The following is a 57,671-nucleotide window of genomic DNA, read 5'->3' as shown; positions in this document are numbered from 1 at the left end:
CCATCATCACTGTTGCTGAAGCAGAACCGGCTGGCGGGGGGCCGTTTTCCTGTTCAGGACAGTGTCTCATGTGTCTCCTACACCCTGTGATGCAGGGTTGTCGTTCCACCACGGAACGTCGGTAAAGGGCCGGACGTCGATTTCGTGGGTCCAGCAGCTACGCGGCTGGTGGGCAAGATGCCAATAGGTATCGGCCAGCGCGGCGGGGTCGATCACGCCATCGCGGCCCTTGGCGTGCTTGAACTCCTCGAAGCGGTCGCCCAGCAGCTTGCCAAGCGTGTCGGGCGCGTTGACCGCTCCGTCGACTACGACATGCGCGACATGGACGCCCTGCGGCGCGAATTCGGCGTTGAGCGTCTGGCACAGCATCCGCCGCCCGCCCATGGCTGCGGCATGGCTGTGTTGCCCGGCATTGCCGCGAACCGCTGCGGTCGAAGACGTCACAAGGAACGTGCCGTGGTCCCCCGTCCGCGCACGGCTGACCATGTGAGGGAACAGGGCATGCGCCAGTCGGAAGACCCCGTAGGTGCCCAGTCGCCAACCGAGCTCGAAGCGGCGGTGCGGCGTGTCATCCAGCGACCGGTTCCCGATCTGCGCGCCGAGATTGTAGAGCGCTGTCCGCACCGGCCCAATGTCGCGTTCGGTGCGTTCGACCCAGTCTTCGATCGTGCCGTCCTGCGCTGCATCAAGCAGCGCTCCGCTGGCCGATCCGCCCGCAGCTTCGATCTGACGGACAATGCGGGCAAGGCCTTCGCCGTCACTTCGCCGCGCCAGCACGGCATGATACCCCCCCGCGGCAAAGCGTGCCGCGGCCGATCCGCCGATCCCGGCTCCGGCGCCGAGCACGAGAAACACCGGTTTGCGGCGATCAGTCATGGCCTTCTCCTTCAATCACAGGTGTCAGATCAGCGCGGCTATACCCCATACCACGCCCACGATCAGCACGACGCCCGCCAGATCCAGTACGGCACCGGCCTTGACCATCGCATCGATCCGGATACGGCCCGTGGCCCAGGCAATGGCATTGGGGCCGGTGCCTGCGGGCAGCATGAAGCCCCAACTGGCCGCCAGCGCCGCCGGCATGGCAAGCAGCACCGGATCAGCGCCCAGCGCCACGACCAGCGCGGCTATCACCGGGATGATCCCCGTGGCGGTGGCGACATTGCTGGCAAATTCGGTCACCAGGATCACCAGCGCGACCACGGCAAAAGCAACCAGCACCAGCGGCCAATCCGCCAGCGGAAGCAGCGCCTGCCCGACCCAGCCTGCAAGACCCGAAGCCTGCATGCCCCCTGCAAGCGCCAATCCCCCACCGAACATGAAAATGACGCTCCACGGTGCACGTTCGGCCTCTTTCCATTCGAGCAGCGTGCGGCCCGTGCCATCAGGCAGCAGGAACAGCGCCAGCGCAGCGATCACTGCGATGGTGCCATCGGTCCAGGAACCGGGCGGCAGAAGCGGAGCAACCAGTGGCTGCGTGACCCATGCGGCAAAGGTCAGCGCAAACAGCGGAACCAGCCGCTTTTCCGGCGTGGTCCAGACAGCGTGGCTGGCAATGGTGGAGCGCGCAGCGGCGATGTCGAACGGGTGGCGGTCCACATCCAGAACGCGGGCCACGATCCACGCAGCTAGCGGCACGCTGAGCACTACCAGCGGCACACCGTACAATGCCCATTCGGCAAAGCTGATGCGAACGCCCGTAATTTCGTCCAGCAGACCGACCGCAATCGCATTGGTTGGCGATCCGACAATGGTGCCAAGTCCGCCGATACTGGCCGCAAAGGCGATCCCCATGGGCAACGCGCCTGCCAGACCATCCTGCGATGCGGGAGGCGCGGGCATGGCGTCGCCATCTGCGGCCGCGCCGCCTTGAAGTACCGCCAGCGCCATCGGCATCATGATCAGCGCGGTCGATGTGTTCGATATGAACATCGACAACAGCGCCGCAGCGATCATGAAGGCCAAGAGCAACCGCCGCGCACCGCCTTGCGCGCCAACCATCCGCAGAATGGCAAGGCTCAAGCGGCGGTGCAGCCCGGTGCGTTCGATTGCGAGCGCGATGAATGCTCCCCCCAGCAGCAGGAACAGGATCGGTGAATAATAGGTGCTCGCTGTCGCTTCAGCCGTGGACACCCCGGCAAGCGGCAACATCAGAAAGGGAAGCAGCGCGGTTACAGACAGCGGCACCGCCTCTGTCATCCACCACGCTGCCATCCAGACCACCAGGCCTGCAACCAACCAGGCGCCCGCAGTCATGCCCGCAGGCGGGGCAAACGCGATCGTTGCCGCAAGCGCCAAGGGGCCAAGAACAAGGCCGATCCGGCGCGGTGTCATGTCTGTGATAGTCCCCCGGATACTGGCCCCTTGTGCCACCTATCAGCACTGCGCACAGGCCTGCAAGCCTGCCGCATCGCTGCGAAATGGCAAGTGGCACAGCCACGCGGGTCTAATGGATGGACAATCGGCAGCGCACAAGCAAACGGGGCAGATCTTGCGATCCGCCCCGCTGTATGTCTGTGCCGATCAGGCGCGCTTACTTGGGCGACAGCACCATCAGCATCTGACGGCCTTCGAGCCGCGGGAAGGCTTCGACCTTGGCGACTTCGGCGACGTCTTCCTGCACCTTCTTGAGCAGATCCATGCCCAGGTGCTGGTGCGCCATTTCACGCCCGCGGAATCGCAGCGTGATCTTCACCTTGTCACCGTTTTCGATGAACTTGGTCACGTTGCGCATCTTCACGTCATAATCATGCGTGTCGATGTTGGGCCGCATCTTCACTTCCTTGATGTCCTGGGTTTTCTGCGTCTTGCGCGCCAGGTTGGCCTTCTTCTGCGCTTCGTAGCGGAATTTGCCGACATCGAGGTATTTGCACACCGGCGGGTCCGCATTGGGGGACACTTCGACGAGGTTCAGGCCCTTTTCATTGGCCTGCTCAATCGCTTCGCGGGTGAACATCACGCCCAGGTTTTCGCCTTCGTCATCAATGACGCGGACCTTGGGGACGTTGATCATGTTATCAAATCGAGGGCCGCTTTTTACGGGCGGGGCCATCGAGCGCCGGGGTGGACGTGATATGGGGTGTTCTCCTGTTGTGGCTTACGTATTGCGCGCTCCATAGTGCGAAACGGGGGCGAGCGCTAGGTGGAGTCTTACGCAGCGCTCTGCCAAAGCTGAAAGCGCGCCAGTTTCCCGCTTGCAGGCACCAGTGCATCTATCCGCCGCGACGGTTGAAGCGCGGTCAGGATTTCGGGCGCGCCTGCATCCATCCCGCCCGTCAGCGTGCCAAACGCCGGCAGGATCATTCGTTCGGCCCCCGATGCGCCGCGACCCATAACTGCGCAGGGGCGGGCGATGTGGCGGTTCTTGACACTGACGCGAAGCTTGGGGTGGTAATGCCCCGACATCTCGGGCGCGGTCTCTCCGCTGCGGGCTTCGTGGCGCAAGGTGATGCCGCCCAGCGTCAGTTCGGGCAGGATGGTCCCACCGAACCCGCGCGGCAACGCTTCGTCATGGTTGCCGGTGATCCACACCCAGTCGAGCGCCCGGGTCAGCGCCTCCAGCATCCCGGTGCAATGTCCGTCCAGCCGCAATGCGCCCGCATCATCATGGAAGTTGTCCCCCAACGTAATCACCCGCCGTGCGCCGGTGATCCGCACCGCATCTGCCAACCGTTCCAGCGTGTCGCGGCTGTCGTACGGTGGCAGCATCTGGCCGCGCTGGGCAAACCAGCTGGCCTTTTCCAGGTGCAGATCGGCCACCAGCAGCGCACGTTCGGCAGGCCAGTAAAGCGCGCGCCCCTGACCGAGCGCCATTTCATGCCCGGCAAAGGCGAAGGGGGCGAACATAGCGCGAACCATGCGCTGCAACTGGCGGGCGCAGCGCGATTTGGCAAGGCCTTTGCGCACACAGATGCGGTTGACTTGATCAATGTCAAAGCGGATGGACACAGGCTGTGGCACCGCGAAGGACGGTCATCACGCGACGGGGATGTTTATGAAGGATTGGACAGGTCACACGGACCGCGCACGGGTTTGGTTCGAAGATCTGCGGAACCAGATTTGCGCGGAATTCGAAGCTATCGAACGTGAAGCGGGTTCGGATGCCGCGTTTCAATACACCCCCTGGAACCGCGAAGAAGAAGGCAACCCGGACCCCGGTGGCGGGGTGCAGGGCCTGATGAAGGGCAAGGTGTTCGAAAAGGTCGGCGTTAATATCTCGACCGTGCGCGGCAGCTTTGCCAAGGAATTTGCAGGCTCAATCAATGGCGCAAGCCCGGATGCGCCGGGGTTTGTTGCCACAGGTATCAGTCTGGTTGCGCACATGACCAATCCGCATGTCCCTGCCGTGCATATGAACACGCGCTTTTTGACAACGACAAAGGCCTGGTTCGGCGGCGGAGCGGATCTGAACCCCCCAATTCCGTATGAGGAGGATACCGCCGCTTTTCATGACGCGATGAAGGCGGCCTGCGATCCGCACGGGGCCGATTATTACGAACGCTATTCGCAATGGGCGGAGGAATATTTCTACATTCCCCATCGGCAGGTCGGGCGCGGTGTTGGCGGTATTTTCTGCGATCACCTCGAATGCCCCGATGACGTCGCCTGGGCGCGCAACTTCGAATTCATCAAGGATATCGGAAAGCAGTTTCTTGCTGTCTATCCTGCAATTGTCCGCAAGCGGATGAATCAGCCCTTCGACGCGGCCGATGAGGCGCGGATGTTCGAATACCGAGGTCGCTATGCCGAATTCAATCTGGTCTACGACCGCGGCACGATCTTCGGATTGAAAACCGGCGGCAATATCGACGCAATCCTGATGAGCCTGCCGCCCCGCGCCACTTGGTCGTAGCCAGCGGGTCGCAGCTATTCGCCTGACAGGGGTTCGTAGACCCGCACCCAATCGACATGCATGGCGACATTGCCGGCCTTGATCTTGTCAACAGTCGTTTGCGGCACCCCGTTGTAGGGCGCGGCAATGCGGCTGGTCTTGAAGGGATAGGCACCGCCCAGCGCGAAATTCAGGATCAGGTGCTTGTCATTGTCAAAGCGCCACGTGCCGTAATTCTCGACCATTGGCCGGGTGACGCGGTATGTCAGCCGCCCATCGACTTCGAACAGGACAGCATCCTTCGTCCATTCGACGGCATAGACGTGCCAATCGGTTGCATCTGTGTCCGTGCCGAAAAAGAACTTGTTCACCAGCGGGGTTTCACCCGAATAGCCGGGACCGTGCAGCGCCACGCCCGTCCAGTCCTTTTCACCGACATATTCCATGATGTCAATTTCGCCGGTGTCGGGCCACGTGCCGTTTCCAAGCATCCAGAAAGCCGGCCACACGCCTTCGGCATCGGGCATCCTGATGCGCGCTTCGATCCGGCCATAGGTGAATTCGGCCTTGCCCTGCGATTCAATGCGGCCGGAAATGAAATCGGCCTTGCGATCGGCGCGTGTGTCGATGCCGGGCCGATAGACAGGACGCAGCACAAGCACGCCGTTGTCGGCCCCGTCGATGCCGTGGGCAAACTGGATCGTGTCCGGGCTGTCGGTGTAGGCCTGCTGTTCGTTGTTGACCCAGAAATCCATTCCCACCACGTTCCACTTCGAACGATCCAGCGCCGGATCGTCGAATTCGTCGGCAAATACCACCGTGCGCGTGGAGGGGGCGGTGGGCGCTTGGGCTTCCTGCGCGACGAGGCTGACTGCGAAACATGCCGCGATGGCAGGAAGGATCGATATCATTGCGGCAGCGCGCATGGGGGGTCTCCGATTGGCTTTGCAGTGAATAGCACGGCCTGCGTGCCATGCCAGAGCGCACAGCGCAATTTGCCGGCCTTGCACTTGCTGCTTGCCCGCAAAGGGCGGGGGGCACATATTCCATCCGATGTTGCGCCAATACGAACTGGTCGAGAAGGTTCTCGAATACGATCCCGACGCTGACGAAGCGATGCTGAACCGTGCCTATGTGTACACGGTGCAGAAGCACGGCAGTCAGAAGCGCGCCAGCGGGGATCCCTATTTCAGCCATCCGGTCGAAGTCGCCGGGTTGATGACCGATCTGAAGCTCGATCAGGCCACCATCATCACCGCATTGCTGCACGATACGGTCGAAGACACGCTTGCCACCATCGACGACATCGAAGCGCATTTCGGCCCTGAAGTCGCCCGTTTGGTGGATGGTGTCACCAAGCTGTCCAAGATCGAGGCCATGCCCGAAAATGAACGTGCCGCGGAAAACCTGCGCAAGTTCCTGCTAGCCATGTCGGAAGATATTCGCGTGCTGCTGGTCAAGCTGGCCGACCGGTTGCACAACATGCGCACGCTGCATTTCATCAAGTCACCTGAAAAACGCCAGCGGATCGCGCGCGAGACGATGGACATCTACGCTCCCCTTGCCGAGCGCGTGGGCATGTATGAATACATGCACGAAATGCAGGCGCTGGCGTTCCGCGAGCTTGAGCCTGAAGCGCACACCACCATCGCCCACCGGCTTGATCAGCTGCGCAGCCAGGATGGCGGGCAGGTTGATGCGATCGCGCTGACGATGAAACAGCGGCTGGCCGAAGCGGGGCTCAAGGTCGAGGTGTATGGGCGCGAAAAGCATCCCTTTTCGATCTGGCACAAGATGGCCGAACGCCATGTCAACTTCGAACAGGTCACCGATATCATGGCGTTCCGCGTGCTGACCGATGACGAAGGCGATTGCTACCGCGCACTGGGCATCCTGCACACCACCTGGCAGTTCATGCCGGGGCGGTTCAAGGACTATATCTCAACCCCGAAGTCCAACGGCTATCGGTCGTTGCACACATCGCTGATCTACGAAAATTCGATGCGGGTCGAAGTGCAGATCCGCACCCGCGAAATGCACCGGCGCAATGAATTCGGTCTTGCTGCGCACTGGGCTTACAAGCAGGGCGACAGGCCCGATGGCGAAGTGGGATGGCTGCGCGATCTGATCGAGATCGTGGATGCCAGCCACGATGCCGAAGAACTGCTCGAACACACCCGCATGGCGATCTATCAGGATCGCATCTTTGCCTTCACCCCCAAAGGCGCGCTGTTTCAGCTGCCCAAAGGCGCGACCGCGGTGGATTTCGCCTTTGCCGTCCATACCAATCTGGGGCTGCAAACGGCCGGGGTGAAGATCAACGGGCGGCACGTGCCGCTGCGCACACCGCTGGCGAACGGCGATGTGGTTGAGATTATCAAGAACCCCCACGCCTCGCCCCAGCTTGCCTGGCTGGCATTCGTCGTCACCGGCAAAGCCCGCGCTGCGATCCGCCGTGCCGTGCGATTGAAAGAACGCGCCGAGGTGGCAGAAATCGGTTCCAAGCTGTTCGACGAAATTGCCGTTCGCGTACCTGCGCGCATCGGCAAGAAGGCGATCCGCGCCGCTTTGGAACGGCTGGGCATGGAAGAACCCGATGATCTGATGTACGCGATCGGTGCAGCCAAGATCGCCGACCGCGAAGTGATGGAAGCGCTGGTTCCCGGATGCACCGCCGGAATCGAGGAAGACGAACATTGGGAGCGGCGCGAACGTGCCATTTCCATCCGCGGGCTTACCCCCGGTGTCGCCTTCGATCTGGCGTCCTGCTGCCACCCTGTGCCCGGCGACCGGATCGTAGGCATCCGCCGCAAGGGCGACACGGTGCTGGTGCACGCGATTGACTGCATGGAACTGGCCAGCGGCGAAGATAGCGACTGGATCGATCTGGCGTGGGGCAACCGTTCAGTGGGTGCGGTTGGAAAGCTGTCCGTGACGATCTACGACCGTCTGGGCACCCTGGCCGAAATGGCGGGCATCTTTGCCCAGAACAAGGCCAATGTGCAGACGATGATCCAGGCGCAGATCGACCATCCGTTTGTCACCTATGATGTCGAAGTTGAAGTGCAGGATGTGGCGCACCTCAATCGTATCGTATCGGCGCTGCGTGCCAGCGATGCGGTGGCACAGGCCGATCGGCAGTAGCGTGGGGGTTATCGGCCTCGATCACGTTCAGATCGCCATCCCGGCTGGCGGCGAGGATCAGGCACGCGGCTTCTACGCCGGGCTGCTCGGCATGACCGAAGTGCCCAAGCCCGCCAACCTGTCACCCAGCGGCTGCTGGTTCACCGGCGGCAGCGTGGCGCTGCACATCGGCGTCGATCCCGATTTCCGTGCCGCAGCCAAGGCGCACCCGGCGTTTCTGGTCGATAACCTGGAGGGTCTGCGCATCCGGCTGGAGGTCGCCGGCTGCCCGATCCGCGAAGACAAGCCGGTCGAAGGCTATGCGCGGTTCTTCACGCAAGACCCCTTTGGCAACCGCATCGAGCTGATGGAGCGCACCTAGCCTGCGTCCGCGACCCGCCGCACCGGCACGCGGATGTTGCAGATATCCGCGCCGCCGGCCGGTGCGATGAAGAACGGATCGCGGCGGTTGGCGATGGCCTCGGAATAGGTCGCGAAGGTATCGCCCTCGGTCGAGAGGTATTCGAACGCGGGCTGCTCAGCGGGGGCCAGATCGCTCGCCACCCGCACCGACAGGATCGGGGTGCGCTTGCCCGCTTCCTCGGCAGTGTAGAATCCCAGCGCGCCCGACCCGCGCGGCAGCGAGGAGAGGTGCTCCATCCCCTCGATCACCCGGCCGACCAGCGCGATATTGCGATCAAGATGCCGCGGTGCATGGCCGATCACGGTATAAAGCTCCGCGCCCGAGCCGGTATCGGGCGAATAGTTCCGGCCGACGCCGACCATGCCGTAGCAGTGGGTGGGCCAATCGCGCTGATGATCCCGCGCCACGGGCCACCCGCCCACAAAGCCCGTGAATTCGGCATAGGCATCGCCTCTCGGCCTATGTGTTTGCATCCCGTTTCGTGCCGGGCGCTCATGGCTGGTGATGAGGCTGGTCGGCGCACTGTAATCCGCCTCCGTCATCACCCTCAGCCCCTCGGGCAAGGGCTTCGGCTTCCCAGTCGCTTCCGGGTTGTCGTAATTGGGATCGCCCCACTGGGTGACGTAATTGTCCTGCACCCGGTTGACCGAGATGCCGTCATACCATCCGGCGCGCGCGAACAGGCGGATGTTGTGCACCCAGCCTTGTGAAAAGGGCGCTGGCATCAGCTGGATCACCACCTGCCGCGGCTTGCCTTGGGCATCGGGGGCGAGGGTCATCACCAGCAGATCCTCCGCTGGGATCGCCACCCAATCGGTCTTGGGCGCAGCCGCCACGATCTCCGACGGCGCCGGAGCGCCCTTTGGCTCCTCCTGAGCATATGCGGGCAGGGCAAGGGCGAGCGCAGCCGAAGCCGCCATAAACAATGATCTCATACCCACATTCGTGCCACCACGCGCCTTGCGAAGCAATCCATTCGCGGCTATCGGCGCGTGCTTGCCCTAGCAGGCAGACGGAGCGGTGGCCGAGTGGTCGAAGGCGCACGCCTGGAAAGTGTGTATACGTCACAAGCGTATCGTGGGTTCGAATCCCACCCGCTCCGCCAACGACCTAATCCCGAACATCACCAATGCCTACGGCGCCGGTGATCATCGGCGGTCGCGTGTTCTTTTTAAGCACCGCTTTGAATACGCCGCCGCACGATCTAATCAGATATTGCCCTGTTCGTCTTCGGGGACATTATCATTAGGGCCGTAGTACAGCGCTGCGCATTCGGCTTTGAGACAGCCGCCTTCGATGCTCAGGTCATTGCGGTAAGCGTCCTGGATGAAATCCACCGTGTCGAGCGTGCGGTCTTCGAAATACATCCGGTGCACATCATCGCGTCCTGCGCCATACACGATGCGCGTTACCTTGGCCCAGATGCTCGCCATGGTACACATGCCGCAGGGTTGCAGCGTGGAATACAGCGTCGCGCCGCGCAGTTCCATATCGCCCACCTCGGCACCGCCTGCCCGAAAGGCACAGATTTCCGCATGGGCGGTGGCATCATTGTCTTCGGCGGTGCGATTGGTTTCGGCGGCCAACACCTTCCCATCGCGGATGATCATTGCGGCAATCGGGGTGTCTGAAGGATCCGTGCCCTTGGATTTGGCAAGTGCGATGGTCTTGCGCATCCAGCGTTCATCATCAGGCGTCATGCATCGATCCCCTAATTGCTACAGCCATCAACGCAGCAAGCCGCGAATGGGGTCCGACAAAGCCACGCCTTAAGGCGCAGAGCCATCCATTGGCCTTCATCTTACAAAAGAACCGCCTGCGACCCGGTGGGTGCAGGCGGTTTTTGTAAATTAAGCGATTAAGCCAGATCGCGCACCTTGGGTTCGCGATGCCAGTGGCGGATCGGGCCGACGCCCATGAAGTCTTCCGGATCGACCACGCCGTCATCGGGCTCGATGTTAGCCTTGGGCAGCAGATGCTGACGCGTGCCGCCGCAAGCGCCGATGGTCTTGCAATGGAACCAGGCATCGGCAAACCAGGCAACCGCGCCAACATCACCTGCCAGCTTTTCCGCGCGTTCCGGCATCAGAATAGCGACAACGGCATCAAACATGACCGAAGGCGTTCCGGCGAGTTGCCCGTCGGCTTTCAGGCTGCCCCCCTTCACCTTGAGCGGGCCGATCTTGGGTGCGACGAGAAATGCACTTCCGCCTTCCTTTTCGATGTCGGAGACCAAGGTATCGATCGCTTCCTTGTTCGAACCTTCGTCGAAAAGAATGCCGACCTTGCGACCCTTGAAAGTGGGCTTGCTGCCTTTCTGGATCGACAGCGCGTCCGATGTTCCAAGATCGACGGGCGCCTTTGCGGCCTTCGCCTTTTCCGGCAGATCGATGCCCAGACCATCGGCGACGCGCTTGGCAAGGTCTTCATCAATGTTGCGCAGCCGCGCGATGACCGCAGGCGGAACGTGTTCAATTGCGACCTTGGACAGCTCGAACACGATGGCAGAGGCGATGTGCGCCTGCTCATTCTCGGTCTGGGAAAGGTAGAACATCCGCGCCTGGCTATAATGGTCGGCAAAGCTTTCCGCGCGTACCCGCAGCTTTTCGGTAGGATCATTGCGTTCAGCGTTTTCCCGGAACGAACTGAAGCCGGTTTCCGGGCAGGCCCGCGGCCCTCCGTCTTCACCTGCCTCGGCGAGCGAATTGGGCTCGTAATTGGCGCGGCCGGTGGGAACCAGCGTCTGCATCATGCCGTCGCGCTGCATATTGTGGAACGGACATTTGGGCGCGTTGATGGGGATCTGGTGGAAATTGGTCGTGCCAAGCCGCGACTTCTGCGTATCGAGATAGCTGAACAAACGGCCTTGCAGCAGCGGATCGTTCGAGAAATCCATCCCCGGCAGGATATTAGTAGGCAGAAACGCAACTTGCTCGGTTTCGGCGAAATAGTTGTCAACGTTCCGGTCCAACGTCATGCGCCCGATGATCTCAACCGGGATTTCTTCTTCCGGGATAAGCTTGGTGGCATCAAGGACATCGTAAGGCTGCTTGGCGGCCCATTCTTCGTCGAACACCTGAATGCCCAAGTCCCACTGCGGGAAATCGCCGGCATCAATCGCTTCCCACAGATCGCGGCGATGGAAATCGGGATCGGCGCCCGCAATCTTCACGGCTTCGTCCCACGTGGTGCTTTGAATGCCGAGCACAGGCTTCCAGTGGAATTTTACAAACTTGCCTTCACCCTCGGCATTGATCAGCCGGAACGTGTGGACGCCAAAACCTTCCATCATGCGAAGCGAGCGCGGGATACCGCGGTCGGACATCGCCCACATGATCATGTGCATCGATTCCGGCATCAGGCTAACGAAATCCCAGAACGTATCATGGGCGCTTGCCGCCTGCGGGTAGCCGCGGTCGGCTTCCATTTTGACGCTGTGAATAAGGTCGGGGAACTTGATGGCATCCTGAATGAAAAACACAGGGATGTTGTTGCCAACCAGATCCCAATTGCCTTCTTCGGTGTACAATTTCACCGCAAAACCGCGCACATCGCGCGGCGTATCAACGCTGCCCGCGCCGCCCGCTACGGTCGAAAAACGGGTGAAGACAGGGCAGGTCGTGCCCTTTTTCTGGAACAACCCGGCTTTGGTAAGTTCAGGGATTGCGCGGGTCACTTCAAACGTACCGTGCGCGCCTGACCCGCGGGCATGAACGATCCGTTCGGGAATGCGTTCGTGGTCGAAATGGAAGATTTTTTCGCGCAGCACGAAGTCTTCAAGCAGAGTGGGGCCGCGTTCTCCGGCGCGCAGGGAATTCTGGTTGTCTGCAATACGATGACCGTGATTGTCGGTCAGATGCGCCATTCCGGCGCCATGATCGCCGCCGGACGGTATATCCTGATGCACTTCGCCCGCATTGCCGGTATTATGGGCAAACTTCGCTGATCCGCTTCCCTGCTGATATTCGCGCAAGGAGTTCCCGGTTGCAGGAGACGTTTCTGAGGGGTTTTTGGAATGTGACATGATTGGTTTCCTGATGGGCGGGACAGCGAAAGATGACCCGGCCGCGCGGCCTTCAAAAAGATGCGCGCAGCCGGGCCGGAATTATCAATCGTACTTGTCAGCCAGACGATCGGTCATCCGCTCGCCTTCGCGGATTTCGCCGAGTGCAGTCTGCACGACCGAACGGGTCGCCGGGTCGAGATCTGTGCGCTTCAGAACTTCTTCGAACTTGTCGGCGAGGTAATCTTCGCCTTCTTCGACACGCTCGACCGCCGCCTTGTCGCCGCTTTCAAACAGGTTGGTAATATCAACCCACAAGCGGTGCAGGCCGCCTGCCGCGGTTCCCTTGGTGACGAGTTCGCCGCCGATGCGGCTCAATTCGGTGTTCAGCGTGTTGAGCGTGTTCTGGCGCTTGGAAGCCTGTTCAGTCAGCACGCGCTTCAGTTCGGGGGACTTCGCTGTTTCAGCAGCTTTGCGATAGCCTTCGACTGAATCGTAGGTCGTGTCGATCAGGGTTTCGAGCGCGGTTTTGTTGGCATCCATTGCGTTTCTCCATATCGTGGATTTCGCCGTCTCAGTTCAAGACGGCGTTGCCGGACAAAAGTGCGATTGCGCGGGCAATGTTCCATTCTGATGGCCAGTTCGACCGCTTGAGACACACACGGGACAGGCCGTTACCGACAGTCCTTTTTGGAGTCTGCGGAAACGCTCTGTCCATTTGCTGATTGCATTGATGCTGCCGCTTCGCGATGGAGTGCGGGGGCCATGAACTTGTTCTTTATCTTGCTGTTTGCCGTGGTGATGGCGTTGCTGTGGCGGCGGACCACGACGCTTGAACGCCAAATTGCCGCCTTGTCCGAACAACTCGATATGTTCCGGTCATCGAGCGTACGGCCTGCCACGCCGATCGAGCGCGGTTATGATATGCCTATTGCGGATGATGATGCGGCTATCGCCGTAGATCAGTCTGTCACAGAGCCAAGCGTGTCACACACCGCAAGTGTCCAGGCCGTTGCGGTTACGGATACAATCTCGCAACAGGCAGCCGATGACATTGAACCTGTAAGCAATAAGCGTGCTCGCCGGTTGTCCTTCGATTTTGAAGACATCTTTGGCCGCCGCCTGCCGATCTGGGGCGGAGGTTTTGCCTTGGCGATTGCAGGGATCTTCCTTGTCCGCTTTTCAATCGAAGCTGGCCTTCTCACCCCTGCGGTGCGGGTGGCGCTGAGCTTCGTATTCGGCCTTGTCATGCTGGCGGCGGCGGAAGCCGCGTTCCGGCTGGATCAAAAACTGGCCGATCCGCGGGTTCGCCAGGCCCTGTCTGGCGCAGGGCTGGCGACACTATATGGCGCTTTCTATCTGGCCGGTACAACCTATGGCCTTATCGGTGCAGGGGCCGCGTTTGTCGGTCTGGCAATCGTGACGGCGGCAGCGATCGGATTGTCTTTTCGGTTCGGCTTGCCAAGCGCGGTCATCGGATTGGTCGGGGGCTTTGCCGCTCCGCTGCTGGTGGACAGCGATAGTGCGAATGTGCCCCTCCTTTCATTCTATCTCGCGCTGATCACTGGCGGATTGGCATGGAGCGGGCAGGCACAGGCGCGAAGCTGGCTGAGCTATGGTGCGCTGGCTGCCGGGCTCGCATGGGGCGTGCTGATGATGATCGCGGGGACTTCGTCCTTTGCGGATCTGGCGGCGCTTGGTTTGTATCTGATCGTCTTGGGGACCGTGCTGCCTGCCTTCCTGCATGCCCGTGGCGGGCCAAGCCTGCCGCATCTTGTGGCTGGGGGCATGGCAACCTTACAGATGGCGGTGTTGGTAACGCAGGCCGGTTTTGCACCGCTGACATGGGGGCTTTATCTGCTGATCGGCGCGGCTTTGGCCGGGCTGGGATGGCGGTACGATGCTCTGCGCCTTGGAACATTGGTGGCTGCCGGACTGGGCCTGTGGCTGATGATAATCTGGCCCGAACCAGACACGCTTTGGTTCGTGGTGGTGGGATCAGTGCAGGTCTTGATCTTTGCAGGAGTGCCGCTGGCCCGCCTCTGGTTTGACCGGGCCGGCTTGCTGGATCTGGTTCAGCTCTCGGCTGTCAGCGTGATTGTCGCGATTGCCAGTTTTATCCGGTATGGCGATGGATTGGCAGATTTGGTGATGCCGCTGCTCGCCGCGACGTGTGCCACCCTTGGGTTGCTTCCGGTGACAGCGTCTGTGCTGCTGTGGCAGCGTGGGAAGGAGTTGCAGACCCGCAATATGGTATCCGTATTGGCGCCGGGAGCGTTGCTTGGGTTTGCCGCCCTGCTGCTTGTAACCCCGGCGTGGCTGGCCCCTGTGATGGCGCTGGCTGCCGTCATTCCCCTGCTTTGGTGCCATGCTCGCCGCGATGCACCGGCTTTGCTTGGCACCGCATGGGCAGGCGCTGCAATCACGGTGCTAACGCTGATGGTGACACCGGCCTTTGCAAACGAGTTCAGTCATCTGGGCGGTCTGTCCGAGCCCATCGATATTCTGCATGCCCTAATGCGCTGGTCTGCAACAGCGGCGCCGTTTGTGGTCCTGGCCGTAATCGGGCGGACAACGGCGCACCGGCGCGTTGCAGAAGCGGTCGCAGCCGCGTTGGCTTACGGTGTGATCGCGCAGGCATTGCCAGATGCGGTGTTGGCCTGGGTTGTCGCTGCCGGGTGCATCGTCATGTTCCTGCGTTTTCCATCGCGCTGGGCTGCCTGGGTCGTGGCGCTTGCGATAGCCGCAGCGTGGACGATCGTTCCGCTGGCGGGCTGGCTGAGCGCAGGAATAGCGGCACTGGCCGGGCAGCCGTTTCTGGGCAGTTCTGCGATGGACCCGGTCAGCCTTGTACAGCGGATCGTGCCGCTTTGTGCTGCGCTCGCAGTGATTGGATGGAAGGGTTATGCCGCGCGGATCGATATCCGCATGGTTGTGGCGGCAGGGTTGGGCGTAATCGCTATCGCTGCAGTGCACAGCCTCTACAAGCAGCTGTTTGCCATCACGACACTTTACCAGTTTGAACTTTATGGCATGGGCGAACGGTCAGTGTGGCAAGTGCTTCTGGTGGCGGGGGCCTATGGCGCAGCGCAAACTCTACCCGTCGCTGTTCGGCGAATGGCATCCTCGGGCCTGGTGATCGCTGCCTTGGTCCACTTTGTCTGGTTTACCCTGACGATGCACAATCCGCTGCTCGGTGTGCAACATGTCGGCCCCACGCCAATCGCCAATTGGTTGAGCCTTGCATACAGCACCGCGATCGCGGCGCTGTGGCTGGGCCGCAGGCAATGGCCAGCCGCGCCCTCAAGCGTGTATGCGGCAAGCGACGCGGCGATGATGGCTCTTATCGCATCGTGGGCCTATTCACTGCTGCGACAGGCGTTTGCAGGATCAGTCTTGACTGCGACCAATGTGGGCCAGACCGAAAGCCTGCTGATTTCACTTTTGGGGATCGTGCTCGCGCTTGGCTACCTGTGGTGGGGATCGTGGCGCTGTGCCCGCAGTTGGCGGATCGGTTCGCTGGTGTTGATGCTGGCTGCGGTCATCAAGGTGTTCCTTGTCGATGCGGCCGGGCTGGAAGGATTGCTGCGCATCGCAAGTTTCATGGCCTTGGGCTTTAGCCTGATTGGCATCGGGTGGATTTATTCGCGGCAATTGTCGCGTCGTTTTCCAGCTGAAGACATGCCGTAGCGGCAAGCCTTGCGCGGCTTAGTGAAACGCCTGACGCCGAAGCCCCGAGACATGCGTAGCCGGCGCCGGTCCCCGGCAAAACGGCAATTGCCGATCCCGTAAACTGGGCCCCTTCACCCTGATTGCGGGTCAGCGTGCTGTGTATGATTGTCACCGCCGGGGCATGTAAAAATTTTTATGGCCCAAATTCAGGGGTTTTGCACAAAATCAAGGATTTTTGCGACAATAATGATGCAAGTTGTGATCGAATTGGGACCGTTCCTGTAAAAAGCCGACTTACAGATACCATGCAGATATTGAGCGACACCTTCACCCCCGGCGAAACTGAAACGCCAGAACCTGAACAGGGCAGGCGTCTGTATGTCATCGATGATGACACCCAAGTTCGCAAATCGCTGCATTTCATGTTTCGGGCATCTGGCATTACCGCCTGGCCCTTTGCGTCAGCCTGCGACTTTGTTGATCAGTTGCATGGCTTGTCCCCTGCGCCCATTCTGCTTGATTTCCAGATGCCGGAAATGGACGGCCTCCAACTGCTCCAGGCGCTGAAGGATCGCGATGTGGCATGGCCATCAATCGTGCTGACGGCGCACGCCGATGTGGCCGTAGCCGTGCAGGCCATGAAACTTGGCGCTATTGATGTTCTGGAAAAGCCTTTCACACCTGATGCTGTCAATCGCGCGGTATCGCTAGCCTTTGCTGCCCTTGACCAGGCCGAACACAAATTTTCCGCTCGCGAACAGGCGAAGCACAATTTCGGTCAACTGACGGCACGTGAACGTGAAACAATTGCCATCTTGATGGAAGGCGTGGCCAACAAGGAAGTTGCTCATCGATTGGGGCTCAGCGTTCGCACTATTGAAATGCACCGCGCCAACGCGATGGCAAAACTGAACGTCAAGAGCATCGCGGAGGTTGTAAAACTCGCAGAAGTCGCCGGTTAGGATCGCGCATCCGGCGTTCTGGGATAGGCTCTTCATTTCAAAACATAATCGATTTTAGATTTTTCCGCTCGAAGATCGGCAATGATCTCATCGGTGATGAGTCGGGGGGGCCGCAAATTGCCTGAATCGCTCGGATCGAGGACGCACGAAGATGCCGCGCCGCGCTTTAGAAAGCTGGAAAGAGCAATCCACCATTATTCACCCGGCGGTGCGCGCTGCTGCCGAATTGGCGAGACTGTCTCCGCTTCCTACCCTTGTCATTGATGGACCTTTGTCAGACCACAGGGTCGTGACGGCCAATGATGCCATCGCCGCGCTGGGAGACATACCGCCCGAAATTTTGGTCGGACAGCCCGTCACATCGCTGATCGGCACAGACGCGCATTGTCTTCAGGCATCACTGTTCCGCTCCGCGTTGGCAAAAGGGTGTGGCGGTAAATGGCAGATAATGACCGGGTTTGGTCCCCAGCCTCGCGTGGCTGCGACTGTGTACCTGACGCCTCTCTGCGATGCGGGCAGTCGTGTGGTGGGTCACAATGTCAATCTTGTCTTTCCGGCAATAGCCCCCGCGGCGATATTACCCGGCTCTGCCATAGAAGAGGGGATTTTCGACAACGCTCCCGGCTTCGTCGCCGTGCTTCGCGGTCCGGAACATATTCTTGCATATGCCAACACCGCGTATAGCCACTTCTTTAAGCAGAATAGGCTTACCGGCTTTCGCATTGTTCAGGCTTTGCCCGAAACAGTCGATTGCGCCGTTCTGGTAGTGTTGGACAACGTCTATCGTACAGGCATTCCCTTTCAGGGCACGGATGCGTCCATCACGATAAGGGATGCGGCAACAGGACAGTTGCAGCAGCGTTGGATTACCGTGACTTGCCAACCCCTGCGCGATGACACTGGCACGATCACAGGTGTGATATGCCAAGGGCATGACGTGACCGCGCCGCACCTGATGGGCGATGTTGTCGAAGAACTGGAACACAAGATCGTCCACCTTTCGCGCGTGAACGCAATGGGCACGATGGCCACCCAGCTTGCGCACGAGCTCAATCAACCGCTGACCGCGATCGGCAACTATCTGGCAGGTGTAAGCCCCCTCGAAGCGCGAAAGCCGGACGAAAGCCAGCTGTCCGAGGCGCTGGATGGCATCGCTGCAGCGTCGACACGTGCCTCCACGCTTATCAAGCATCTGCGGCACTTGACCCGGGATCGCAAACCCAATCTTGCGCGGTTCGAGCTTAACGAAGCAGTGGCGGAATGTATTCAGCTTCTGAAAGGTTCGTGCGAGCACACCATCACGATCGACAATCGGGTGCTCAGTGAAATTACCGTGGTTGCTGACCGTGTGCAGATCCAACAGGTTCTGATCAATCTGCTCCAGAATGCGTGCGAAGCGATGATGGACAGCGGCGGAACCCGCATCGTGGTGGACGCGCACAGCATCGAAGATGGCGTAACCTTAAGCGTAAGCGACAGCGGGACGGGCATTGCATCGCAGGCGATCGACGATCCGTTTTTCTGGGGCGCATCGTCGAAGGATGATGGCATGGGCGTCGGGCTTTCGATTTGCCGCACCATCGTAGAGACGCATGGCGGAACCATCTGGCTTGAAAAAACCGGACCCGAAGGATCGGAGTTCCGCCTCCACCTACCCAAGGTTTAGACGGAGCGCTTTTGAAGTTTCCCGGGCAGCCGTGCGGAACGACTGAAGTGATCGATCATTATCGGCACCTGTGCGCTCGGCTGGGCTTTGCCAAAATGATATCCTTGCGCGATATCGCAGCCGTGTGCTCTGGCGAATTCAGCCTGTTCCGCGGTTTCGATCCCTTCGGCGACAGTTGCGATCCCCAGGCTTTTGCCAAGACCGATAAGTGCGCGCACGATGGTGCTGTCATCGAAGTTTCGGCCGATGCCACTGACAAATGACCGATCGATTTTCAGAACGTCGACCCGGAACTGCTTAAGGTGCGTGAGCGAGGCATATCCGGTGCCGAAGTCGTCCAGCGCGATCCGCACGCCCGCCTTGCTCAAAACCGAAAGCGCACGATCAACATGCTGCGCACCGCGGCCCAGAAAGACGCCTTCGGTCACTTCGAGTTCGATCATGTCAGGAGACAAACCGCGCTTGCTAATCTCTCCCAGCAGCATTTCGGCAAAGCTGTTGGTTCGAAAATCGGCGGCTCCGGTGTTGATCGCCACGTGGCCGAAGGCAAGGCCGCGGTCAGTCCATGACCTGATGTCATCCAGCACTGACGCAATCATCTGCGCGCTGATCGCAACCGCCAGTTCGCGATCATCGAAGGCGTGGGCGAAACTGCTTGGCATGATCGCAAGCTGAGGCCCGATCTGGCACCGCGCAAGCGCTTCGAAGCCAACCAGTGCGCCGGTGTTGAGATCGATTTTAGGCTGATAATGCGCGATCAGTCTTCCCGCTTCCAGTCCTTCGCGAGCGACTGAAAGCATACGGGCTTCGCGATCGAATTCCTCCATCAGCCGCGGACTGAAGATTTCTGCCCGACCGCGGACAAGCTTGGCCTCTGCCAATGCCAGATCAGCGCATTTCATCAGCCCATCTGCGTCACTGGCGTGATCGGGAAAAATCGCCACTCCGATACTTGCCTTACAGGGGATCAACCGGCCGCGATGCGGAATCGGTTCGTGCAAACGGGTTGCCAAGGATCGCACGACATCCGCGATTCGTTCCGCTTGGCCAATACCAGTCAGGATCACCCCGAATTCATCACCACCCAACCGCGCAGCCGTATCGCTGCGTCGCAGCAGGGACTGAAACCTTTGCGCAAACCCGCACAACAAGGCGTCGCCGGCATCGTGGCCGAGCGAATCGTTCACTTGTTTGAAGTGATCGACATCGACAAACAGCATTGCCGCGCGCGTTCCTGTTCGGTCCGCGTCACGAACCGCGTCGTGCAGGCGTCGATGGAACAGGTCGCGGCGCGGCAGACCGGTCAGATCGTCATGTTCGGCCACATAGCGCAGCCGTTTGGTCAGTTGCGACTGCGCCATGACCTGTGCGTCACGTTCATTGACCAGACGACGCAGCTCCAAAAGCGCCTCGACCTGTCTAGCAAGCGTACGGAGGGTTGTTTCTTCGATGGGCGTCAAGCCTTGCGGACGCGGGGTCCCATCGATGACGCAAAGGGCCGCGATCGGCGTTCCGTCTGCGGCGAGAATACGCATGCCGGCATAAAACCGCACATATGGCGGCCCGATAACCATAGGATGCACAGCGAAGCGTTCGTCTTCGACGGTATCTGGGATGACGAACAGGTTGTCAGCTTCGATCGCATGCGCACAGAACGACGCCGATATTGGCGTTTCTCCCGGTTCGATACCGCACCGTGCCTTGAACCATTGACGGGTGTCGTCGATCAGGCTGATCGCGGCCGCCTTGGTGCCGATGATCCGTGCTGCCAGCGTGACAATATCGTCGAACTGGGTTTCGGGCGCACTGTCGAAAATGTCGTAACGTGCGATCGCCTCGCGCCGCAATTGCAGGCGGCTTTCATCGCGACCGGCGCGCCTGTTGGCTGCGTCATCGGGAACAAAGTCAGGTATGGCGATCGTCACGTTGGGGGTAATTCCTTGCCTTTGGGCGCTGAAGGGGTGTTTGTCTGGGCAGAGCCAAGCAAAGCCCGCGCCGACCCCAGCGCTTCCACGCTAAAGGGTTCCAGCAACATCACGCCGGCATGATCCCCACGTGTCCAACGCACGGTGCCTTGTGCGGTCAGCCCCCCTGGCAGTGTTACTTTCATATCGAGGTCTTTGATAAGGCTTCCATCGTTCATCAATTTGAGACCACGTTGCGAAATATCGATCACGCGCAGATTGCGCAGACCGTTGGCGCAATGAGTGACCGCAGTAGTTGCGACCGGCAGCCTGACCGCGCGGGTAATCCCGACCTGCGCACCCACGGCAAGTGCCGCGAGCAGATCGGTCGAACTGATCGGTTGGTCGAACTGGAGCCCAAATTCCTTATCTTTCGTCCAGACAACGTGGCCGCATAATTCTACGCCTTCGACCAACTCAACGATCAGAATGTCTGACAGGTTAACCTGAATTTCCGTCCGCAGACCTGCCCCGCGGTCCGACATGTTCGTTATGCGCGCCAAGCCTTCGTCACCTGCGCAGATCACACGGGCCACGCGGAAAAGCGTTTTCATGCGGTCTTCAGCGCGGCGATCCGGATGCTGCGACACGTCGTTGGACCAGGTGTTGGTTATCGTTTTCTGCGGTGACTGCGACATTCTCGTCTCCCCGCCGCCTTCTTGAAAGAAGAGCAGGCAGACGAAAATCTGTTGAAGCTACGGGACCAGCGTTAACCAAGACGAAACAGTCGGCAAACGGATCGGATTTGTCCGTCTCGCGCGATCTCTATTTCGGTTGACCCCGAATGCTTCGGCGCTTGCCCTGCCCGAAGCGACTTCGTAGTCCGGCCGCATACGCTGCGTCATGTTCGCAGTGATATTCGCAAACAAAGGACAGCTGTGTGAACGCCACCGCAACCGGCCCGACAACGCCTATGGCCGGGCATGACGAAAAGATCGCGTTGCTGACGCAGATCGAACAAAGGCTGCGGTGGTTGTCGTCCTGGATGGTGCACAATGCCAACAATATCCGCGACAAACGCGATGGTCTAAAAGTTGGTGGGCATCAGGCAAGCTGCGCGTCGATGACGGCCATCATGACGGCGCTCTATTTCCATGCCCTCCGCCCGCAAGACAAGGTTGCTGTCAAACCCCATGCCGGGCCGGTGCTTCACGCTATCCATTATCTTCTGGGCGAACAGTCCCGCGACAAGATGGAGCGATTTCGCGGATTGGGCGGGGTGCAGTCTTATCCCAGCCGTACGAAGGACACGATCCCGGTGGATTTTTCGACCGGATCGGTGGGTCTGGGCGTTGCGGTGACGGCTTTCAGCAGCTTGGTGCAGGATTACCTGATTGCGCGCGGCCAGTTGGCTGAAACCGACGCGGGCCGGATGATCGCGCTGATGGGGGATGCCGAACTTGATGAAGGCAATATCTATGAATGCCTGATTGAAGGGTACAAGCACGATTTGCGCAACTGCTGGTGGATCGTCGATTACAATCGGCAATCTCTGGATGCGACCACTGCCGACCGCATGTTTCGCCGGTTCGACGATATATTCGAAACCTGCGGCTGGCGGGTAGTGACCTTGAAGCACGGCAAGCTCCAGCGCGAAGTCTTCGATCGGCCCGGCGGCAAGGCGCTGGAAGACTGGATCGAAAACTGCCCGAACGCCGATTTTGCGGTTCTTACCTATCTTGGCGGCGCAGCTTGGCGCGAACGGTTAAATCGCGATCTTGGCGATGCGAAGGAAACGGCCGATTTGATTGCTGCCCATGACGACGCAGCACTTGCACGGCTGATGACCAACCTTGGTGGGCATTGTCTCGAAACCCTGACCCAGGCCTTTGATGGCATCTGCGACGATCAGCCAACTTTGTTTATCGCCTACACCGTCAAGGGGTATGGGCTACCACTGGCAGGGCACAAGGATAACCATTCCGGTATGATGAACACTGCGCAGATTGAAAGTCTGCGCGATGACCTTGGGATCCTGCCAGGGCAGGAATGGGACAAATGGGCAGGACTGGGAGACAATCTGGCAGCGCGGCTGGATGCGTTCATCCACGACACTCCAATTTCGCATAAATTGTCCGAGCGCAGCGCTCCCGCCGTTGTCGTTCCTGACCAGCTGCCGGTGCCTGAGGGTGCGATCCAATCGACCCAGGCGGCGTTCGGGCGCGTGCTGTTCGATCTGGCAAAGTCGGATGAACCGCTCGCCGATCGCATTGTCACCACCGCGCCTGATGTGACGCAAACGACAAATCTTGGGGCCTTCGTCAACCAGCGCGGCCTGTTCCGGAGGCAGGAACTGGCCGATGTGTTCCACAAGGCTCGCATTCCCTCTACGCAGAAATGGGCGGCAACCAACGCCGGCCAGCACATCGAGCTGGGCATAGCCGAACACAATTTTTTTCTTCTGCTAACCGCACTTGGCCTCTCAGCACCCCATTTTGGCACCCGCCTGCTTCCTGTGGGGACAGTGTACGATCCATTTATCGCCCGCGGATTGGATGCGCTGAATTATGGCTGCTATCAGGATGCACGCTTCTTGCTGGTCGGCACACCATCGGGGATCACGCTGGCAGGCGAGGGCGGTGCGCACCAATCGATTAACACGCCGCTGATCGGCATGGGACAGCCGGGTCTGGAAAGTTTCGAGCCTGCGTTTGCCGATGAAGTGGCTTTGATGATGCGTTGGGCGTTTGACCACATGCAGGCGGACGAGGGGAGTTCGGTATACTTGCGCCTGACCACCCGTCAGACCGAACAGCATGTGCGCACCGATACCCACTGGAAGGCAAACGCGCTGGCTGGAGCCTATTGGCTGCGCGAACCCGGTCCGGGAGCGAAGGCCGCTATTGCGTATTGCGGTGCGGTCGCGCCAGAGGCCTTGGCCGCGTGGGAAGCCTTGCGCGATGATGTGCCCGGACTTGGTCTGTTGGCCGTCACGTCGCCGGACCGGCTTCACCGTGACTGGTCGCGGGCACGCGCTGCACGCTGGAACGGCGGTACATACGCGCCCAGTCATTTGGAAACACTCCTGCGCCAGCTGGCGCCTGACGCGGGGCTTGTCACGGTTCTGGATGGTTCGCCTGCTGCCCTGTCATGGCTGGGCGGAGTGTGCGGACACCGCGTCAGCCCCTTGGGCACAGATCGGTTCGGACAGACGGGCGATCTGGTCGATCTTTATCGCACCTACCGTTTGGACACCAACGCAATTATCGATGCCATGGCAGAGCTGTTCCTGTAACGGCCACACGGCGATAAATATCAGACACCAATGGTTTATCGACCAACGACGTGTCGGCCCCTAGCAATATCGTTTCGCACCGCTAGTCTCCCGTTCCAACTGAGGGAGACTTTTTCATGCGCACTATCGCCGCCATTCTGCTTGCCGGGGCTGCCTGCATCACCACACCGCTAGCCGCACAATCAAAGGGTCGCGATACCACGAACAGTGAAAGTGCCTGGAATGTAGAGGCGCCGAAGGGCGCGGTTATTAAGCAGGTGCCGATCCGCACTGATGAAGGCACCTGGATCGATGTCGACGTATCGCCTGACGGTAGAACGCTGGCATTCACTCTGCTTGGCGACATTTACACCATGCCGATCGAAGGCGGAACGCCGCGGCGGATCGCTGATGGCCTTGCGTGGGATGTACAGCCACGGTTTTCCCCGGATGGCAGCCGCATTGCGTTCACTTCCGATCGTGGAGGGGGGGACAATATCTGGGTGATGAACACCGATGGTACGGACAAACGTCAGGTGACCAAGGAAAATTTTCGCCTGTTGAACCAGCCAACCTGGTCGCCCGACGGACGTTTCATCGCGGCAAAGAAACATTACACCACCGAACGCAGCGCCGGCACGGGCGAAATCTGGCTGTACCACGTCAGCGGAGGCGGCGGGGTCCAGGTGGTCGAGCGCGCCAACGAGCGTCTGCAAAAGGAACTGGGTGAGCCGGTCTTCGCCCCCGATGGCAGCGCAATCTACTATACCCGCAACACGACGCCCGGGAATGTTTTCGAATATGCCCAGGATTCCAATGCGGGTATCTTCGCGATCGAACGCCACGATCTTGCTACGGGCGAAGTCACCACTGCTGTCAGCGGTTATGGCGGCGCGGTACGGCCTGCGCCTTCGCCCGATGGCGCGCAACTGGCCTTCGTGCGGCGAGACAAGGACCAAAGCCAACTTTGGGTAAAGGACATCGAAAACGGCCGCGAACGGATGATTTTCGGCCAACTTGATCTGGATGTGCAGGAAACCTGGGCGGTTACCGGGGTCTACCCGAACATCGACTGGCTGCCCGACAGCAGCGGGATTGTGTTCTGGGCGGGCGGCAAACTGAACCGCGTCAACCGCGACGGTACAGGTCACGCGGTCATCCCGTTTGCCATCAACGACACACGGGGCATTGCTGATGCGCCTCATCCCGACATTGCCGTGGCGCCGGACACGTTCGTTACGTCAATGCCGCGGTTTGCGACACTTTCGCCAGACAGCACCCGTGTCGTGTTTGAAAGCCTTGGTCGGTTGTACAGCAAATCCGCGCGCGGCAGGGATGCGCCGGCACCCCTGACGGGCGACACGGCAGACGTGGTAGAAGCCTTCCCGGCCTTCAGCCGCGACGGGCAAAACCTTGCTTATGTCCGGTGGAGCGATAACGCCTTGGGCGATATTGTGATTGCCGATGCCAACGGCCAGAACCGCCGCGTGCTGACGGGCCCGGGGCATTTCGGCAACTTGGCCTTTTCACCTGACGGCAGCATGATCGCCTTTGAAAAGCGCGAAGGCGGCTACCTTACCGCCGCAGATTATTCCGAAAACCCTGGAATTTACGTCATCTCGGTGAACGGCGGCGAAGCGCGTTTGGTAAGCCGCGACGGCAGCGTACCGCAATGGGGCGAAAGCGCCAGCCGACTGTTCATGGTGGCGCGTGAAGGCAACGGCATTGCGCTCATTTCAACCGATTTGAGCGGCGAAGCGAAACGCATCCATGCCAAGGGAGAATTGGCAAACGACCTTCGTATTTCGCCCGATGGTCGTACCATCGCCTTCCGTCAGAATTACGAAGTTTTCGCAATGCCCGTAATTCCCGGGGGCAAACCGGTTGATGTAAGCGAAACGGGCGGCGCGCTTCCGGTCACCAAGGTTAGCAAGGGCGGGGCCGATTATCTGGGCTGGGCCAATGGCGGCGAGACTTTGTTTTGGTCAATCGGACCCAGCCTCCAGAGTGCAAATGTCGCCGAACTTTTCCCCGCCGCGCCCAAAGCTGACGGCGCAAAGGCGGCGTCCTATACACCTCCTGCTACGGGTATCACGCTGGGTGTCACCGTGCAGGCAGCCAAACCCGCTGGAACGACTGTCATCACAGGCGCCCGGGTGCTGACGATGAAGGCTGGCCTTGGCACACAGGATGCAGGCGTTATCGAAAACGGGCTTATCGTCATAACCGGAGATCGTATCACCGGGGTTTACGATGCCACGACGGTGCGCATCAGGCTGCCTGACGATGCGGTCATGATCGATGCCAGCGGCAAGACTATCATGCCCGGCCTTGTGGATGCCCATGCGCACGGAGCTTACGGCGTTGGCGATCTGATCCCCCAGCAAAACTGGGCCTTGTTGCAGGATCTCGCCCTTGGCGTCACCACGGTGCATAACCCGTCGAGCCAAGCCAGCACAGTCTTTGCCGCAGCCGAGCGTCAAAGGGCCGGGCTAACGCTGGGGCCGCGGATCTTCTCGACGGGCGAAATCATCTACGGGGCAAAGGCACCTGGTGTTTACGCGCGCATCGATACTTATGAAGACGCGCTTGCCCATGTGCGGCGGATCAAGGCGCAAGGCGGCATTTCAGTCAAGAATTACAACCAGCCCCGCCGCGAACAACGCCAGATGGTTGCACGTGCTGCGGCCGCTGAAAACATGCTTGTCGTAGCTGAAGGCGGGTCGCTGTTCGGGATGGACATGAACCTTGTCGCAGATGGCAATTCGACGTTGGAACACAACGTTCCGGTCGATGTGTTCTACGAAGACGTGCTGCAGTTCTTCGGCCAGTCGAACAGCAATTACACACCGACACTAGTCGTGACCTATGGCGGATTAGCAGGCGACCCCTATTGGCGCCAAGCAACCAACGTCTGGGAAAACCCGTTGATGGTGCACACGCCGCCCAAAATGCTCCTTGCCGAAACCGGCCGCCGAACAACGGCGCCTGACTGGGCCTTTGTCGATGACAACAACGCGCGCGAAGCAAGGAAACTGGCGGAGCGCGGCGTCAAGGTCAGCATCGGTGCACACGGCCAGCAGGCGGGTATCGGCGCGCATTGGGAATTGTGGAGTTTCGTTCGGGGCGGAATGACCCCGGTTGAGGCGCTTAAAGCCGGCACGATTACCTCTGCACAGTCTCTGGGGATGGGCAAGGACATCGGTAGCATTGAAGTTGGAAAGCTTGCCGACCTAGTGATCCTTTCTGACGACCCCAGCGCCGACATCTCCAATTCGGACAACATCGAAAAGGTCATGCTTGGCGGGCGGCTTTATGATGCGGTCACGATGAACGAAGTGAGCACGGGAAATGCCACGCGCCAACCCTATTGGTGGGAAGCCAATGGCGGCAACGGCGCTGGGGGGGGCGAACACACCACCGAATCCGGCCGCGGTCATGCCGATGGGGACGCAGGGTAACGAACATGGCGGCAGCGGGGGGAACCGCTGTCGCCAATTCGTTAGAATTGGCGGCTTTGGCGTACCAGTTCAGCCATGCGCACACTCGCACCAGCGGCTGTAGTCCGAGCGTGATCCGCGCCCACTGTCGCAGCGGTTGCCGCAGCTTCTGCAAACAGACGCCCGCCAACCGAAACCACGGTGGGGTGATTTGCCGGAACCGAGCGGCTGTGCTCGATCACACTGCGAAGGCCAATCAGCGATTGTTGCCGGAACAGCGCATCGGAAAGGCCGATGTCCAGCGCATCAGGGCGCTGCGCTCTGAGCTGATTGAGAAGCGCTTCCTCGCTATCAGGGAAGGTCATTTCCACCTCCCAACCTGCATCGGTGAACTGATCGGCAAGCAGCGCGGTACCCAACATATGAGGCTCGCCGGGTGCCGTGGCGAGAAGGATGCTGTAACGGCTGCTGCGGATCGCTTGCGGTGCTGTTTCGTATCGCACCGCATGACCAGCAAGTTGCAGCATGCTGAGGGCAATTGTCAGATCGAGCTCTGAGCAATCATCCGCGAGCCAGGCATCGCCCAGTGCACGGGCCGTCGGTTCAATCAGCAGATTAAGCACCGCCGCGCTCGTCCAGCCTTGTTCGGCAAGCGCGGCAATCATCGCGTTGAGCGCAATATCGTCTCCGTCAAGCGCATGGCGGGCCGCCTTACGCACATGTTTTGCCATGGCCGGAGGAATACCTGCAGCAGCGTCCGCCAGATCAGGCGCATGAGAGAGCTTGCTGCTGAGAAACAAATCCCAACCTGTGAAGAGACGCGCCGGTGCCATGTGGCGGCTGAGCACTTCGATTTCGCTATGGCGCTGATCGCGGGCCACGGACGACCAGATCGCTTCCACACCTTCAGGCGGGCCTTCAAGGGTCTGAAGAAACCGGCCCTCTTCGAACAGAAGCATACCAGTCACCCCGACGCTCCGATTGCGCGTGCGAGCTTGGTGTGCGAGCGATCGCAATTCGGCCGCGCTGGGTTTTGAAGTGGCAGTGCTCTGATAGGTCAGACAACCGATCCAGTTGTCCTGCTCTGATTGCAGTTTTTCCGTTCTGGCCATTCACCGATCCCCACTTCGCCGTGGCGATAGGATAAGTCGAGCGGCGCGGAAGAGATTTGTCCGCACAAGCCCGGCGAGTCCCTTCGCCGTCTCATGTCGTGTCGCTGTAGGTGGCCCGGCATCTGCGCACCGGTTGTCCCTCTCCCAGTTTGCTGTCCTGCCGTTCCGCGGCAAAGGCCAGCGACGCATCGCTTTCATCAGTCAGGCCGGATCGTGATTCGTCTGACCTCGCGCGGCGCCCTTGACAGTCTGGCTGCCAAGTAGCGGGATCATCCCGAGAGACGGTGGTTTCGTCAAGCGATATATCCGCAACCCCCGGTCACAAAGCTGCAAGAGCAGCAGTGCTCGGCATTTGATCGCTATTTGCTGTTTCGTAAGAACCTGTCAGGAACGCATCATAGGTAATGGCAAGGGGCCATCGCGATGGTCAGTTGATGGCGCGGGCATCGACCAAGCGCGATATTGAGTTCTGCAAATCAGGCGGCGCGGGTAGTGAGGCACATCCGCCGCGCCGTTTGCGTGCGGGCTTGCTCTGGCGGCAAGCCCGCACGATTTGTATGTAGTAGTTTGCACGTTCCGGTAGGCCGCCCACACCTTGGGACTAACGAAATGGTGTGCGGCAGGGCATTGGCTGCCAGAGGGTCGGTTTGCTAGCGCAAAATGCTCCCACCTTTCACTACACTCGGTTATCGATGCCGTGATGTGCCTTGGCATCGGAGGCGTTGGCGCCTGTACAGGGGTCTTCTTAAAAGGAACGAGCAATGCGTTTTGCCCTCTTATGTGCTGCGAGCCTATTGGTTGCTGCCTGTAACGCTCCGGTAGAGGGCGATGCTCCCACCGCGGAAGACACCAAACCCGCCGAAAACGACGCTGGTGGTGCCTTCGCCGAAAAGTCGCCCGCCGCTACGGAATTTGCCAAAATGGTCACAAAAACCGATTTGTACGCCATTGCTGCGGCCAAAATCGCGCTCAATAAGGCGCAAACGTCAGAGGTGGGCGATCTCGCCAAGGTATTGATCGATGACCATACCCAATCATCGCGGGCGTTGAGGAATGCAGTTGGGCAAAACGCAGGAGCCATGGATTTGCCATCCGCGCTTGATCAGGAACAGAAAGCCTTGCTGGACGCACTTGCTGATCGCGATGGACTGGCCTTTGATCGCGAATATCTGAGCCAGCAGATTGCGGCGAACAGCAAGTTTCTGGCGCTGCTGAAAAGCTATAGCAAGACAGGTGATGATGCAGACCTGCGACAATTTGCCGAAAGTGCGATCCCCGCAGCGCAACAGACTTACAGCTGGCTCGATGAGAACTCGTTGCCAGTAGGCGGGGACGGAAGCTCGATTGACGCGCTAGCAGCAGACTGAACGGTCCCCCCTGGTCGGCGCTAAAATTAAAGCGGTGCGCGCGTCTAGTTTGCAGGCTCCGCCAGTTCGCCCGATTCCGCGCTGTCTTTTTGTTCGGATTCAGAATCGGCGCGAATACCCGACAATGCCGCTCCCGCACTCAGCCCATGTACCAGCGCCGACATCGCAATAGTAACGAGCACAGTCAGCCACAGGTCAGTCAACCCCGGCACCGATGCCGTGCCGGCAGCAAAGGCGAGATAGTAGATACTGCCAATCCCGCGAACGCCAAAGGCCGCTGTGACGAAACGTTCGCGGTGCGGCAGGCCCGCTCCTGCAAGCGAAAACCAGCCGCTTACCGGTCGGATCACGAAAATCAGGGCTGCGGCGATGGCGACGTGCTGCCATTCCACCCAGCCGATATATGCCCCCAGCGCCGCGCCCGTCATCAGCAACAGAACCGCCGTCAATGCGTGTTCGATCGCCAGATTGAACAGATGCAGGTCGCCGTGAAAACTGTGCTGCGCTTCAACCCGGCGGAATACCAATCCCCCGACGAAACAGGCAATGAACCCATAGCCATGTATCAATTCTGCCGCGCCATAGCATACCAGCACGCCGGCGAGTGCGAGCACTCCAGATCCGGTCTCCGCCAGTACATTTTTGGTCGGCCGTCGGAACACCACCTGCGCCAATAGCCACCCTACCGCTATACCGGTTACAGTACCGACCACGATGCGATAGACCACGTCATAAGCAAACCATTGCATCATATCCGCCGCGCCCAATCCACCTAGCGCTGCAATGGCAAGATAGACGAACGGGAAAGCAAGCCCATCGTTCAGCCCTGCTTCGGTCGTCAGGCCGAACCGGACCGGATGCTCGCCCCCTTCTGTCGGAGGGCCCACTTGCACATCGCCTGCCAGCACGGGATCCGTCGGTGCCAGCACTGCGCCCAGCAGCAGCGCGCTCGCTAGAGGCAGGCCAACTGCCGTGCCGATCAGGACGACTGCCGCGATCGTGACAGGCATTGCAACGGCAAGCAGCCGCCATGTCACACGCCAGCGCGAAAAGGGGCGAACCACGTCAAGACGCATGCCCGTAGCAAACAGCGCGACGATGACCGTCATCTCGCTCAGTGTTTCCCACCAGCGCGGCTCCGCAATCGGATCGAACAAAGGTGGCGAGTCCGGTAAGGCCAGCGCGCATGCAAAGCCCGCGGCAATCAGAAGCGCTGATGCCGCCGGTTCACGCCCAGAAACAAACCGAGGCAGCCAGAATGCCACACAAATTGCAAGCCCGGCAAATAGCAGAAATTCGTGGTAAGACATGGATTTGGTCTGCCGCAGATCACAAGGGGGAAGGTGAAGCCAAGCCGGTTCTCGCAGCGCCTTATCAGGGGAACCGGTTGCAGGAAATGGCTCGTCTGCAACGCATCGGCGCATCGCCTAAAAAAACCCCGCCCATCACTGGGCGGGGAGTTTATTGGGGGCGATGATCCGGCCAAAAGAAAGCCGAACAGGGGCCGGAACACCTTGCAATCAGAAGGATCGGGACCTTCTGGCAATATCGCTCTGCCTGCCCCATCAGCGGCACGCCTTAACTTATATTGGGGCGAGTGAAGAAAACACGGACGCCGATAGCGTTGTCGAACCACCTCCGGTTAAAGCATTCGTAGCAAACGAATTACTTTGTAGCGCATGGGCGAAAGATCATGCTACATTGCCGACCGATACGTGCGATGGAAACCTGTTTTATTGTTTTCGCGCAGCGTTTTCTGCTCGCTCGGGAACAGTTGGGCGTAGCGGCATCTTTGCTGTTCGTAGTTAAACCCTTCGATGCGGGCGCTCTAGGGATAAAAGTTTGCTGCCAATGGCCGTGATTTGCCGCCAAGGAACGTCAAAACGGGTTTTGATGTATCTTTTGAGTTAGAGAAGCTTTTGCAATTCGCCAATAGAGTGGCGCCTAACGTGATTTGAGGAGGAAGCTGGTGGTTAACGCATTTTTGCAAAGGCTTATGCACGCTGCTCCTTTGAATGACGAGGAGGTTGCAGCGGTTGCCTCGCTTTGCCGCCAACCCAAGGATTTGCCCGCCAAGAAATATCTTTCGCGCGATGGCGATGACACGGTGACGTTCCCGGTTGTGTTGAGCGGCTGGGCGGCGCGCTATCAGATATTACGCGATGGCGCGCGCCAGATCACGCGTCTGCTGCTGCCCGGCGATGCTTACTATTTTGGCTGTTCGCCCGATAGCGCCGCTGTTGAAGAGGTCATATCACTTAGCTCCTGCAAGATCGTCAATATTGCTCACGCCGATATGCGAAGTGTGATTGAACAGTATCCTGCTGTGGGTGAGGCGATGCGGGGCTACGGCTGCATGGAAAACGCGGTCATGGCGTCATGGGTAGTCAATGTCGGCAGGCGCGACGCTTTAGAGCGTATGGCGCATTTGATATGCGAGATGCATTACCGGCTGGCAGTGGTGGAACCTGTGCGTGGTGACTCAATCCATTTTCCGCTGACCCAAGATGATTTGGCCGACGTGCTCGGCCTGACACCGGTGCATATCAACCGCAAATTACAGCAGTTGCGTCAGGATAACCTGATTACCCTGCGTTCAAAGCAATTGAAGATTCATGATCTCCGGACGCTTCAGCAGGTGGCCGGATTTGACAGCGCTTATCTTGCGCCGCGTACCGGAACCTTGAATAATCCGTTTTCGTTTCAAGCTGTCGCCTGATCTCGTAACGATCGGGATTGATCCAACCTAAGATTGACCCGAGGCGAGATTTGCCACGACGTTTATGACCCGGTGCAGGTCGGCAGGTTTGCTTATGCAGACACTTGCCGCAAGATCTTCCGGAAGGATTGCCGCATCATAGCCTGTTAGGAACGCAAACGGGATGCCTTTGGCGATAAGTTCACGGGCAAAATCGAAGGTGGTTCCTTGAGCTAAATTGATGTCAATCAGCGCTGCATCGATGCGCCCGTATTCCATCAGGTTCGCCAAATCTGGGACGACCGCCGATACAGAGACAACCTTTGCGCCAGCCTGCTCCATCATCTGCTTGCAATCGTGAGCCTGATAGAAATCGTCTTCTACGACGATGATGCGGCAGCCGGAGAGCTTTCTGTCAGTCATGGCAGCCGCCTACTCAGGAACGGGTCTCAAGAATGCTGCCGCCACGCGACAGCGGGAATTCAAGTTGGGCAAGAACGCCGGTGTCGTGAATATCGAAACGCCCTTCACCTTGCAATTCATATGGCACACGCTCTTCGATCAGACGACGCCCAAAGCCCTTGCGATTGAACTTCGTTTTATGGTGCGGCGCAGTTTCCTGCCAACGCAGTGTAATCCACGGTTTATTGTTCTTTTCGTAAGTCGTCCACACGATCCGAATATAGCCCGTGTCACCCAACGCACCGTATTTAATCGAGTTGGTCGCGAGTTCGTGAATGGCAAGTGTGACAATCTCGGCCGCATGGGGCGATAATGCAATCGGTGGGCCTTCGATATGGTATTGTTCTGGTTGCGCGGCGTGAACCAGCAGTTCTTCGCGTACCAGTTCGACCAGATCGACATCGCGGCCCGGTGACCGTGTCAGTGTGCTTTGGGTGCGACCCATAGCTTGCAAACGGCCGATGAGGTGATCGACATAATCATTGACGCTGCGATGGCTAGGTGCAGAAAGCCGTGCGACAGACCTGACCATGCCTATCAGGTTTCGCACACGGTGCTGAAGCTCAGCGACGAGCAGCCGCTGCCATTCTTCTTCACGGCGACGCTGTGTGGTGTCGATGATGGCACCCAACATCCGCACCGCTCGCCCCTGCTCATCGTAAAGAAACCGGCCCCGCGCCGAAAGCCATCGCGTATCGCCATCAGGATGGCACACCCGGTATTCATTGAGGTATTCACATCCGTCCTGCATCGCCTGCTGAATTTTAAGATTGGTGGCGGTCCGATCATCGGGGTGCAGCCGTTCCAGCCAGATGTCATAGGTTGGCACAATTTCGCCCGGCTCATAACCTTCCATGCGGAAATGTTCATCCGACCAGGTCAACTCGCCGGTTTCCACGTTCCAGTCCCATAACCCCACCTTGCCCAGTTCACTGGCGACACGAAGCATCTGCGCACCGTGGGACAATTGCTGCCCGACCTTGCGCAGGGCGGTTATATCTGTTGCCATGCCGAACCATTCGGCAATCTCGCCATCATCGTTAAGCACTGGCACTGCGCGGGAGGAAAGCCAGCGCACCGCGCCACTTTCTGTTCGTATACGATGCTCAACCCTGAAGGGCTCACGCGTTGCAATGGCTTGAGCCAGCGCAGCTACCACGTGGGGTCTATCGTTAGCCGGAACGAATTCTTCGATCCAGTTTCCCGATTCGCCAACATTGCCGAGCAAGCCTTTCCCGCCAACCGGATCCATGATCGTTCCGTTGGCATTCATCCGGAAGATAATATCGGATGACGCTTCGATCAGAGAATGCAACCTGCTCTCGCTATGGCGAAGGGCGATTTCCATGGTTTTGCGGGTGCCGATGTCTTCAAACAAGATGCCCACCTGAAACGGCATCTGGTCGCCAATCGGAAAGGCAAAAACATCGAACCAGCGCCCCATGGCGGGTGATTCGTTTTCAAACCGGATCGCACCTTGCCCCATGGCAACGCGCCCATAGGCAGAGGACCACTTGTCCTCGATATCGGGTTGCATCGACCGCATCGATTTGCCGACAGGATCGGTCAGACCGGTGTGCTTCACAAAGGCCGTGTTGGCTTCGACAAAGCGGTAGTCCACACCATTGTCATCATCGTCAAAGATTACATCAATAATGCAGAATCCCTGATCAATGGTGTCAAACAGAACCTTGTACCGGGCATCGGCCTCTCGCCGTTCGGCGTGAGCGCGGTGTTCCTCGGTTATGTCGCGCACACGCGCCATTACCGCGCGGCGTGACCCGTAGTTTAGCGGGGTCAGCACAATTTCAAGCACCACCGGATCTTCTTCGCCCTCATGGATGAGGGTCGATGGACTCGTCCCGGCAAGCGCACGCTGAAACAGCGTGGACCAGTTTGCTGCGTATTTCGGAAACCGTTCACGCAGGGTGATGCCGGTCAGATCCTCGATCGAAAGAAGTTTCATAAACGCAGGATTGGTCGAGATGTAGCGCCAGTCTCCTGCGGGATCATCGGCGACTTCGACCGGCTCAAGAATGCAGGCGGCGTCAGGGAGCGCGCCAAATGCAGTCATAAACAGGCTGTCGTCAGTCTTGTTCGGAAGATCCGACATCAATTTGCCTCACTATCGCCGAATAGTAGAGCACGCTTCATTTTGCATGCTTAACATAAGATTGTTTTCCCGAAACCCATACCAGTCTAATGTACGATGGTGACGACAAGCTCCCGTTGGTCGAACTGCAGCATACGAATTACCCCGTTCTAAAAGGATCCGATTATGCGTTTGATTCTCTCCTTAATAGCCATAGGCGGGGCGGCCTATGCCCTGATGCGCAACACCGATCGCAGTTCGCGCAGCAACGCCGCGTTTTCCGAGAACCAAACTGGCGGCGCGCATGATTCTGTTCGCGATGCCGGGCCGGACGCCATGCGTGATGAACCCGATGGCAAATGGACTGAAGTTGATGAAGCCAGCGACCAGAGCTTTCCGGCGAGCGACCCTCCTGGCAACTACTAACAGCTTGCAGCGCATCTCGCCGGTGTCCACATTGACAGTGTAACCGGCGATTTACGCCATGCAAAGCTGCACAACGGGACCACCAACGATCATGGCGACATTGGCCTATGCGGGCACCGAACCGCTGTTTCGTTTGCTCAGCGCCTTTATCCCTCTCGACAAGGATGATCGAGACGCTTTGCGCGGTCTAGACGACCGTCCGTTGCTGACCTGCGAAGCCCGCTGTGACATCGCGCGGGAAGGGGAAAATCCCACGATCGTACGCTTGCTCGTCTCAGGATGGGCATGCCGATACAAGGATTTGCATGACGGCAGGCGGCAGATTGTCGATTTCTTTTTGCCCGGCAATTTCTGCGATCTTAACGTGTATATTCTGAGCGAGCTTGACCACTCGATTGGCGCGTTGACGACGGTTCGGTACTACGAAATTGAACCGGGCGAATTTCAGGACGTCGTCGAACGGCGCCCCAATCTGATGCGTGCGCTGTTGTGTCATGAACTGGTATCTTCAGGGATACAGCGCGAATGGCTGCTGTCGGTCGGTCAACGTTCCCCGCTGGAGCGGCTCGCCCATCTTTTTATCGAGCTGTATTATCGTTTACGGGTTGTCGGCCTGGCGAACGAACTGACGTTCGACTTTCCGGTGACCCAAGCCCACATCGCTGATGCCAACGGGCTCAGCCTTGTTCATCTTAATCGGACCTTGCAGGAAATGCGGCGGGAAGGGCTGATCGAACTGGGCGACCGACAGTTGCGGATCGTCGACCTCGATAGGCTCAAAGCCATCGCCATGTTCAATCCGAACTACCTGCATTTCAATCGGGCGTGACGCAGGATCAGTAGGTCCCGGGTTCAATTAGCGTTGGAAGACATCGCCCGACATAGGCGCAAGCTTTGCAAGAAGCCGATTCTGCGCCGCAAATGGCACACCGGCTTCGCGCATCGCGGTCTGCAAATTTTCAACCAACGCGTTCATGTCGGAGTGGGTGACACCCATTGCAGCGTGAGCGGAACGCATGTCGCGGCCCGTATAATCGCAGCCAGCGCCCAGCAGATAGCAGAATTGTTCAGCAAGGGTGCGTTTCAGCCGGACCATATCGTGAGCTGCAAAGATCCCTGCGATGCGCGGGTCAGCCTCTGACAGTTCGACCGTGCGCGACGCGATCAGTGCGATTCCTGCGCGCCCGCCGAAATCTTGCACCAACGCAGCACTTTCATAAGGGCTTGCGCCGGCATTGGCATTGCTTTGCACATAGGGATCAACCGGGATTTCACCGGTGACAGGATCGCGCTCCTTCGTTTCCACACCGAATTCCGCGTCCCAGTCCGTCCCTTCGGCAGGGGCTTGCTGTACCAGCATCAGAGCTGCGGCGGCCATAATGATGAAAGACATAAGTCGCTCCGGAAGAATGTATTAGAATGCGACCTGCGCGGACACGAAACCGCCGCGCTGATCGAAGAAGGTGGCGACGGAACCCAGGTCGACATAGGCTGCGCTCAGCGTTAAATTTTCAGTGAGGGCGTAAGCGGCAAAGATGTCCAGCCAATCATCCTCGCCCAATCCCAGATTGTCGGGTTTCGAGCGGTATTCGGCTCCGATCACGGCACGGCGCGACAATTGGTAGCCCAGCGACCCTTCAAATTGCAGCGTGTGACCGTCCCCTGCTGCCGAACCAAAGCCCAGCATGCCAATCTGGTTGGCTTCAGTATATCGCAACGACGCGTTGACGAGCAGGCTCTGTGCCAGCAGCAGCTTGGTCGCGCTGAGGGTGATATCGGTGCCGTGATCATCGGCCGCACCCAGCGCGCGGACAAGTGCGCCATCGTGGCTGCGCTTATGTTCAATACCTACAGCAACCTGCGGCACCCATGTTTCACCGTAAACAACGTCGCCTGCCAAGCGAAGCTTTGCGCCGAATGTGTCGAGATGGAAGGTGTATCCCTGACCGATACCCAAGGCAGTGCCGGCATCGCGAGTATCCAGAGCGGCGCGCGCGTAGCTGATTTCCAATCGATCCCCGAAACCGATCGCAGCGCCGTATGACCGCCAACCATAGTCGGGAAGTTCAATCGCAGTAGCGTGGCTAGATGCCCCAATGCCGCCCGGCATCTGACGCCCTGCAATGGTCGCCCATCGTGCAATTCCGCCGCCCGATGACCCTTCTACCGTAGAGATGCCATTCGTAAGCAGAAGCTTGCCGCCGTGAAACAAGCGGGTCTTGCCAATCTGCAGGCGACTGCCATCGCTGAGTCCGGTGGTGGTATGAAGCGGTTTCAACGCCCGGACCGCCGCGCTATTGTCGGTGGGATTTTCGACTTCCCTGTCTTTGTGCTGGGGTTTTGTTTGGGGCACGTGTCGCATCTGAGAGTGCATTTCAAGCACGGGCACAAACGCAATCTGCGGGCTGTCTTCGGGCGGGAGCCCTGCCGGCATTGTCGCTGTCTGGGCCATAACCGCAAGACTGGAAATGATTGGAAACATGGGGGGAGTGTTAAGCCAACAAGGTAAACGCGATCTAAATCTTGATGCGAGAAAAAGTTAACTACTGGCACCTAAGTGCTCCAACCTATGACGCGTTTTACCCGAGTTGGCTTACCCATTTTTGTCGCCGGATTTGCTGCCCTTGCAGCGGTTCCCGGCACCATGTTTTCGGCCTGGGCGGCGGGTCCTGCCAGCTTGCGGCTACAGGTAGTCGATGCGTCAGGCGTACCCGTACGTGATGCCGTGGTCGAATTGCACGCCGCCAAGGCGGCTGCCGGACCGATTCGTTTTCCCTGGAAAATGGGAATGGCGCAAAAAAATCAGCAATTCACGCCGGGAACTCTCATTGTGGCCAAGGGCAGCACGGTTGCTTTTCCCAACCTCGATACGGTGCGTCATTCGATTTACAGCTTTTCCAAGCCCGCGCGATTCGAGATCGACCTTTATGGTCGTGACCAGACACGCACGCAGATTTTCGCCGTGACTGGCAGCGTCAAGCTGGGCTGCAATATTCACGACCAGATGCGTGGGTATATCCGCGTTACCGATACGCCCTACGCCGCAAAGACCGATCACAACGGCTATGTCACCTTGTCTGGCATGGGGAACGGCGCCGCGCGGCTGACTGTGTGGCATCCACGGCAACGCACGCCGGGCAATGAAACCCGGTCAACGATCGCCATCAATGGCGGGGCGCAGAGCCAAAAGGTGAAGGTGTCCCTGCGATGAGCGCGGTCAAGGTGGTTGGCAAACCCGCCGTGACAGGTCTGGAAAAGCTCGCACGGCTGCGTTTCGGCATGCTCAGCACACGCATCGCGTTGCTATATGCTGCGCTGTTTGCCTTGGTCCTCGGGCTGGTCGTCTCGCTGGCAGCAGGCGCGCTTGCGCGGTTCGGTGAAGCGAGTGCGGCGCGCGATCTTGGCGCCAACGCCCGCGTTTTTGATGAAATTCTGGCTGCCCGCGCGCGTCAGATGGGCGATCAGGCCGGAGTGCTGGCGCACGATTTCGGCTTCCGCGAGGCCGTTGCCACGGGCGACGCGCCCACAATCGGCAGTGCGCTTGTGAGCCTTGAAAGCCGGGTGCGAAGCGACATGGCTTTCGTGCTCACACTGGACGGTGATGTACTTGCTGCCGACGCCACCGGTGTTCCCGCGCCCGAAAGGCTTTGGGCCAAGCTCGACAAGGGTGCAAAGCGGGGGATCATCCGTTCCGACACGGGTTTCGCGCTGGCCGCAGCATCCCCGATCGAAGCGCCTGATCTGATCGGATGGCTGGTCATCGCGCAACCGCTTGACCGTGAAGAGCTTGACCGTCTGGTCGAACTTGCTCCGATCGCGCTGGACGCAGCCGTTGTCGATGCTGCGCGGCAGCCCGCATGGCTGCGTGATGCGAGCGGGGATACGGTTTTTGAACGCAATGAAGACGGACGTCTGCTCTACCACGTTTCGGATTTGGCCGTATTGCAGGATGGGATTGCTCCCCGGCTGGTGCTCCGCCATTCGCTCGCCGAATCGCTTTCCGCCTATACAAACCTGAAATGGTGGCTGGTGTTTCTGGCTGGCACCGGAATTCTGCTGGTGCTGGGACTTAGCTGGAAAGTTGCGCGCAGCGTCACCGAACCGTTGAAGCAGCTAGATGAAGCAACCCGGCTGATTGGCGAAGGGCGAGAAATCAGTCTCAGCGTAGGCACCGACGACGAGATTGGACGCTTGGCGCAAAGCTTCAACCGGATGGTCGCTGCGATCGAGGAACGCGAACGCGAAATCATTCATGTCGGTTTGCACGACGGTCTCACCGGCTTGCCCAATCGCAAGCTGTTTGCCGAACAACTCGCCAACATTCTGTCGCGTCGCCGCTCGGATGAGAAGGTGATGATGGCCTACGTCGATCTTGATGATTTCAAGATGGTGAATGATACGCTGGGGCATCCGGCGGGCGATGCGCTGTTGCGAATGGTGGCAGACCATCTGCGCGAAGACCTGCCGGATGCGCTGATCGCAAGACTTGGCGGGGATGAATTTGCTGTCGTTATCGATGGTATCACAGGCGGCCAAAGCCTCGGAAATATTGCCGACGCGCTGCAGCGCAGTTTTGATCGTCCTTTGCAGATCAATGGCCAGACGCCTGCATTTGGTGCCAGCATCGGTATTGCGATGGCGCCGAGTGACGGCGTGGATGGTGTGTCGCTGATGAGGAATGCCGATCTGGCCCTGTACCGCGCCAAGCATGAAGGCAAAGCCACGTACCACTTCTTCGAACCCGCACTGGACGAGGCTGCCCGCCAGCGCCGTCAGCTCGAACTCGATCTGCGCACCGCGATCAAGGAGGGAGGTTTCGAACTCGACTACCAGCCGCTCTACAGCCTGGCCGAACAACGGCTGACCGGATTTGAAGCGTTGATCCGCTGGAACCACCCAACCCGCGGACGGATCAGCCCTGCCGAATTTGTACCGCTGGCGGAAGAAACCGGGCTGATTATCCCGATTGGCGAGTGGGTGCTGCGCGAAGCTTGCCACCAAGCCAGCCGCTGGCCCTCGGATGTATCGGTTGCTGTCAATGTTTCGCCCAAACAATTCACCGCCAGCGGCATTGCCAGCACGATTACATCCGCGCTGTCGGCCAGCGGCCTCCCACCTCGCCGACTTGAGCTGGAAATAACAGAAAGCATCTTCATCGCCGATATCGATACAACTCTCGCGACGCTGCACAGTCTGCGCAATCTGGGCGTCAGGATCGCGCTTGATGACTTTGGTACGGGGTATTCTTCGTTAAGCTATTTGCGGTCCTTCCCGTTCGACAAGGTGAAGATCGACAAGAGCTTCGTCGAAGATCTGGGAACCAGCACGAATGGCCATGCTGTTATCCGGGCGATTACTACACTTGCTTCGGCGCTGGGGATGGAGACGCTGGCGGAAGGGGTGGAGGATATCGCCCAGTTCGAAGTGCTGGAACGCGAAGGGTGCCAGCACATTCAGGGCTATCTGTTCTCTCGTCCGGTGGCGGGCGATGCGGTGGCTGGATTGCTGCGCGATGGCGCGGGATACCAGCAGCAGTTGCGGGCCTGATCGTCAGGCGACTGGGAGTCTGTGCGCAAGATACTGCGCCAGCCGTGCTGTCTGTGTATCTGTAAAGCGCAGACCTAACTTTGTGCGCCGCCACAGTACGTCATCGGCGCTGCGTGCCCATTCGTGGGCAACCAGATAATCGACTTCGGCCGCGGTTAGTCCGTGGCCGAAATCTTCGCCAAGATCACCTGATACCTTCGCATCCCCCAGGAATGTAGCGGCAAGGGTGCCATACTGGCGAACAAGGCGCTCAGCGCCCGGCGCTTCTAAGAAGGGATAGCGGGTCATCAGCCGCTTGACGATGATCGGCGCATCGAAACGTCCGAAATCGCCGCCGGGCAAAGGAGCCTTGCCAGTCCAGTCCTTGCCTTCAAGAACCGGCACAAAGGGCGCAAGCAGGCCTATCGCTTCGGCGCCAAGCTCGCGGTAGGTGGTGATCTTGCCGCCAAAAACTGATAGCAATGGTGCGCCATCGGGTTCGACGCTGTCCAGTTTAAAGCTGTAACCGCGCGTCGCCGCTTCGGGTTTGCCCGATCCATCATCCAGCAGCGGGCGCACCCCCGAATAGGTCCAGATGACATCAGCCGGGGTGACAGGTGTGCGAAAATACGCTGATGCGCCATCGCACAAATAGGCGATTTCTTCAGGGCTGGCGCGTACATCGGCAAGGCTGCCTTCATGATCGACATCGGTGGTGCCGATCAACGTGAAGTCGTCTTCATAAGGGATCGCAAAGAAGATCCGGCCGTCGGGTAGTTGGAAGAAATAGGCGTCATCATGCGCAAACAGCTTGCGCACAACGATATGCGACCCGCGCACCAGTCGCATTTTCTTGGCAGTTACAGCATGGCCAAGCGTGTCGGCGCGGCCGAGCAGATCAAGTACGCGTGGCCCTGCTGCATTAACGACCGCCCGAGCCAGGAAAGTGTGCCCTCCGGCTGCAATGCGCCAGCGATCGCCTTCGCGTGTCAGCCCAGTAACTTCGCAACGTGTACGAACCTGCGCGCCCCGATCTGCCGCGTCGCGCGCGTTCAGAACCACAAGCCGGGCATCATCCACCCAACCATCCCAGTAAGCGAAGGCGTGCCTGTATTCAGGCTTGAGAGGTACGCCGGCAGGATGGCGCCGTAAGTCGATGCTTTGCGCCTTGGGTAGATATTTGCGCCCGCCGATATGATCGTACAAGAACAGGCCCAGTCGCAGCAGCCAACGCGGGCGCAGGCCGGGGCGGTGCGGCAGGATGAAGCGCAGTGGCCAAATTATATGCGGCGCAATCCCCCACAGCACCTCACGTTCCGTCAGGGCTTCACGGACCAGCGCGAATTCGTAGTGTTCCAGATAGCGCAGCCCGCCATGCACCAGCTTGGTGGAGTTGGACGATGTGCCTTCGGCAAGATCGCCGCGTTCCAGCAACAGCACTTTGGCGCCGCGGCCTGCTGCATCGCGGGCGATGCCTGTGCCGTTCACGCCGCCGCCGATCACCGCAATGTCGAAAATGATGCCCATGGGCTTACTCCTGCGCGAAGCCGCACGCGGCCGCAAGCACGGCGATTGTTGCAGGCGGGCTATGATGAACTATGCTGCACTTCATCATTGCAGCGGCTTATGCCAAAGACAGCGCGTCATGAACACGTTGCTCCCACCCCCCGCAACCCGCAGTCTTGGTACGTGCGGGACCGAAGTGTCTCCGCTGGCGTGGGGAATGTGGCGCTTGGCCGAGGATGGCCGCGCACCGCGCGAAGCGGCAATGCTGGTGCATGCGGCGCTTGATGCCGGGATCACCTTTTTCGATACGGCGGACATCTACGGCTTCGACGGGCAGGGCGGTTTCGGTGACGCCGAGGTGCTTCTGGGCGAAGTGCTTACTGCAGATTCTTCACTGCGCAAACGGATGGTGCTGGCTACAAAGGGGGGCATTCGTCTCCCGCTACCCTACGATCAAAGTGCAGCCTATCTGACCACGGCGATCGACAATTCGCTGCAACGCCTGAAGATCGAAACAATCGACCTGTGGCAGATTCACCGCCCCGATATTCTTGCCCATCCGCAAGAAGTGGCACGGGTTCTGGATGACGCGGTGGCCGGCGGTAAGATCCGCAGCCTTGGCGTGTCGAATTTCACTACCCACCAGATTGCAGCATTGAATCACTTCCTCGGAACAAGGCTTGTCACGACCCAGCCTGAAATAAGCCCGCTGCGGATCGACTGCTTCGAAAACGGAGAGCTCGATCAGGCGATGATGCTGGGCTTGACGCCGATGGCATGGTCGCCGCTGGGCGGAGGAAGGATTGCTGCTCCGAAGACGGAACGCGAAAAGGCCGTGGCCGCAGCGCTGGACGTGGTGGCCGATGCGCAGAACGTTCCGCGTACGGCGGCCGCCTACAGCTGGCTGATGGCGCATCCGTCCGGAATCGTGCCGATCATCGGGTCGCAGAACCCCGAACGGATCGCAGAGGCCGCGTGCGCGCTGGAAGTGCGTTGGACCCGATCGGATTGGTATGCGGTGCTGATCGCTGCACGCGGCGAACCCCTGCCATGACTGCTGACGATGCGCGCCGCGATGGGGGCGATGCCACGGACCGATTTCCATCAGCACGCGAATTTGCGGGCCGGACGTTTGCTCTTTTTGTCGTGCCCAACCGTCGATCAGACCCCTTTGAGGGTGCGCGGAGGCGCGTTTCATGGGAAACCTTCCGCTACTGCATGGCGGCTTTCCAAAACGGCGGAGCAAAAGGCTCTTTTCCGCGTCCGTTCGCCGTGACAAGACGTATGTCAAAGCACAAACCATCTGGTGGAGAGACCAAGCCATGAACCTCGAATTCACATCCGAAGAACAGGCCTTCCGCGACGAAGTCCGCACCTTCATCGCCGAAAATCACCCAAAGGAATTGGGCGATTTTGGCATGCGCGAAGACATGACCCGCGAAGAAATGGTCGCTTGGCACAAGGTGCTTGGCGCCAAGGGTTGGTCGGTCCCTGCATGGCCCGTTGAATACGGCGGCACCGGATGGACCCCGACGCAGCGCTATATCTGGTCGGAAGAAAACGCCCGCGCCAACACCTTCATGCCGCTGCCCTTTGGCGTCTCGATGGTCGGCCCGGTGATCTACACCTTTGGTTCGGAAGAGCAGAAGGCCAGGCACCTCCCCGGTATCCGGAGCGGCGAAGTGTGGTGGTGCCAGGGATACTCCGAGCCGGGCGCAGGCTCCGACCTTGCCAGCCTCAAGACCACCGCCGTGCGCGATGGCGATCACTACGTCATCAACGGCCAGAAGACCTGGACGACGCTGGCGCAGCACGCCGACTGGGGCTTCTTCCTGTGCCGTACCGATCCGACGGCCAAGGCGCAGGAAGGCATCAGCTTCATCCTCGTCGACATGAAGACCCCCGGCGTCGAAGTGAAGCCGATCAAGCTGCTGGACGGCGGCTACGAGGTCAACGAGACCTGGCTGACCGACGTGCGCGTGCCGGTCGAGAACCTCGTCGGGGTCGAGAACAAGGGCTGGACTTACGCCAAGTTCCTGCTCGCCCACGAACGCTCCGGCATCGCGGGTGTTGCCCGGTCGAAGCGCGGCGTTGAAAAGCTGCGCGAAATCGCAGCCAACGAAACGCTGGACGGCGCGCCGCTGATCAAGGACTTCGATTTCGCCCGCAAGGTGAGCCAGCTCGAAATCGATCTCGCCGCGCTCGAAATCACCGAACTGCGCACGCTCGCTGGCGAGCAGGCGGGCAAGGGGCCGGGGCCGGAAAGCTCGATCCTCAAGATCAAGGGCACCGAAATCCAGCAGCGCCTGACCGAACTGACGCTGGAAGCCGTCGGCACCTACAGCGCGCCCTATTACGGCAGCATCGCCAACGACACCGGCAGCAACGAATATGCGGTCGGCCCGGCGCACGCCCAGCACGCGGCGGCGACGTATTTCAACATGCGCAAAACCTCGATCTATGGCGGATCGAACGAAATTCAGCGCAATATCATCACCAAGATGATCCTCGGTCTTTAAGGCTGCGGACGGGAGAGAATACGTGGATTTCAACTTCACCGAAGAACAGGACATGGTCCGTGACGGTCTGTCGCGGCTCGTGCGTGAACAGTATGACTGGGAAACCCGGCGCAAGGCGATTGCTTCGGCACAAGGCTGGCGCCCCGAAGTCTGGGCACAGCTGGCGGAACTCGGCATCCTCGGCATGCCGTTCAGCGAAGCCGATGGCGGCTTTGGCGGCGGCGCCATCGATGCGATGGTCATCATGGAGGAATTCGGCAAGGGTCTGGTCGTCGAGCCCTTCGTCCCCACCGTGGTCTGCGCCGGCGGCTTCCTGAAGCACGGCGGCACGCAGGCGCAGAAGGACGAGCATATCGGAGGGATCGTGGCCGGCAGCGCCGTTTTCGCCTTCGCCTATGCCGAACCGCGCGGACGGTTCGACTATGCCGATCTGGAAACCACCGCCAAGAAGGATGGCGCCGGTTACGTCATCAACGGGCACAAGGCCGTCGTGATCGGCGCGCCTTGGGCAAGCCATCTTGTCGTGACCGCCCGCACTGGCGGTGATCGGCGCGACCGCAGCGGCGTGTCGGTGTTCGTGGTGGCCAAGGACACCGCGGGCATTACCACCCGCGACTACGTAACAGTGGATGGCCGCCGTGCCGCCGAAGTCTACTTCGAAAACGTATCCGTTCCTGCCGAGGCGCTGATTGGCGCCGAAGGCGAAGGGCTCGCGCTGATCGAACTCGTCACAGATGAAGCGATTGCTGCAATCTGCGCCGAAGCGTGTGGTGCGATGAAGGTCGCCCACGCGATGACAGTTGAATATTCGCGTCAGCGTAAGCAGTTCGGCGTGCCGATCGGCAGCTTCCAGGTGCTTCAGCACCGCATGGTCGATATGTACACCGCCTATGAAACCGCTGTGTCCCTGACCTATCTGGCAACGCTGCGGCTTTCAGCGGACGAGACGGAACGCAAGCGCGCTGTGTCGGCTGCCAAGGTTGGCGTGGGCCAATCGGCGCGGCTGATCGGGCAGGAAGCCGTGCAGATCCACGGAGGCAACGGCGTGACCGATGAATATGCAATCGGGCATTACTTCAAGCGTCTGACGATCTTCGACAGCGAATTCGGCAATGTCGATCATCATATGAAGCGCCACGTCGCGCTCGGCTAGACACGCCCACGTCGGCGCACAAAAAAGCCCCGCTCTCCCATCGTGAGAGCGGGGCTTTTGTCATCCGGATCAAGGCTCAATCGCGGCCCTTGGGTTTGCCCTTGAAGCCGCCCGGCTTCTTGGCGAAGTGTTTTGGCTTTGCATGTGCCGCGCCCGGACCTGTGGGCTTGGGCTTGAAGGTGCGCTGCGGACCGGGGCCATTGGGCTTGCCCCGCTTGGCATTTTCGCGGGCCGCCATGCGAGGCGGTTCGTTTGACTGTTCGATAGCGACATAGCCGCCATTTTCTTCGCTTCCCGCGGTAGCGGCGACTGCTTCGGCAAACTTTCCGGCGATGGCGCGGGGGATTTGGAAATAGGTTTCCTGCTGGCTGATGCGGATCGCGCCGATTTCATTGCGGGTGATATGGCCGCGACGACAGATCAGCGGCATGATCCATCGCGGATCGGCATTCTGACGACGTCCGATGTCCATTCGGAACCATACCGTATCTTCAAAACCCTCGCGGTGGCGGTCTTTCTGTGCAGCGCGCTGCGCTTCAACCGATTGCGCCAGAAGTTCTTCGGGTTCGGGCATCGACGCACGATGCGCCTGCACCAGCATCGCCGCAATTTCCTGCGGGCTGCGCGATTCGAGCAACTTATCGGCAAGTTCGCGGTCGCCATCAGTCACTTCCACCGGCTCCATCAGCTTGTCGAGCAGCCTGACGCGGTCCTGCGCGACAATATCTTCGCGGCTTGGCGCGGTGATCCATTCGGCATTGATCTTGGCATGATGCAGCATCGATTCCACCCGGCGGCGACGCGGGTAGGGCACGATGATCGCCGCTATGCCCTTTTTGCCTGCGCGCCCGGTGCGGCCTGACCGGTGCTGGAGCGTTTCAGCATCGCGAGGGATTTCGACATGGATCACAAGGCTGAGAGAGGGAAGATCGATCCCGCGTGCCGCCACATCGGTCGCCACGCACACCCGCGCGCGGCGATCACGCAGCGCCTGCAGCGCCTGATTGCGTTCCTGCTGCGAATGTTCGCCTGACAAGGCGACAACACCAAAGCCGCGTTCCTGCAAGGTGGCGTGAAGGTGGCGGACATTGTCGCGCGTGGCGCAAAACAAGATCGCCGTTTCCGCTTCATGGAAACGCAGCAGGTTGACCACCGCATTTTCGATCTCTGAAGGCGACACGGTGACTGCCTGATAGGCGATGTCGCCATGCCCGCGTTCAGCGCCCTTGGTTTCGATCCGCAGTGAATCGCGCTGATAACGCCGTGCCAATGCTTCGATCGGTCGCGGCATGGTGGCCGAAAACATCAAAACGCGGCGATTTTCCGGCGTTGCGTCAAGTATCTCTTCCAGCTCTTCGCGGAAGCCCATGTCGAGCATTTCATCCGCTTCATCGAGCACGACGGCCGATAGCGCCGACAGATCAAGCGCGCCGCGTTCGAGGTGATCGCGCAGACGGCCCGGCGTCCCCACCACGATCGTCGCGCCGCCGGCCAATGCCCGGCGTTCGACCTGCGGGTTCATACCGCCCACGCACGTTGCGATGCGTGCGCCCGCCGACTTGTACAGCCAATCCAGTTCGCGCGCGACCTGCAGTGCCAGTTCGCGGGTGGGGGCAATCACCAATGCCAAGGGGCCCGATGCACGGCGCACGCGGCCATCTTCGTCCAGCACCTGATCAGCGAAGGCGAGACCGAATGCCACGGTCTTGCCCGACCCGGTCTGTGCCGAAACCACCAGATCGCGGCCGTGCGCTTCGGGTTCGAGCACGGCAGACTGCACGGGGGTAAGCGTTTCATAGCCGCGCGTGGTCAGGGCCTCGGCGAGGCCAGTGGCGATTTGGGGAAATGGCATGGAGAGAAGGCTTTCAGACAAGGGCGCCGCCACTACAGGGAGGCGCAGAGACAAGGAGGACGGCAAAGGCGCGGATCAGGCCGAAGGCCGTCTCACGCAGAGCGTCGATCTGTTGCCCATACACGGTTTGGGGGTGTTTGGCTTGCGATTATATCGCGCCGGGATGTGCCATACCTATTCAGGGTCGGCAGCGGCCATCATATCGATAAGATTGCGCGCGGCTTCGCGATCTTCCTCATGCGCGAAAGCCACGTCCAGATCGGGCGCATCGCCCAGAACCATGAGCAACGTCCACAAGGCAAAGCGCGCACCGCGATCCTGCGTCATGCCAAAATCAACCCGCATCCGCTCAACACCGTCAGGCACCGCAGCAGGATCGACCGCAGCAAGATCGCGGGTGCCGAAATAGCGGTGGAGCAGGTCTGCCATGTCCATACCGCGGGCCCTATCGCAACCGGACGCGGTTGCAAGGTTTTACGCGGTTTCGCGCAGCACCAGTTCGGGCGGCATGACCAGACTTTCGGTGGTTTCCCCGGCCAGGCGGCGCAGCAGCAGATCGACCAGTCCGCACGCCCCGGCTGCAATATCCTGCCGTACCGTGGTGAGGGGGGGTACGGTCTGGCGCGCAATGGGCAGATCATCGAAGCCCACCAGTTTCATATCAGTCGGCACAGCGATGCCCTGGCTGCGCAATTCGGTCAGGCACAGGGCTGCCAGCGTATCTGTCGCGGCGAAAATGCCGTCGATGCTGCCGGAATGTTCGGCAACATGCCGTGCAATTTCCATACTGGCGCGTTCGGGTGACAGATGCGTGGGAAGCGTGAGGATCGGCGGCAAGCCGTTGCGTGTCGCAATATCCTGCGCCCCGGCAAGCCGGGCGGCAAATTCGATCGCGGTCGTGTCGCCCAGAAAAGCGAGACGCGTTGCGCCGGCTGCGATCAATCGCTGCGCCGCCAGCTTTCCGCCCAGCCGGTTATCAGTCCCCACGACGCAGTGGTGCTGACCTTCGGAATGATTGCCCCAGACAACCATGGGGGCGTAGCCATCGGCGACATCCTCGATCCGGTCGAACTGATCCGACTGCCCGATCACGATCACACCATCGATCATGCCGGACCCGATGAATCGGTCAAGCCAATCGGGGTCGGTATCGGGCACCACCCGCCGAAGCATCAGGTCATACCCTTCACGGGTCAGCTCGTCGGCAAGGTGGCCCAGCAGGGTCATGAAGAAGCTGTCGGAAATCTGCTGGCGCTTATCGTGGCCCAGCGGGATCACCACACCGATCACATCGGTCTTCTGGCGCCGCAATCCGCTGGCCATCTGATTGGGGCGGAACCCGTGTTCGCGGGCAAGCGCCTCGATCTTTTCGCGGGTCTGGACGTTCACGAGACTTTTGCCCGCCAGCGCACGGCTGACCGTACCGGGCGAAACCCCCGCGATACGCGCCAGATCGGTAATCGTGCGTACCGTGTTCCTGTTATCCCGATCGGGCATATCCGTCCTTAATCCGTCGCCAGTTTCGGTACGCGCGGTTTGCGGTGTCCGGCATCCACTATCAGCGTAGCCACAGCGCCTGCCAGCATCAAGACACCGCCAAGGATGAGCACATGACGCGGATCGCCGCCCAGCAAGGGGCGATAGATCAACGGCATCGTCAACGTCTGAATCAGCATCGGGATAACGATGAACAGATTGAAGATACCCATGTAGATACCGTTCCGGGCCGGGGGTATGCAATCGGCGAGCATCACATAGGTATTTCCCATCATCCCGGCCCAGCCGATGCCGATCCCAGTCATCAGCACAAACAGCGCGGCCGGTGTTGAGGCGCCCGGGATCATCAGCATTGCGGCACCCGATGCGGCAAGACATGCAGCGTGCACGTAACGCGCGCCAAAACGCTTGACCACAGGGATCAGCACCAGCGCACCCAGGAACGCGATAAAATTGTACAGCGCCCCCGCCTGCTGTGTGGTCAGCGTTGCTTCGCGGAACAGCGCGCTGGCCGGATCGCTTGTGCCGTAGATCGAACGGCCGACTGCAAAGGTGATATATTGCCAGTAGGCAAACATCGCATACCACTGACACAGCATCGCGCCTGCCAGTTGCCGCATCGGGCGCGGCATTTCGCGGATCGCATCACCAATTTCGGCGAAAGTGGCACGGGCCGTCAGCGGCTTGGCATCCAGTTCGGCTTGCTCAGCGGCATTGAGGGGCAGTTCGGGCACACGCCATACTGACCACACGATGGTTGAAATCGAAAGCACGGCGCCGATTACGAATGCAATCCGCACGATCACCGGAATGCCATTGGTATCAAGCATATCGCGCGCGACAAAAGCTGTCAGCAGCGACGGCGCAAGATAGGACAGGGTCTGCGCCAAGCCCGTAAAGGCGCTTTGCGTCAGAAAACCGGTCGATCGCTGATCGGGGGCCAATCGGTCGGCTACATAGGCGCGGTAGGGCTCCATCGTGATGTTGTTGCCAGCATCAAGAATCCACAATAGCGACGCCGCCATCCACAAGGTGCTGGAATAGGGCATGGCAAACAGCGAAAGCGTGCAAATCACCGCGCCAATAAGGAAGTAGGGGGTTCGGCGCCCCATACGGCTATTGGTCCGGTCACTCATCGCGCCGACAATCGGCTGGATCAGCAACCCGGTCATGGGCCCTGCCAGCCACAAAAGCGGCATTGTTGCCTCATCGGCACCAAGAAAGCCGTAAATTGGCCCCATGTTGGCCTGTTGCAGCCCAAAACTGAACTGCAGGCCAAAAAAGCCGATATTCATTTCGATGATTCGCAGCAGCGAAAGCCGGGGCTTATCGATCATGCTCGCCTGTCCGATCCTCTTTTTCGCACGGATCTTGCGCCGTGCTGTGGTTTTCAAGTGACATGATTCCAATTCATTTGCAAACGATTGCAAGAATCGTGTTGCAAACGTTTGCATAGACGTTAGGCAGCATTATGCCGCCGCCAGAGAAGCGCGCATTCGAGAGGAGAATTGCCATGAAATTGCGTTATGCGCTCTGCGCAAGTGCCGCCGCTTCGGGTTTGCTGGTCAGCCCGGCGTTCGCGCAGGACACCGCCGATGCCGCGGTGGTCGAGGGTGAGGAGATCATCGTCACCGCCGTTGCACGCGGGCAAAACCGGATCGAAAGTTCGGTATCGGTCAGCACCATCGGCGCCGATACGATTACCAAGCTCGCCGCGCCGTCTTCGGCTGACCTTATTCGTCAAATTCCGGGTATCCGTTCGGAAGCATCGGGTGGTGAAGGCAACGCCAACATCGCAGTGCGCGGCATTCCGGTGTCCACCGGCGGCGCGCGCTACATTCAGCTTCAGGAAGATGGTCTGCCGATCCTGGAATTTGGCGACATCATCTTCGGCAACGCCGACAATTTCCTGCGCGCCGACCGTTCCGTCGCCCGTGTCGAAGCGGTGCGCGGCGGATCGGCTTCGACCTTTGCATCCAACGCGCCGGGTGCAGTCATCAACTTCATCTCCAAGACGGGCGAACAGGAAGGCGGAGCAATTCAAGGCAGCGTCGGGCTCGACTTTGAAACCTACCGGCTTGATTTCGACTATGGCGCACCGCTGGCCGAGGATCTGTATTTCCATGTCGGTGGCTTCTATCGCACGGGCGAAGGGCCACGCAATATCGGCTACAACGGCTATGATGGCGGCCAGATCAAGGCCAACATCACCAAGGAATTCGATGGCGGGTACGTGCGCTTCCACGCCAAGTATCTCGACGATCGCACCCCCACCATCCTGCCGCAGCCGGTGTTCGTGGGTGGTAGCAACGGCAACCCCGACTACAACGCGATCCCCGGTTTCGATCCGCGCACCGATTCGCTTTACAGCCCGTTCCTGACCCCTGCGGTCATGCTGGACGGCGGCAACAACCCTATCAGCTACGATTTCCGCGACGGCTTGTCGGTGCAGAGCAAGGCGTTCGGCGTCGAGGCTGAAATCGACGTGGGCGGTGGTTGGACGTTGACCAACCGGTTCCGCTTTGCCGACAATTCGGGTAGCTTCCAATCGCCCTTCCCAGCGGGCGCCGGCGCTGCGCAGGCGATCGCCGATGGCATCGGCGGTGCGGGATCGACGATCGAATTCGCCACAGGGCCCAATGCCGGGCAGGCGGCCAATGCGGCCAATATTGGCGGCAACGGACTGCTGACCAATGTGGTGGTGTTCAACGTTCGGCTGAACAGCCTGGATAATGTCACCAACGATTTCCGCGTGAACAAGGCGTTCGACGTGGGCGGCGGCACGGCCGATTTCACCACCGGTTTCTACATGTCGCGTCAGTCGGTCGATACAGATTGGCTGTGGACCAGCCACGTTCAGACCGTGCAGGGCGATGGGCAGGCTGTGCTTGTCGACATTCGCGATGCGGATGGCGATCTGGTGACACAGAACGGCACCGTCGGCTTTGGCGCGAGCTTCTTCGGCAATTGCTGCCGCCGGAACTACGATGTCGATTACAGCACCTATGCTCCCTTCGCATCGCTTTCGCTGGAACTGGACCGTCTGACCATCGATGCATCGATCCGTTACGATTACGGCGATGCAAGCGGCACCATCACCGGTTCCGACAGCGGGTTCGGGATCGGCCTGACCAGCTTCGATTTCGACAATGACGGCGCCATCAGCCCGGCAGAGGCGCAAACTTCTGTGCTCCCGCTCGGCAGCGCGCGGCCCGTCGATTACGACTTTGACTATGTCAGCTTTTCGCTGGGAGCCAACTACCTCCTGACCGATGATCTGGGCATATTTGCACGCTACAGCCAGGGCGGACGTCACACGGCAGACCGCAGCCTCTTCTCGCCCGCAGTGAGTGTCGCCGATGGCGGCCTTCCCGGCGGCGATGAAGGGGTGATTGCGACCGTCGATCAGCTTGAAGCGGGGCTGAAGTATCAGGCGGGCGGCCTGTCACTGTTCGCCACCGGCTTCTTTGCCAAGACCGCCGAAACCAATGTCGACATCGCCCCTGTGGTTTTGTTCGACACCGAATACGAAGCGTTCGGCATCGAACTGGAAGGCGCTTACCGGGCAGGGCCCATCACGCTTTCGGCCGGTGCGACCTGGACTGATGCGGAAATCAAGGATGCGCTGGATACCAGCGTGATCGGCAACACGCCGCGCCGTCAGGCCGATCTCGTCTATCAGGCCACCGCGCAGTATGACGCCGACATGTTCACCGTGGGCGCGAACGTTGTCGGCACCACCGACAGCTTCACGCAGGACAGCAATCAGCTTGTCTTGCCCGCGTTTGCTCAGGTGAATGCCTTCCTCGCGTTTCGTCCGATGGAGCGGATCGAGGTGGGTCTGAATGCACAAAACCTCTTCAACGCCACCGGTTACACCGAGGCCGAAGAAGGTTCGATCCCGGCAAACGGCATCGTGCGCGCGCGCTCGATTGCCGGGCGCACGGTCCTGGCGTCAGTGCGGTTCGATTTCTGAGAATCCGTAACGACGCACAAAGGCTGGCCGCAGCGCCCTGTCTCCCCCCGGTAATTGGGTGCGCGGCCAGCCTGTTTTTCCCTTTTTTCTGACCATTGCCGATTTGGAAATGATTGCCGCGATGACCAGCGCCTGGACAGCCGAACACGTGACCCGCATCCGCCCCGACACGGCGGCGGTAATCCCCGCAATCACGGCGCCGGACCGGTCGGGACTGGATCCAGCGCGGCTGTACTGGGACATGTGGCCGCTTCAGGATGCCGATGGACAGCGTGCGAAGCTGGCAGGCCGGCCCATGTGGATGGCGCTGACCGCACCTGATCGCGGCGATCCGGCGCTGCGCCATTTTGAAGCAAAGATTCACTGGATCGAGCAGCGCGGCGGGGCGTGGCACGATCTTGGGCCTGTGCTGCCCGACCAACCCGTGCCTTACGAACGCGAATGGGCCGGATCGGCGTTGCTGCACGATGGCGTGGTGACACTGTTCTTCACGGCTGCTGGTACTGCGTCCCGCGCTGGGGGCTATCAGCAGCAATTGTGGAGCGCACAGGCGCATCTGGATGCCGATGGATGGCCGGGCGACTGGTCGTTCCCTGTGCCAATGGTGGCGGACTATGGCAACTGGTACATGCCCGCGGACGCACATGAAGGCGCCCCCGGAACGATCAAAGCGTTTCGCGATCCGTCCTATTTCCGCGACCCTGCCGATGGCGCACACTACATCGCCTTTACCGCGTCGCTGGCAAAGGCCGACAGCACCTTCAATGGCGCGTTCGGGCTTGCCAGGCTTGGTGCATCGGGTTGGGCGCTGTGCCCACCTGCGCTGCATTCCGCCGGCGTCAACAACGAGCTTGAGCGTGCGCATCTGGTGTCTCACGGCCAGCACTACTACGCCTTTTGGTCAACACAGACCGTGACCTTCGCGCCCGATCTGCGCCTAGCGCCGGGGGGATTGTACGGTATGGTCGCGGACAGTGTGAATGGCCCGTGGCGCCCGTTGAACGGAACAGGTCTGGTGCTTGCCAATCCGGCGAATGCGCCTTTCCAGACATACAGCTGGTTCGTCGATGCGGCGCTGACTGTTTGCAGCTTTGTCGATCTGCTGCCCGATGGCCGCTTCGGCGGCGTGCCGGCCCCGCTGATGCAGCTTGAACTGGATGGCGACCGTTCGCAGGTGCATCCGGTGCAGATGGCGCTGTGATGCTGGGCGGGATCGAAGCTGGCGGCACCAAATTCGTGCTTGCGGTGGGTCCTTCGCCTGACCGGATCGCTGCCCGCCACACCATCGCAACCCGTGATCCCGCCACCACGCTGGCAGAAGCGTCCGATTGGTTTGCCGGGCGCGGCGCATTGTCGGCGCTTGGCATCGGCAGCTTTGGCCCCGTCGACCTCGACCACCGATCCGCCCGGTGGGGCTTTATCACCAACACCCCTAAACCCGGCTGGGCCGACTGCGACATCGCCGGCTACTTCGGGCAGGCGCTTGGTGTGCCGGTGGGCTTTGATACCGATGTGAATGCGGCCGCGCTGGCCGAGCATGCGGCTGCGGGCAGCGCAGACGGTGGGCTGGCCTATCTTACTATCGGCACCGGGATCGGCGGGGGAATGGTGCTGGATGGTCGCCCGGTGCATGGCATAGCCCACCCTGAAATCGGCCACATCTTCCCGCGCCGCCACGCCGAGGACCGCGAATTTGCGGGAACCTGTCCGCGCCATGCAGACTGCCTCGAAGGGTTAGCCAGCGGTCCGGCGATCCTTGCGCGCTGGGGCTGTTCCTTGTCCGAACTTCCCGCAGGCCACCCGGGTACAGCGATCATTGCCGATTATATCGCGCAGACATGTCACACCCTGTTTGCCTGCACAGCGGTTGCGCAGATCGTTATCGGCGGCGGGGTGGCAAACGCGCCGGGCCTGGTCGAACAGGTCGCCTTGCGTGCCCGCGAATATGACGCAGGCTATTTTCCGGGCGGGTCGCAGCATCGCATCATCCGCCCAAGGCTTGGCAATGATGCGGGTATCACAGGAGCTTTGATGCTGGCGGCGGCTGCGCGCAAGGCTTGAGAAACCCTTTTGGCCCCGAGATAGGTGGGGCGATGCAAGGGAGGCGCGCCGATGTTCCGATGGCTGATGACATTTCTGGCACTGTGGGGCTGGACCGCACCGCTTGCCGTACAGGACGAAGGGCGGCTGATCGGGTATGAGCGGATTGCCGCCGCAGGACTGCCCGACCAACGCCTGACAATCTGGCTGCCGCCGGGTTATGACGCGGGCGCGCGCCGTTATCCGGTGGTGTACATGCATGACGGGCATAACCTGTTCGATCTGTCGCAATCCAACTTCAACAAGATCTGGGCCGCCGATAAGGCAATGCTAGCGGTGGTCGAAAGCGGCACGGTCGAACCGCACATCATCGTGGGTATCTGGGCGCCTGGGGCCGACCGCTATCGCCAGTATCTTCCCCGCAGCGCCTATGACGCGGCGCGCAAGGGGTTGCGCGCACAGATGGATGCCGCGGCCAAGGGGCCGGTGGTATCCGATCGCTATCTGGCGTGGATCGCAGGCCCGTTGAAGGCGTGGGTCGACAGCAGTTTCCGCACGCGTCCGGGCCGCGACGATACCGCCATTGTGGGGTCAAGCATGGGCGGGTTGATGAGCTGCTATGCCTTTCTGGAACGTCCCGAGGTGTTTGGCCGGGCGGGCTGTGTCAGTTCGCACTGGCCCGCGGTTGATCCGCAAGCGGTTGCCGATGGAGATAGCGCGCTGGCGAGCTTGTGGGATGAATGGTTTGCCGCACGGCTGGGCGAACCTGCGGGACGGCGTGTGTGGTTTGACCATGGCACCGCCACGCTCGATGCCTATTACGCTCCCTATCAAAACGTTGTCGATGCGCGGATGACTGCCGCCGGTTGGCAAAAGGGGCGCGATTGGGAAAGCCGCGTCTATGACGGCGCTGAGCATGAAGAGAACGCCTGGGCGGCGCGGTTGCCCGAAATCTTCGGCTGGCTGCTTGCCAAAGACCCCCAGCCGCAACGCTGACAACGATCCGGCGCGCCGCGTGTAGGAGACACATGAGACACTGTTCAGGGAAGGAAAACCGGCCCCCTGTCGGCCCGTGTCCCAATCGATCCGAGGCGTGGCACGAAGTCATGCACGAACCGTGTCGGCAGGCAGGCGCGTAGGAAAGTGTTCTAGCGCAGCGCAGCCGCTTCGCGCGCCAGGCCTTCGATCGTCGCACGGTCGGGCGCGCCCTTGGGAGAGACCCAGCTGCCGCCAACACACAGCACCGGATCAAAGGCGAGCCATTCGCTGGCGTTTTCCAAGCTGATACCGCCGGTGGGGCAGAACCGGACCGCACCGAAGGGGGCGGCCAGTGCCTTCAGCGCAGGCAAGCCCCCTGCCGCCATCGCTGGGAAGAACTTGAACCGATCGAGGCCCAGATCCAGTCCGCGCATGATATCGCCAGCATTGGCAATACCGGGCAGGAAGGGCACGCCGCTGGCAATCGCCGCCTTGCCCAGCGGTTCGGTAAGTCCGGGCGAGACGATGAATTCGCTGCCAGCATCCAGCGCCGCATCCAGATCGCGCGGGTTGGTAACAGTGCCCGCGCCCACGATGGCACCTTCCACCTGCTTCATGGCGCGGATAGCATCCAGCGCCGCAGGGGTGCGCAATGTGACTTCGAGCACGCGCAGCCCCCCCGCCACCAGCGCTTCGGCCAGCGGCACGGCGTGGTCGAGATCGTCGATCACGATGACCGGGATCACCGGCGCGGTGCGCATGATGGTGTCGATGTTCATTACAGTCCTCCGGTAGCCAACATCGCGCTGGCGCCTTGTTCGGCGCCGTCGGCGAAACGGCGCATCATGCCGAACAATTCGCGCCCCGTGCCCCTATCGGGCTGCGGATCGGCGGCAGGTTCGCGCGCCGACAGATCGGCGGTGGTCGAAAGCGTTCCGGTGACCGCGCAGACCCGCACGATATCGCCATCGCGCAGCCGGGCCAGCGGGCCGCCGCCCAATGCTTCGGGAGTGCAGTGGATTGCCGCTGGCACCTTGCCGCTGGCGCCTGACATCCGACCGTCCGTCACCAGCGCGACCTTGAACCCGCGATCCTGCACCACGCCCAAGGCAGGGGTCAGCTTGTGCAGTTCGGGCATCCCATTGGCGCGCGGGCCCTGGAAGCGCAC

45 protein-coding genes and 1 tRNA gene (1 of these 46 only partly in view) are annotated in these 57,671 nt (G+C 60.1%); 22 read left to right on the top strand and 24 right to left on the bottom strand.

Annotated features, from left to right (window positions below; genetic code table 11):
* Nucleotides 1-66: 66 nt before the first annotated feature.
* From SJY33_RS08725 to pdeM, 4 genes are all read right to left on the bottom strand, one after another.
* Entirely contained in the window at nt 67-876 is an 810-nt protein-coding gene (locus tag SJY33_RS08725; protein WP_379922374.1) for an SDR family NAD(P)-dependent oxidoreductase, read from the bottom strand.
* A gap of 24 nt (nt 877-900) precedes the next feature.
* A complete protein-coding gene (locus SJY33_RS08720) occupies nt 901-2,334 on the bottom strand; it encodes an SLC13 family permease (RefSeq protein ID WP_379922373.1) in 1,434 nt (477 codons plus the stop codon).
* Nucleotides 2,335-2,533: 199 nt separating this feature from the next.
* Nucleotides 2,534-3,052, bottom strand: coding sequence for a translation initiation factor IF-3 (gene infC, locus SJY33_RS08715; RefSeq protein WP_379922372.1), 519 nt, complete (start codon nt 3,050-3,052; stop codon nt 2,534-2,536).
* 98 nt (nt 3,053-3,150) lie between these two features.
* A complete protein-coding gene (pdeM, locus tag SJY33_RS08710) occupies nt 3,151-3,846 on the bottom strand; it encodes a ligase-associated DNA damage response endonuclease PdeM (protein WP_379922371.1) in 696 nt (231 codons plus the stop codon).
* A gap of 148 nt (nt 3,847-3,994) precedes the next feature.
* Between pdeM and hemF the strand changes: the two genes are divergently transcribed.
* On the top strand, nt 3,995-4,852 hold the full coding sequence (hemF, locus tag SJY33_RS08705) for an oxygen-dependent coproporphyrinogen oxidase (protein ID WP_379922370.1): 858 nt from the start codon (nt 3,995-3,997) through the stop codon (nt 4,850-4,852).
* Between the two features lie 14 nt (nt 4,853-4,866).
* Here hemF and SJY33_RS08700 read toward each other — a convergent pair whose 3' ends face one another.
* Nucleotides 4,867-5,757, bottom strand: a complete 891-nt coding sequence (locus SJY33_RS08700; protein WP_379922369.1) for a family 16 glycosylhydrolase — start codon at nt 5,755-5,757, stop codon at nt 4,867-4,869.
* A gap of 127 nt (nt 5,758-5,884) precedes the next feature.
* On the opposite strand from SJY33_RS08700, the gene SJY33_RS08695 reads away from it, so the two are divergent.
* On the top strand, nt 5,885-7,975 hold the full coding sequence (locus SJY33_RS08695; protein ID WP_379922368.1) for a RelA/SpoT family protein: 2,091 nt from the start codon (nt 5,885-5,887) through the stop codon (nt 7,973-7,975).
* Between the two features lies 1 nt (nt 7,976).
* Complete coding sequence (locus SJY33_RS08690; protein ID WP_379922367.1) at nt 7,977-8,336, top strand: VOC family protein; 360 nt, start codon at nt 7,977-7,979, stop codon at nt 8,334-8,336.
* On the opposite strand, the gene SJY33_RS08685 is transcribed toward SJY33_RS08690, so the two are convergent.
* Nucleotides 8,333-9,313 (bottom strand): peptidylprolyl isomerase, encoded by a 981-nt coding sequence (locus tag SJY33_RS08685; RefSeq protein WP_379922366.1) that lies wholly within the window; start codon nt 9,311-9,313, stop codon nt 8,333-8,335. The two genes, SJY33_RS08690 and SJY33_RS08685, sit on opposite strands and share 4 nt — an antisense overlap.
* Nucleotides 9,314-9,392: 79 nt before the next feature.
* On the opposite strand from SJY33_RS08685, the gene SJY33_RS08680 reads away from it, so the two are divergent.
* A tRNA-Ser gene (locus SJY33_RS08680) sits at nt 9,393-9,483 on the top strand.
* A 103-nt stretch (nt 9,484-9,586) separates the two neighbouring features.
* Here SJY33_RS08680 and SJY33_RS08675 read toward each other — a convergent pair.
* From SJY33_RS08675 to SJY33_RS08665, 3 genes are all read right to left on the bottom strand, one after another.
* The gene (locus SJY33_RS08675; RefSeq protein WP_379922365.1) at nt 9,587-10,078 is read right to left on the bottom strand and encodes a nucleoside deaminase; all 492 of its coding nucleotides are present in this window, start codon (nt 10,076-10,078) and stop codon (nt 9,587-9,589) included.
* Between the two features lie 158 nt (nt 10,079-10,236).
* A complete protein-coding gene (locus SJY33_RS08670) occupies nt 10,237-12,402 on the bottom strand; it encodes a catalase (protein ID WP_379922364.1) in 2,166 nt (721 codons plus the stop codon).
* Nucleotides 12,403-12,486: 84 nt separating this feature from the next.
* Entirely contained in the window at nt 12,487-12,924 is a 438-nt protein-coding gene (locus SJY33_RS08665; protein ID WP_379922363.1) for a PA2169 family four-helix-bundle protein, read from the bottom strand.
* 222 nt (nt 12,925-13,146) lie between these two features.
* Between SJY33_RS08665 and SJY33_RS08660 the strand changes: the two genes are divergently transcribed.
* The 3 genes from SJY33_RS08660 to SJY33_RS08650 all read left to right on the top strand — a co-directional run bounded on the left by SJY33_RS08660 (nt 13,147) and on the right by SJY33_RS08650 (nt 18,681).
* Nucleotides 13,147-16,071 carry a DUF2339 domain-containing protein gene (locus SJY33_RS08660; RefSeq protein WP_379922362.1) on the top strand — a complete coding sequence of 975 codons (2,925 nt, stop codon included), beginning with the start codon at nt 13,147-13,149 and terminating at the stop codon, nt 16,069-16,071.
* A 143-nt stretch (nt 16,072-16,214) separates the two neighbouring features.
* On the top strand, nt 16,215-17,015 hold the full coding sequence (locus SJY33_RS08655) for a response regulator transcription factor (RefSeq protein WP_379922361.1): 801 nt from the start codon (nt 16,215-16,217) through the stop codon (nt 17,013-17,015).
* Between the two features lie 151 nt (nt 17,016-17,166).
* Entirely contained in the window at nt 17,167-18,681 is a 1,515-nt protein-coding gene (locus SJY33_RS08650; RefSeq protein ID WP_379922360.1) for an ATP-binding protein, read from the top strand.
* Here the strand turns inward: SJY33_RS08650 and SJY33_RS08645 are convergent.
* Both SJY33_RS08645 and SJY33_RS08640 read right to left on the bottom strand, forming a co-directional pair.
* The gene (locus SJY33_RS08645; RefSeq protein WP_379922359.1) at nt 18,678-20,606 is read right to left on the bottom strand and encodes a putative bifunctional diguanylate cyclase/phosphodiesterase; all 1,929 of its coding nucleotides are present in this window, start codon (nt 20,604-20,606) and stop codon (nt 18,678-18,680) included. The two genes, SJY33_RS08650 and SJY33_RS08645, sit on opposite strands and share 4 nt — an antisense overlap.
* A complete protein-coding gene (locus SJY33_RS08640; RefSeq protein WP_379922358.1) occupies nt 20,603-21,283 on the bottom strand; it encodes a PilZ domain-containing protein in 681 nt (226 codons plus the stop codon). Before SJY33_RS08640 ends, SJY33_RS08645 begins: the two co-directional genes overlap by 4 nt.
* A 275-nt stretch (nt 21,284-21,558) precedes the next feature.
* Here SJY33_RS08640 and SJY33_RS08635 point away from each other — a divergent pair, with 275 nt between their 5' ends.
* Nucleotides 21,559-23,880: a transketolase gene (locus SJY33_RS08635; protein ID WP_379923555.1), complete on the top strand. Its 2,322-nt coding sequence runs from the start codon at nt 21,559-21,561 to the stop codon at nt 23,878-23,880.
* 116 nt (nt 23,881-23,996) lie between these two features.
* Nucleotides 23,997-27,320, top strand: coding sequence for an amidohydrolase family protein (locus tag SJY33_RS08630; RefSeq protein ID WP_379922357.1), 3,324 nt, complete (start codon nt 23,997-23,999; stop codon nt 27,318-27,320).
* Between the two features lie 41 nt (nt 27,321-27,361).
* Here the strand turns inward: SJY33_RS08630 and SJY33_RS08625 are convergent, their stop codons facing one another.
* A complete protein-coding gene (locus SJY33_RS08625) occupies nt 27,362-28,411 on the bottom strand; it encodes a BLUF domain-containing protein (RefSeq protein ID WP_379922356.1) in 1,050 nt (349 codons plus the stop codon).
* Nucleotides 28,412-29,172: 761 nt separating this feature from the next.
* On the opposite strand from SJY33_RS08625, the gene SJY33_RS08620 reads away from it, so the two are divergent.
* A complete protein-coding gene (locus tag SJY33_RS08620) occupies nt 29,173-29,778 on the top strand; it encodes a DUF4142 domain-containing protein (protein ID WP_379922355.1) in 606 nt (201 codons plus the stop codon).
* A 44-nt stretch (nt 29,779-29,822) separates the two neighbouring features.
* Here the strand turns inward: SJY33_RS08620 and SJY33_RS08615 are convergent, their stop codons facing one another.
* Nucleotides 29,823-31,088, bottom strand: a complete 1,266-nt coding sequence (locus SJY33_RS08615) for a cation:proton antiporter (protein ID WP_379922354.1) — start codon at nt 31,086-31,088, stop codon at nt 29,823-29,825.
* A gap of 659 nt (nt 31,089-31,747) precedes the next feature.
* On the opposite strand from SJY33_RS08615, the gene SJY33_RS08610 reads away from it, so the two are divergent.
* Nucleotides 31,748-32,497, top strand: coding sequence for a Crp/Fnr family transcriptional regulator (locus tag SJY33_RS08610; protein ID WP_379922353.1), 750 nt, complete (start codon nt 31,748-31,750; stop codon nt 32,495-32,497).
* Between the two features lie 27 nt (nt 32,498-32,524).
* Here the strand turns inward: SJY33_RS08610 and SJY33_RS08605 are convergent, their stop codons facing one another.
* Nucleotides 32,525-32,899: a response regulator gene (locus SJY33_RS08605; RefSeq protein ID WP_379922352.1), complete on the bottom strand. Its 375-nt coding sequence runs from the start codon at nt 32,897-32,899 to the stop codon at nt 32,525-32,527.
* 13 nt (nt 32,900-32,912) lie between these two features.
* Nucleotides 32,913-35,051, bottom strand: coding sequence for a PAS domain-containing protein (locus SJY33_RS08600; protein ID WP_379922351.1), 2,139 nt, complete (start codon nt 35,049-35,051; stop codon nt 32,913-32,915).
* Between the two features lie 165 nt (nt 35,052-35,216).
* On the opposite strand from SJY33_RS08600, the gene SJY33_RS08595 reads away from it, so the two are divergent.
* Together SJY33_RS08595 and SJY33_RS08590 are read left to right on the top strand one after the other, a co-directional pair.
* Nucleotides 35,217-35,456 (top strand): hypothetical protein, encoded by a 240-nt coding sequence (locus tag SJY33_RS08595; protein WP_379922350.1) that lies wholly within the window; start codon nt 35,217-35,219, stop codon nt 35,454-35,456.
* A gap of 91 nt (nt 35,457-35,547) precedes the next feature.
* Entirely contained in the window at nt 35,548-36,285 is a 738-nt protein-coding gene (locus tag SJY33_RS08590; RefSeq protein WP_379922349.1) for a Crp/Fnr family transcriptional regulator, read from the top strand.
* Nucleotides 36,286-36,312: 27 nt separating this feature from the next.
* Here the strand turns inward: SJY33_RS08590 and SJY33_RS08585 are convergent, their stop codons facing one another.
* On the bottom strand, nt 36,313-36,849 hold the full coding sequence (locus SJY33_RS08585) for a group 1 truncated hemoglobin (protein ID WP_379922348.1): 537 nt from the start codon (nt 36,847-36,849) through the stop codon (nt 36,313-36,315).
* Between the two features lie 21 nt (nt 36,850-36,870).
* Nucleotides 36,871-37,809, bottom strand: a complete 939-nt coding sequence (locus SJY33_RS08580) for a DUF3034 family protein (RefSeq protein WP_379922347.1) — start codon at nt 37,807-37,809, stop codon at nt 36,871-36,873.
* A gap of 216 nt (nt 37,810-38,025) precedes the next feature.
* On the opposite strand from SJY33_RS08580, the gene SJY33_RS08575 reads away from it, so the two are divergent.
* Together SJY33_RS08575 and SJY33_RS08570 are read left to right on the top strand one after the other, a co-directional pair.
* Complete coding sequence (locus tag SJY33_RS08575; protein WP_379922346.1) at nt 38,026-38,667, top strand: methylamine utilization protein; 642 nt, start codon at nt 38,026-38,028, stop codon at nt 38,665-38,667.
* The gene (locus SJY33_RS08570) at nt 38,664-41,003 is read left to right on the top strand and encodes a putative bifunctional diguanylate cyclase/phosphodiesterase (RefSeq protein ID WP_379922345.1); all 2,340 of its coding nucleotides are present in this window, start codon (nt 38,664-38,666) and stop codon (nt 41,001-41,003) included. Before SJY33_RS08575 ends, SJY33_RS08570 begins: the two co-directional genes overlap by 4 nt.
* Before the next feature lie 3 nt (nt 41,004-41,006).
* Here SJY33_RS08570 and SJY33_RS08565 read toward each other — a convergent pair whose 3' ends face one another.
* Nucleotides 41,007-42,509: a glycerol-3-phosphate dehydrogenase gene (locus SJY33_RS08565; RefSeq protein WP_379922344.1), complete on the bottom strand. Its 1,503-nt coding sequence runs from the start codon at nt 42,507-42,509 to the stop codon at nt 41,007-41,009.
* Between the two features lie 118 nt (nt 42,510-42,627).
* On the opposite strand from SJY33_RS08565, the gene SJY33_RS08560 reads away from it, so the two are divergent.
* From SJY33_RS08560 to SJY33_RS08550, 3 genes are all read left to right on the top strand, one after another.
* On the top strand, nt 42,628-43,542 hold the full coding sequence (locus SJY33_RS08560; RefSeq protein ID WP_379922343.1) for an aldo/keto reductase family oxidoreductase: 915 nt from the start codon (nt 42,628-42,630) through the stop codon (nt 43,540-43,542).
* Nucleotides 43,543-43,810: 268 nt separating this feature from the next.
* Entirely contained in the window at nt 43,811-45,007 is a 1,197-nt protein-coding gene (locus SJY33_RS08555; protein WP_379922342.1) for an acyl-CoA dehydrogenase family protein, read from the top strand.
* A gap of 22 nt (nt 45,008-45,029) precedes the next feature.
* Nucleotides 45,030-46,160 (top strand): acyl-CoA dehydrogenase family protein, encoded by a 1,131-nt coding sequence (locus SJY33_RS08550; protein WP_379922341.1) that lies wholly within the window; start codon nt 45,030-45,032, stop codon nt 46,158-46,160.
* A gap of 76 nt (nt 46,161-46,236) precedes the next feature.
* On the opposite strand, the gene SJY33_RS08545 is transcribed toward SJY33_RS08550, so the two are convergent.
* The 4 genes from SJY33_RS08545 to SJY33_RS08530 all read right to left on the bottom strand — a co-directional run bounded on the left by SJY33_RS08545 (nt 46,237) and on the right by SJY33_RS08530 (nt 50,846).
* Entirely contained in the window at nt 46,237-48,012 is a 1,776-nt protein-coding gene (locus tag SJY33_RS08545) for a DEAD/DEAH box helicase (protein ID WP_379922340.1), read from the bottom strand.
* A gap of 174 nt (nt 48,013-48,186) precedes the next feature.
* On the bottom strand, nt 48,187-48,447 hold the full coding sequence (locus tag SJY33_RS08540; protein WP_379922339.1) for a hypothetical protein: 261 nt from the start codon (nt 48,445-48,447) through the stop codon (nt 48,187-48,189).
* A gap of 39 nt (nt 48,448-48,486) precedes the next feature.
* Nucleotides 48,487-49,509 carry a LacI family DNA-binding transcriptional regulator gene (locus SJY33_RS08535; protein WP_379922338.1) on the bottom strand — a complete coding sequence of 341 codons (1,023 nt, stop codon included), beginning with the start codon at nt 49,507-49,509 and terminating at the stop codon, nt 48,487-48,489.
* A gap of 8 nt (nt 49,510-49,517) precedes the next feature.
* Nucleotides 49,518-50,846, bottom strand: coding sequence for an MFS transporter (locus SJY33_RS08530; protein ID WP_379922337.1), 1,329 nt, complete (start codon nt 50,844-50,846; stop codon nt 49,518-49,520).
* Nucleotides 50,847-51,022: 176 nt separating this feature from the next.
* Here SJY33_RS08530 and SJY33_RS08525 point away from each other — a divergent pair, with 176 nt between their 5' ends.
* The 4 genes from SJY33_RS08525 to SJY33_RS08510 all read left to right on the top strand — a co-directional run bounded on the left by SJY33_RS08525 (nt 51,023) and on the right by SJY33_RS08510 (nt 56,521).
* Complete coding sequence (locus SJY33_RS08525; protein ID WP_379922336.1) at nt 51,023-53,485, top strand: TonB-dependent receptor domain-containing protein; 2,463 nt, start codon at nt 51,023-51,025, stop codon at nt 53,483-53,485.
* Between the two features lie 121 nt (nt 53,486-53,606).
* A complete protein-coding gene (locus SJY33_RS08520) occupies nt 53,607-54,686 on the top strand; it encodes a glycoside hydrolase family 68 protein (protein WP_379922335.1) in 1,080 nt (359 codons plus the stop codon).
* On the top strand, nt 54,686-55,546 hold the full coding sequence (locus tag SJY33_RS08515) for an ROK family protein (protein ID WP_379922334.1): 861 nt from the start codon (nt 54,686-54,688) through the stop codon (nt 55,544-55,546). The genes SJY33_RS08520 and SJY33_RS08515 overlap by 1 nt, the downstream gene beginning before the upstream one ends.
* A gap of 51 nt (nt 55,547-55,597) precedes the next feature.
* Nucleotides 55,598-56,521 (top strand): alpha/beta hydrolase, encoded by a 924-nt coding sequence (locus SJY33_RS08510; RefSeq protein ID WP_379922333.1) that lies wholly within the window; start codon nt 55,598-55,600, stop codon nt 56,519-56,521.
* 152 nt (nt 56,522-56,673) lie between these two features.
* Here SJY33_RS08510 and eda read toward each other — a convergent pair whose 3' ends face one another.
* Together eda and edd are read right to left on the bottom strand one after the other, a co-directional pair.
* Nucleotides 56,674-57,282 (bottom strand): bifunctional 4-hydroxy-2-oxoglutarate aldolase/2-dehydro-3-deoxy-phosphogluconate aldolase, encoded by a 609-nt coding sequence (gene eda, locus SJY33_RS08505; RefSeq protein ID WP_379922332.1) that lies wholly within the window; start codon nt 57,280-57,282, stop codon nt 56,674-56,676.
* Nucleotides 57,282-57,671, bottom strand: partial view of a phosphogluconate dehydratase gene (gene edd / locus SJY33_RS08500; protein ID WP_379922331.1) — the end only. 1,425 nt of this gene lie beyond the right edge of the window; the window shows 390 of its 1,815 coding nt (coding positions 1,426-1,815); the start codon falls outside the window, past its right edge; the stop codon is at nt 57,282-57,284. Before edd ends, eda begins: the two co-directional genes overlap by 1 nt.

Source organism: Erythrobacter sp. R86502 (assembly GCF_042466465.1).
Taxonomy (GTDB): Bacteria; Pseudomonadota; Alphaproteobacteria; order Sphingomonadales; family Sphingomonadaceae; genus Erythrobacter.
Note: the sequence above shows the minus strand (reverse complement) of the source record. Positions and strands in the feature narration are given on the sequence as shown.

Excerpts from the sequence above, each read along its gene's own strand:
- SJY33_RS08725 (WP_379922374.1), bottom strand. The coding sequence starts at position 876 with ATGACTGATCGCCGCAAACCGGTGTTTCTCGTGCTCGGCGCCGGAGCC.
- SJY33_RS08720 (WP_379922373.1), bottom strand. The coding sequence starts at position 2,334 with ATGACACCGCGCCGGATCGGCCTTGTTCTTGGCCCCTTGGCGCTTGCG.
- infC (WP_379922372.1), bottom strand. The coding sequence starts at position 3,052 with ATGGCCCCGCCCGTAAAAAGCGGCCCTCGATTTGATAACATGATCAAC.
- pdeM (WP_379922371.1), bottom strand. The coding sequence starts at position 3,846 with ATGTTCGCCCCCTTCGCCTTTGCCGGGCATGAAATGGCGCTCGGTCAG.
- hemF (WP_379922370.1), top strand. The coding sequence starts at position 3,995 with ATGAAGGATTGGACAGGTCACACGGACCGCGCACGGGTTTGGTTCGAA.
- SJY33_RS08700 (WP_379922369.1), bottom strand. The coding sequence starts at position 5,757 with ATGCGCGCTGCCGCAATGATATCGATCCTTCCTGCCATCGCGGCATGT.
- SJY33_RS08695 (WP_379922368.1), top strand. The coding sequence starts at position 5,885 with ATGTTGCGCCAATACGAACTGGTCGAGAAGGTTCTCGAATACGATCCC.
- SJY33_RS08685 (WP_379922366.1), bottom strand. The coding sequence starts at position 9,313 with ATGAGATCATTGTTTATGGCGGCTTCGGCTGCGCTCGCCCTTGCCCTG.
- SJY33_RS08675 (WP_379922365.1), bottom strand. The coding sequence starts at position 10,078 with ATGACGCCTGATGATGAACGCTGGATGCGCAAGACCATCGCACTTGCC.
- SJY33_RS08670 (WP_379922364.1), bottom strand. The coding sequence starts at position 12,402 with ATGTCACATTCCAAAAACCCCTCAGAAACGTCTCCTGCAACCGGGAAC.
- SJY33_RS08665 (WP_379922363.1), bottom strand. The coding sequence starts at position 12,924 with ATGGATGCCAACAAAACCGCGCTCGAAACCCTGATCGACACGACCTAC.
- SJY33_RS08660 (WP_379922362.1), top strand. The coding sequence starts at position 13,147 with ATGAACTTGTTCTTTATCTTGCTGTTTGCCGTGGTGATGGCGTTGCTG.
- SJY33_RS08655 (WP_379922361.1), top strand. The coding sequence starts at position 16,215 with ATGATTGTCACCGCCGGGGCATGTAAAAATTTTTATGGCCCAAATTCA.
- SJY33_RS08650 (WP_379922360.1), top strand. The coding sequence starts at position 17,167 with ATGCCGCGCCGCGCTTTAGAAAGCTGGAAAGAGCAATCCACCATTATT.
- SJY33_RS08640 (WP_379922358.1), bottom strand. The coding sequence starts at position 21,283 with ATGTCGCAGTCACCGCAGAAAACGATAACCAACACCTGGTCCAACGAC.
- SJY33_RS08635 (WP_379923555.1), top strand. The coding sequence starts at position 21,559 with ATGGCCGGGCATGACGAAAAGATCGCGTTGCTGACGCAGATCGAACAA.
- SJY33_RS08630 (WP_379922357.1), top strand. The coding sequence starts at position 23,997 with ATGCGCACTATCGCCGCCATTCTGCTTGCCGGGGCTGCCTGCATCACC.
- SJY33_RS08625 (WP_379922356.1), bottom strand. The coding sequence starts at position 28,411 with ATGGCCAGAACGGAAAAACTGCAATCAGAGCAGGACAACTGGATCGGT.
- SJY33_RS08620 (WP_379922355.1), top strand. The coding sequence starts at position 29,173 with ATGCGTTTTGCCCTCTTATGTGCTGCGAGCCTATTGGTTGCTGCCTGT.
- SJY33_RS08615 (WP_379922354.1), bottom strand. The coding sequence starts at position 31,088 with ATGTCTTACCACGAATTTCTGCTATTTGCCGGGCTTGCAATTTGTGTG.
- SJY33_RS08605 (WP_379922352.1), bottom strand. The coding sequence starts at position 32,899 with ATGACTGACAGAAAGCTCTCCGGCTGCCGCATCATCGTCGTAGAAGAC.
- SJY33_RS08600 (WP_379922351.1), bottom strand. The coding sequence starts at position 35,051 with ATGTCGGATCTTCCGAACAAGACTGACGACAGCCTGTTTATGACTGCA.
- SJY33_RS08595 (WP_379922350.1), top strand. The coding sequence starts at position 35,217 with ATGCGTTTGATTCTCTCCTTAATAGCCATAGGCGGGGCGGCCTATGCC.
- SJY33_RS08590 (WP_379922349.1), top strand. The coding sequence starts at position 35,548 with ATGGCGACATTGGCCTATGCGGGCACCGAACCGCTGTTTCGTTTGCTC.
- SJY33_RS08585 (WP_379922348.1), bottom strand. The coding sequence starts at position 36,849 with ATGTCTTTCATCATTATGGCCGCCGCAGCTCTGATGCTGGTACAGCAA.
- SJY33_RS08575 (WP_379922346.1), top strand. The coding sequence starts at position 38,026 with ATGACGCGTTTTACCCGAGTTGGCTTACCCATTTTTGTCGCCGGATTT.
- SJY33_RS08570 (WP_379922345.1), top strand. The coding sequence starts at position 38,664 with ATGAGCGCGGTCAAGGTGGTTGGCAAACCCGCCGTGACAGGTCTGGAA.
- SJY33_RS08565 (WP_379922344.1), bottom strand. The coding sequence starts at position 42,509 with ATGGGCATCATTTTCGACATTGCGGTGATCGGCGGCGGCGTGAACGGC.
- SJY33_RS08560 (WP_379922343.1), top strand. The coding sequence starts at position 42,628 with ATGAACACGTTGCTCCCACCCCCCGCAACCCGCAGTCTTGGTACGTGC.
- SJY33_RS08555 (WP_379922342.1), top strand. The coding sequence starts at position 43,811 with ATGAACCTCGAATTCACATCCGAAGAACAGGCCTTCCGCGACGAAGTC.
- SJY33_RS08545 (WP_379922340.1), bottom strand. The coding sequence starts at position 48,012 with ATGCCATTTCCCCAAATCGCCACTGGCCTCGCCGAGGCCCTGACCACG.
- SJY33_RS08540 (WP_379922339.1), bottom strand. The coding sequence starts at position 48,447 with ATGGACATGGCAGACCTGCTCCACCGCTATTTCGGCACCCGCGATCTT.
- SJY33_RS08535 (WP_379922338.1), bottom strand. The coding sequence starts at position 49,509 with ATGCCCGATCGGGATAACAGGAACACGGTACGCACGATTACCGATCTG.
- SJY33_RS08530 (WP_379922337.1), bottom strand. The coding sequence starts at position 50,846 with ATGATCGATAAGCCCCGGCTTTCGCTGCTGCGAATCATCGAAATGAAT.
- SJY33_RS08525 (WP_379922336.1), top strand. The coding sequence starts at position 51,023 with ATGAAATTGCGTTATGCGCTCTGCGCAAGTGCCGCCGCTTCGGGTTTG.
- SJY33_RS08520 (WP_379922335.1), top strand. The coding sequence starts at position 53,607 with ATGACCAGCGCCTGGACAGCCGAACACGTGACCCGCATCCGCCCCGAC.
- SJY33_RS08515 (WP_379922334.1), top strand. The coding sequence starts at position 54,686 with ATGCTGGGCGGGATCGAAGCTGGCGGCACCAAATTCGTGCTTGCGGTG.
- SJY33_RS08510 (WP_379922333.1), top strand. The coding sequence starts at position 55,598 with ATGTTCCGATGGCTGATGACATTTCTGGCACTGTGGGGCTGGACCGCA.
- eda (WP_379922332.1), bottom strand. The coding sequence starts at position 57,282 with ATGAACATCGACACCATCATGCGCACCGCGCCGGTGATCCCGGTCATC.